Annotated in this window: 49 protein-coding genes (1 of these 49 running past the window's edge); 26 read left to right on the top strand and 23 right to left on the bottom strand. The window is 65.9% G+C overall.

Annotated features, from left to right (window positions below; translation table 11 throughout):
• Positions 1 to 77 precede the first annotated feature (77 nt).
• Together UB43_RS22655 and UB43_RS22650 are read right to left on the bottom strand one after the other, a co-directional pair.
• The gene (locus tag UB43_RS22655; RefSeq protein ID WP_045215662.1) at positions 78 to 680 is read right to left on the bottom strand and encodes a nitroreductase family protein; all 603 of its coding nucleotides are present in this window, start codon (positions 678 to 680) and stop codon (positions 78 to 80) included.
• A 145-nt stretch (positions 681 to 825) separates the two neighbouring features.
• Complete coding sequence (locus UB43_RS22650; RefSeq protein WP_045215659.1) at positions 826 to 2,325, bottom strand: NAD(P)/FAD-dependent oxidoreductase; 1,500 nt, start codon at positions 2,323 to 2,325, stop codon at positions 826 to 828.
• Positions 2,326 to 2,571: 246 nt separating this feature from the next.
• Here UB43_RS22650 and UB43_RS22645 point away from each other — a divergent pair, with 246 nt between their 5' ends.
• Entirely contained in the window at positions 2,572 to 2,982 is a 411-nt protein-coding gene (locus tag UB43_RS22645) for a hypothetical protein (RefSeq protein ID WP_045215657.1), read from the top strand.
• 40 nt (positions 2,983 to 3,022) lie between these two features.
• Here UB43_RS22645 and UB43_RS22640 read toward each other — a convergent pair whose 3' ends face one another.
• From UB43_RS22640 to hslO, 3 genes are all read right to left on the bottom strand, one after another.
• Positions 3,023 to 4,969, bottom strand: a complete 1,947-nt coding sequence (locus UB43_RS22640; RefSeq protein ID WP_045215654.1) for an ATP-dependent DNA helicase RecQ — start codon at positions 4,967 to 4,969, stop codon at positions 3,023 to 3,025.
• Positions 4,970 to 5,158: 189 nt separating this feature from the next.
• Positions 5,159 to 6,700 carry a phosphoenolpyruvate carboxykinase gene (locus UB43_RS22635; RefSeq protein ID WP_045215652.1) on the bottom strand — a complete coding sequence of 514 codons (1,542 nt, stop codon included), beginning with the start codon at positions 6,698 to 6,700 and terminating at the stop codon, positions 5,159 to 5,161.
• Positions 6,701 to 6,868: 168 nt separating this feature from the next.
• Entirely contained in the window at positions 6,869 to 7,762 is an 894-nt protein-coding gene (gene hslO, locus UB43_RS22630) for an Hsp33 family molecular chaperone HslO (protein ID WP_045215650.1), read from the bottom strand.
• Between the two features lie 118 nt (positions 7,763 to 7,880).
• Here hslO and UB43_RS22625 point away from each other — a divergent pair, with 118 nt between their 5' ends.
• Both UB43_RS22625 and UB43_RS22620 read left to right on the top strand, forming a co-directional pair.
• On the top strand, positions 7,881 to 8,681 hold the full coding sequence (locus UB43_RS22625; protein WP_045215648.1) for a phosphatase PAP2 family protein: 801 nt from the start codon (positions 7,881 to 7,883) through the stop codon (positions 8,679 to 8,681).
• 149 nt (positions 8,682 to 8,830) lie between these two features.
• Positions 8,831 to 9,478 carry an HAD-IA family hydrolase gene (locus UB43_RS22620; RefSeq protein WP_045215646.1) on the top strand — a complete coding sequence of 216 codons (648 nt, stop codon included), beginning with the start codon at positions 8,831 to 8,833 and terminating at the stop codon, positions 9,476 to 9,478.
• On the opposite strand, the gene UB43_RS22615 is transcribed toward UB43_RS22620, so the two are convergent.
• On the bottom strand, positions 9,469 to 9,861 hold the full coding sequence (locus UB43_RS22615; protein ID WP_045215645.1) for an RNA-binding S4 domain-containing protein: 393 nt from the start codon (positions 9,859 to 9,861) through the stop codon (positions 9,469 to 9,471). The two genes, UB43_RS22620 and UB43_RS22615, sit on opposite strands and share 10 nt — an antisense overlap.
• A gap of 133 nt (positions 9,862 to 9,994) precedes the next feature.
• On the opposite strand from UB43_RS22615, the gene UB43_RS22610 reads away from it, so the two are divergent.
• The 3 genes from UB43_RS22610 to UB43_RS22600 all read left to right on the top strand — a co-directional run bounded on the left by UB43_RS22610 (position 9,995) and on the right by UB43_RS22600 (position 12,599).
• On the top strand, positions 9,995 to 10,438 hold the full coding sequence (locus UB43_RS22610) for an ATP-dependent zinc protease (protein ID WP_256205346.1): 444 nt from the start codon (positions 9,995 to 9,997) through the stop codon (positions 10,436 to 10,438).
• Entirely contained in the window at positions 10,435 to 11,340 is a 906-nt protein-coding gene (gene rimK, locus UB43_RS22605; RefSeq protein WP_045215639.1) for a 30S ribosomal protein S6--L-glutamate ligase, read from the top strand. The genes UB43_RS22610 and rimK overlap by 4 nt, the downstream gene beginning before the upstream one ends.
• 329 nt (positions 11,341 to 11,669) lie before the next feature.
• Entirely contained in the window at positions 11,670 to 12,599 is a 930-nt protein-coding gene (locus UB43_RS22600; RefSeq protein WP_045215637.1) for an LD-carboxypeptidase, read from the top strand.
• On the opposite strand, the gene UB43_RS22595 is transcribed toward UB43_RS22600, so the two are convergent.
• Complete coding sequence (locus UB43_RS22595) at positions 12,596 to 13,915, bottom strand: ATP-binding protein (protein WP_045215634.1); 1,320 nt, start codon at positions 13,913 to 13,915, stop codon at positions 12,596 to 12,598. The genes UB43_RS22600 and UB43_RS22595 overlap by 4 nt on opposite strands.
• Before the next feature lie 102 nt (positions 13,916 to 14,017).
• Positions 14,018 to 14,758, bottom strand: coding sequence for a two-component system response regulator OmpR (gene ompR / locus UB43_RS22590; protein WP_045215632.1), 741 nt, complete (start codon positions 14,756 to 14,758; stop codon positions 14,018 to 14,020).
• A gap of 221 nt (positions 14,759 to 14,979) precedes the next feature.
• Here ompR and UB43_RS22585 point away from each other — a divergent pair, with 221 nt between their 5' ends.
• The 4 genes from UB43_RS22585 to UB43_RS29645 all read left to right on the top strand — a co-directional run bounded on the left by UB43_RS22585 (position 14,980) and on the right by UB43_RS29645 (position 20,032).
• On the top strand, positions 14,980 to 17,322 hold the full coding sequence (locus UB43_RS22585; RefSeq protein WP_045215629.1) for a Tex family protein: 2,343 nt from the start codon (positions 14,980 to 14,982) through the stop codon (positions 17,320 to 17,322).
• Positions 17,323 to 17,358: 36 nt separating this feature from the next.
• The gene (locus UB43_RS22580) at positions 17,359 to 17,721 is read left to right on the top strand and encodes a hotdog fold thioesterase (RefSeq protein ID WP_045216869.1); all 363 of its coding nucleotides are present in this window, start codon (positions 17,359 to 17,361) and stop codon (positions 17,719 to 17,721) included.
• 166 nt (positions 17,722 to 17,887) lie between these two features.
• Entirely contained in the window at positions 17,888 to 19,474 is a 1,587-nt protein-coding gene (gene gshA, locus UB43_RS22575; RefSeq protein ID WP_045215626.1) for a glutamate--cysteine ligase, read from the top strand.
• 141 nt (positions 19,475 to 19,615) lie between these two features.
• Entirely contained in the window at positions 19,616 to 20,032 is a 417-nt protein-coding gene (locus UB43_RS29645; protein ID WP_156160477.1) for a hypothetical protein, read from the top strand.
• 18 nt (positions 20,033 to 20,050) lie between these two features.
• Here UB43_RS29645 and argA read toward each other — a convergent pair whose 3' ends face one another.
• Together argA and argE are read right to left on the bottom strand one after the other, a co-directional pair.
• Positions 20,051 to 21,349 carry an amino-acid N-acetyltransferase gene (gene argA / locus UB43_RS22565; protein ID WP_045215621.1) on the bottom strand — a complete coding sequence of 433 codons (1,299 nt, stop codon included), beginning with the start codon at positions 21,347 to 21,349 and terminating at the stop codon, positions 20,051 to 20,053.
• 181 nt (positions 21,350 to 21,530) lie between these two features.
• Positions 21,531 to 22,670: an acetylornithine deacetylase gene (gene argE, locus UB43_RS22560; protein ID WP_045215619.1), complete on the bottom strand. Its 1,140-nt coding sequence runs from the start codon at positions 22,668 to 22,670 to the stop codon at positions 21,531 to 21,533.
• A gap of 187 nt (positions 22,671 to 22,857) precedes the next feature.
• On the opposite strand from argE, the gene UB43_RS22555 reads away from it, so the two are divergent.
• From UB43_RS22555 to UB43_RS22540, 4 genes are all read left to right on the top strand, one after another.
• Positions 22,858 to 24,222, top strand: coding sequence for an inorganic triphosphatase (locus UB43_RS22555; RefSeq protein WP_045215616.1), 1,365 nt, complete (start codon positions 22,858 to 22,860; stop codon positions 24,220 to 24,222).
• Between the two features lie 153 nt (positions 24,223 to 24,375).
• Entirely contained in the window at positions 24,376 to 26,160 is a 1,785-nt protein-coding gene (locus UB43_RS22550) for a GspE/PulE family protein (RefSeq protein WP_045215613.1), read from the top strand.
• 125 nt (positions 26,161 to 26,285) lie between these two features.
• A complete protein-coding gene (locus tag UB43_RS22545; protein ID WP_045215611.1) occupies positions 26,286 to 27,212 on the top strand; it encodes an SPFH domain-containing protein in 927 nt (308 codons plus the stop codon).
• Positions 27,212 to 27,658: an NfeD family protein gene (locus UB43_RS22540; RefSeq protein ID WP_045215609.1), complete on the top strand. Its 447-nt coding sequence runs from the start codon at positions 27,212 to 27,214 to the stop codon at positions 27,656 to 27,658. The genes UB43_RS22545 and UB43_RS22540 overlap by 1 nt, the downstream gene beginning before the upstream one ends.
• 65 nt (positions 27,659 to 27,723) lie before the next feature.
• Here UB43_RS22540 and lgt read toward each other — a convergent pair whose 3' ends face one another.
• Both lgt and UB43_RS22530 read right to left on the bottom strand, forming a co-directional pair.
• Positions 27,724 to 28,524, bottom strand: coding sequence for a prolipoprotein diacylglyceryl transferase (lgt, locus tag UB43_RS22535; RefSeq protein ID WP_045215607.1), 801 nt, complete (start codon positions 28,522 to 28,524; stop codon positions 27,724 to 27,726).
• A 20-nt stretch (positions 28,525 to 28,544) separates the two neighbouring features.
• Positions 28,545 to 29,327, bottom strand: coding sequence for a sulfite exporter TauE/SafE family protein (locus UB43_RS22530; RefSeq protein ID WP_045215606.1), 783 nt, complete (start codon positions 29,325 to 29,327; stop codon positions 28,545 to 28,547).
• A gap of 114 nt (positions 29,328 to 29,441) precedes the next feature.
• On the opposite strand from UB43_RS22530, the gene UB43_RS22525 reads away from it, so the two are divergent.
• A complete protein-coding gene (locus UB43_RS22525; protein WP_045215605.1) occupies positions 29,442 to 30,188 on the top strand; it encodes an NRDE family protein in 747 nt (248 codons plus the stop codon).
• Here the strand turns inward: UB43_RS22525 and UB43_RS22520 are convergent.
• The 3 genes from UB43_RS22520 to UB43_RS22510 form a co-directional block, all read right to left on the bottom strand.
• Positions 30,185 to 31,210 carry a sensor domain-containing diguanylate cyclase gene (locus tag UB43_RS22520; RefSeq protein WP_045215604.1) on the bottom strand — a complete coding sequence of 342 codons (1,026 nt, stop codon included), beginning with the start codon at positions 31,208 to 31,210 and terminating at the stop codon, positions 30,185 to 30,187. The genes UB43_RS22525 and UB43_RS22520 overlap by 4 nt on opposite strands.
• 97 nt (positions 31,211 to 31,307) lie before the next feature.
• On the bottom strand, positions 31,308 to 33,587 hold the full coding sequence (gene ptsP / locus UB43_RS22515; protein ID WP_045215603.1) for a phosphoenolpyruvate--protein phosphotransferase: 2,280 nt from the start codon (positions 33,585 to 33,587) through the stop codon (positions 31,308 to 31,310).
• Positions 33,588 to 33,618: 31 nt separating this feature from the next.
• Entirely contained in the window at positions 33,619 to 34,098 is a 480-nt protein-coding gene (locus UB43_RS22510) for an RNA pyrophosphohydrolase (RefSeq protein WP_045215602.1), read from the bottom strand.
• A 147-nt stretch (positions 34,099 to 34,245) separates the two neighbouring features.
• Here UB43_RS22510 and UB43_RS22505 point away from each other — a divergent pair, with 147 nt between their 5' ends.
• Positions 34,246 to 34,902, top strand: coding sequence for an HAD family phosphatase (locus UB43_RS22505; RefSeq protein WP_045215601.1), 657 nt, complete (start codon positions 34,246 to 34,248; stop codon positions 34,900 to 34,902).
• A gap of 4 nt (positions 34,903 to 34,906) precedes the next feature.
• Here UB43_RS22505 and UB43_RS22500 read toward each other — a convergent pair whose 3' ends face one another.
• The 3 genes from UB43_RS22500 to ilvA all read right to left on the bottom strand — a co-directional run bounded on the left by UB43_RS22500 (position 34,907) and on the right by ilvA (position 37,448).
• Positions 34,907 to 35,374 (bottom strand): DUF2269 domain-containing protein, encoded by a 468-nt coding sequence (locus UB43_RS22500; RefSeq protein ID WP_045215600.1) that lies wholly within the window; start codon positions 35,372 to 35,374, stop codon positions 34,907 to 34,909.
• A gap of 10 nt (positions 35,375 to 35,384) precedes the next feature.
• The gene (locus UB43_RS22495; RefSeq protein WP_045215599.1) at positions 35,385 to 35,852 is read right to left on the bottom strand and encodes a DUF2269 domain-containing protein; all 468 of its coding nucleotides are present in this window, start codon (positions 35,850 to 35,852) and stop codon (positions 35,385 to 35,387) included.
• Positions 35,853 to 35,921: 69 nt separating this feature from the next.
• A complete protein-coding gene (gene ilvA, locus UB43_RS22490) occupies positions 35,922 to 37,448 on the bottom strand; it encodes a threonine ammonia-lyase, biosynthetic (RefSeq protein ID WP_156160491.1) in 1,527 nt (508 codons plus the stop codon).
• A gap of 190 nt (positions 37,449 to 37,638) precedes the next feature.
• Here ilvA and rpiA point away from each other — a divergent pair, with 190 nt between their 5' ends.
• The 3 genes from rpiA to UB43_RS22475 all read left to right on the top strand — a co-directional run bounded on the left by rpiA (position 37,639) and on the right by UB43_RS22475 (position 40,890).
• The gene (gene rpiA, locus UB43_RS22485; protein WP_045215597.1) at positions 37,639 to 38,310 is read left to right on the top strand and encodes a ribose-5-phosphate isomerase RpiA; all 672 of its coding nucleotides are present in this window, start codon (positions 37,639 to 37,641) and stop codon (positions 38,308 to 38,310) included.
• 90 nt (positions 38,311 to 38,400) lie between these two features.
• Positions 38,401 to 38,733, top strand: a complete 333-nt coding sequence (locus UB43_RS22480) for a YegP family protein (protein ID WP_045215596.1) — start codon at positions 38,401 to 38,403, stop codon at positions 38,731 to 38,733.
• A 213-nt stretch (positions 38,734 to 38,946) separates the two neighbouring features.
• Entirely contained in the window at positions 38,947 to 40,890 is a 1,944-nt protein-coding gene (locus UB43_RS22475; protein WP_045215595.1) for an autotransporter outer membrane beta-barrel domain-containing protein, read from the top strand.
• 21 nt (positions 40,891 to 40,911) lie between these two features.
• Here UB43_RS22475 and UB43_RS22470 read toward each other — a convergent pair whose 3' ends face one another.
• A complete protein-coding gene (locus tag UB43_RS22470; protein ID WP_045215594.1) occupies positions 40,912 to 41,835 on the bottom strand; it encodes an SdiA-regulated domain-containing protein in 924 nt (307 codons plus the stop codon).
• 149 nt (positions 41,836 to 41,984) lie between these two features.
• Here UB43_RS22470 and UB43_RS22465 point away from each other — a divergent pair, with 149 nt between their 5' ends.
• The 7 genes from UB43_RS22465 to UB43_RS22435 all read left to right on the top strand — a co-directional run bounded on the left by UB43_RS22465 (position 41,985) and on the right by UB43_RS22435 (position 49,965).
• Positions 41,985 to 43,001, top strand: a complete 1,017-nt coding sequence (locus tag UB43_RS22465; RefSeq protein ID WP_052969593.1) for an AraC family transcriptional regulator — start codon at positions 41,985 to 41,987, stop codon at positions 42,999 to 43,001.
• 262 nt (positions 43,002 to 43,263) lie between these two features.
• Positions 43,264 to 44,313, top strand: coding sequence for an ABC transporter ATP-binding protein (locus tag UB43_RS22460; protein WP_045215592.1), 1,050 nt, complete (start codon positions 43,264 to 43,266; stop codon positions 44,311 to 44,313).
• The gene (locus UB43_RS22455) at positions 44,310 to 45,227 is read left to right on the top strand and encodes an ABC transporter permease (protein WP_045215590.1); all 918 of its coding nucleotides are present in this window, start codon (positions 44,310 to 44,312) and stop codon (positions 45,225 to 45,227) included. Before UB43_RS22460 ends, UB43_RS22455 begins: the two co-directional genes overlap by 4 nt.
• Positions 45,224 to 46,012, top strand: a complete 789-nt coding sequence (locus UB43_RS22450; RefSeq protein ID WP_045215587.1) for an ABC transporter permease — start codon at positions 45,224 to 45,226, stop codon at positions 46,010 to 46,012. The genes UB43_RS22455 and UB43_RS22450 overlap by 4 nt, the downstream gene beginning before the upstream one ends.
• Positions 46,013 to 46,055: 43 nt before the next feature.
• Positions 46,056 to 47,105 (top strand): extracellular solute-binding protein, encoded by a 1,050-nt coding sequence (locus UB43_RS22445; RefSeq protein WP_045215584.1) that lies wholly within the window; start codon positions 46,056 to 46,058, stop codon positions 47,103 to 47,105.
• A 387-nt stretch (positions 47,106 to 47,492) separates the two neighbouring features.
• Positions 47,493 to 48,878 carry an APC family permease gene (locus UB43_RS22440; protein WP_045215582.1) on the top strand — a complete coding sequence of 462 codons (1,386 nt, stop codon included), beginning with the start codon at positions 47,493 to 47,495 and terminating at the stop codon, positions 48,876 to 48,878.
• A 55-nt stretch (positions 48,879 to 48,933) separates the two neighbouring features.
• On the top strand, positions 48,934 to 49,965 hold the full coding sequence (locus UB43_RS22435; protein ID WP_045215578.1) for a histone deacetylase family protein: 1,032 nt from the start codon (positions 48,934 to 48,936) through the stop codon (positions 49,963 to 49,965).
• Positions 49,966 to 50,132: 167 nt separating this feature from the next.
• On the opposite strand, the gene UB43_RS22430 is transcribed toward UB43_RS22435, so the two are convergent.
• From UB43_RS22430 to UB43_RS22415, 4 genes are all read right to left on the bottom strand, one after another.
• Positions 50,133 to 50,516 carry a NirD/YgiW/YdeI family stress tolerance protein gene (locus UB43_RS22430; RefSeq protein ID WP_045215576.1) on the bottom strand — a complete coding sequence of 128 codons (384 nt, stop codon included), beginning with the start codon at positions 50,514 to 50,516 and terminating at the stop codon, positions 50,133 to 50,135.
• Positions 50,517 to 50,633: 117 nt separating this feature from the next.
• The gene (locus UB43_RS22425; RefSeq protein ID WP_045215573.1) at positions 50,634 to 51,554 is read right to left on the bottom strand and encodes an SdiA-regulated domain-containing protein; all 921 of its coding nucleotides are present in this window, start codon (positions 51,552 to 51,554) and stop codon (positions 50,634 to 50,636) included.
• Between the two features lie 84 nt (positions 51,555 to 51,638).
• Positions 51,639 to 52,304: a fumarylacetoacetate hydrolase family protein gene (locus UB43_RS22420; RefSeq protein WP_045215570.1), complete on the bottom strand. Its 666-nt coding sequence runs from the start codon at positions 52,302 to 52,304 to the stop codon at positions 51,639 to 51,641.
• A gap of 160 nt (positions 52,305 to 52,464) precedes the next feature.
• Positions 52,465 to 52,967: the 3' portion of an FAD-binding oxidoreductase gene (locus UB43_RS22415; RefSeq protein WP_024762157.1), read on the bottom strand. It continues 892 nt past the right edge of the window; the window shows 503 of its 1,395 coding nt (coding positions 893-1,395); the start codon falls outside the window, past its right edge — the gene reads right to left on this strand; the stop codon is at positions 52,465 to 52,467.

The raw sequence follows: 52,967 nt of genomic DNA, 5'->3' as shown, positions 1-52,967 counted from the left end.
ATGGCCCGCTCCTACAGGGGAATGTCGTCGTTTGCCAATGCTACGAAAAACGCGCCCGGAGGCGCGTTTCGTGGGGATCAGAAGCGATCGCGAACGATCGTTTCTTCCAGCGGCAGCCGGCCGATGCGCGGCTTGGCGTCCACCGCCTGTTTACCGACGGCGATCATCAGGCCGATGGCGTGGTTGGCCGGCAGGTTGATCAGCTTGCCCACGGCATCGAAGTCGAAACCGACCATCGGCACGCTGTCCAGGCCACGGCCACGGGCCGCGAGCATCAGGGTCTGGGCCACCAGGCCGCTGCTGCGCATGGCTTCGTCGCGCTGGGTCTGCGGCTTGTCGCGGTAGTAGCCGTCGATGGCGCCGACCATATAGTTCTTCACCTCGACCGGGGCGCCGTCCCACACGCGTTCGGCATTCTTCTCCCAGCTATCGACCTGCGCGCAGACGATCACCAGCATCGAAGCCTCGGTCATCTGTACCTGGTCCCAACCGGCTTCGCGAATCTGCGCGCGCAGCTGCGGGTCGCTGACTTCCACCAGGCGCACGTGCTGCAGGTTGAAGGAGGTGGGCGCGAGCAGCGCCTGTTGCAGCAGGTCGTCCTTCTCCTCGCGGCTCATCACGTAGGAAGTGTCGAAACCGCGGATGGAACGGCGGCTGCGGATGGCGTCTTCGATCAGCATGGAAAATCCTCTGGCTGGCATGGGCGGGAATGGCGCGCATGGTAAGCCGAGAGGCGGCCCCGTTGCAGAGCGGCGTATCGATAATGTCTATCCGATGCCTCGATAGAACGAAGCCCGCCCGGACCGGCGGGCTCCGACGCGGAAGTCAGCTCTCCAGCGCTTCCACCGGCACCGCGCTGGCCTGGCGCTGCTTGGGCGAGGTGAAGCTCAGGTAGCCATCCTCGACCTTGCCGAAGCGCAGCAGGGCCAGGTCCAGCGCGTAGTTCTGGTAGAGCTTCCACGGCGTGCGGTCGCCCTGCTTGGGCATGCGGTCGGCGGCGCGCTGGATGTAGCCGGAGTTGAGGTTGAGGAAGGGCTCTTCCTTCACCGACCCGTCGGTCTGGCGCGGCGTGCACTGGCGCATGCCGATGGCGTCCAGGTGGTTGATCAGGCGACAGAAGTACTCGCTGGACAGGTCCGCCTTGAGCGTCCAGCTGGCGTTGGTGTAGCCGACGATGGCGGCGAGGTTGGGCAGGTCGCGCAGCATGATGCCGCGATAGCCCATGCTCTGGGTGACCTCGAAAGGCTTGCCGTCGATGGCCAGTTCCGCACCGCCGAACATCACCAGGTCCAGCCCGGTGGCGGTGACGATCACGTCCGCTTCGAGCAACTGCCCGGACTTGAGCAGGATGCCTTTCTCGGTGAAGCGCTCGATGTGGTCGGTGACCACCGAGGCGCGGCCCTGGCGCAGCGCCTTGAACAGGTCGCCATCGGGTACGCAGCACACGCGCTCGTCCCACGGCTTGTAGCGCGGGCTGAAGTGGCGCATGTCGAAATCCTTGCCCAACTGCAGGTTGGCCAGCTTGAGCATGAGTTTGCGCACCGCGCCGGGGAACGCCTTGGAAGCCATGAAGAAGATCATCTGCATGGTCACGTTGCGCGCCCGCGCCTGGCGGTACACCCACTTCTCCGGCAGGAAGTTGCGCAGGAAGTTGGAGATCGGGTCCTTCGCCGGCAGGGTGATCACGTAGGACGGCGAGCGCTGCAGCATCGTGACATGGGCGGCCTTGTCGGTCAGCGAGGGGATCAGCGTGACGGCGGTGGCGCCGCTGCCGATCACCACGATGCGCTTGCCGCTGTAGTCGAAGTTCTCCGGCCACAGCTGCGGGTGGATGACCTGCCCGGCGAAGCTTTCGCGACCGGCGAAGTCCGGGGTGTAGCCGGCGTCGTAGCGGTAGTAGCCGGTGCACATGAAGAGGAACTGCGCACTCATGCGCACGGGCTCCTCCTCGTCACCGCGCTGCACGACGAGGTTCCAGCGCGCGCTGGCGCTGTCCCAGTCGGCCTTGAGCACGCGGTGGCGGTAGCGCACCTTGTCCTCGACGCGGTACTCGCGGGCGGTCTCGCGGATGTAGTTGAGGATCGACGGGCCGTCGGCGATGGCCTTGGGGTCGGTCCAGGGCTTGAAGTTGTAGCCCAGGGTGTACATGTCCGAGTCAGAGCGGATGCCCGGGTAGCGGAACAGGTCCCAGGTGCCGCCCATGGCCTCTCGGCCCTCGAGGATGGCGTAGGACTTGCCGGGACACTGCTTCTGCAGGTGACAGGCGGCGCCGATGCCGGACAGGCCGGCGCCGATGATCAGTACATCCAGATGCTCGACGGACATGCAGTACCTCCTTGGCAACCTTCGACCAACAAGCGGGTATCAATGCCCCATCCTAAACCCCGCCCCCGCGCGCCATGCCCGGCCAATGGATGGGTATCCAGCGGTTTTCGCACTGCACATCCACCGTGGATAGACCACAAATCTAGCAACCCGCGACGCAACAGCTAACTTTAGATCCGCCAGCGTTACCAGAACGCCGCTCCCCGGACAGACTGCCGGGGCATGCCACCTGCAAGGACTCCTGCCATGGCAATCGCAATTACCGCAAAAACCGATCGATTCAACCTCTCCGTGGTCGGCGCCGACTTCATCAACGATTGCTGTTTTGGCGAGGACATCGCCACCTGGCTGATCGCCGAACTCCGGGCGAAGAACTTCACGAGCAGCACCCACTGCATGGAGGATTTCGGCTGGTACCACGACCTGTCCGACGACGTGCGAAACTATGATGTGTTCATCGGCGGAAACTCCGACGAGCTGCCGGATAACCCCAACTATGGCGCCTGGCAGATCATCGTCGAGCGCAAGCGGGGCCTGTTGAGCAAGCTGCTCGGGCGGGACAGGATCGTCCAGGACGAGCGAGTGATCGCCGCGATCCTGGAAACGCTGCGCAGCAACCGGTTCAGCGAGATCGAAACCGAAGAGGTCATGAAGTAGCTGCGGCGTCCAGCCAGGGGGCCGCGACCGCTCGCACGCTTCAATCCACGTTCAGGCTGCCCGCCACCCAGGCCTTCACCTCCCCGTAGCGATAGTCCTCCAGCGTCGCGTACCCCGGCAGTGTGCGCGCGCGCAGGCGAGTAAAGGCCGGCACGCTGATGCCGCAGAGGAAGCGCGTCACGCAGTCGGCGCTGGGGGCAAGACCTCGGGCGCTGCGGTACTTCTCCAGGAAAGCGGCGCAGCGATTGTGCAGCGACTGGCCGTCCAGCGGCGGCAGCGCGGCTGGTTCCGGCAGCCGGGCGACGCGGCCGGCGCAGACCGAGCAGTGCCCGCAGCGGCTCGGTGCCTGCTGGTCGCCGAAGTACTGGGCGAGACGCCAGCTCAGGCAGTCCGAGCTGCCCAGCAGATCGAGCATGGCGCCGATGCGGGCGATCTCGCTTTCCTCATGGCGCTTGAAGTAGCTGTGCAGCTCCTCGCTCAACTTATCCACAGTGAAGGACGCGTCGCGCACCGAGTAGACCTCGGTCATCTGCTTGCTCTCCAGTTCCACCCAGCCACGCTCCTGGAAGTAGTCCAGCGCCTTCACCACTCGCGCGCGCTCGGCGCCATGGCGACTGTAGAGGGTGTCGAAATCCAGGGTCGCCCAGGTCCTGGCCCGCGCCGAGGTGGTGAGGATGGCGTCGACGAACTGGCGACGCTCACCTTCGAAATGATTGAGCAGCTCGGTGGGATCCATATTCAGCTTGTAGCGATATTCGGCGAAATAAGAGAAACGCGGAGCGATGATGCCGCGAAGCTCCAACTGCACCAAAAGCGTCTTCAGCGGCAGCTGGCGGATGTTCGACTGGTCCGACAGCGGCAGCAGCATGGTTTCCCACTGGCCCCCCCCCTGATCTCCAGCCGCCTGGCGAATCTCCTCCAGCACGAAGCGAATGCCCTCGCGCTCGGGCGTGTCACCGTAGACGAAGTTCTCCAGCACGTTGAGGCTGTCCCGGTTGGCCAGCACCAGGCACTCCGAGCGCTGGCCGTCACGCCCGGCGCGGCCGATCTCCTGGCTGTAGTTCTCCAGCGACTTGGGCAGGTCGTAGTGCACCACCTGGCGGATGTCGCTCTTGTCGATGCCCATGCCGAAGGCGATGGTGGCGACGATGCAGTTCAGCCGGCCCTCCATGAAGCGGCGCTGGATGCCCTCGCGCTCCGGGTGTTCCATCCCGGCGTGGTAGGCGCAGGCGGGAATGCCGCGTTCGGCCAGGTGCGCAGCGACTTCCTCGGCGGTCTTCTGCTGGGTGACGTAGACGATGGCCGGCTGCCCGGCACGCTCGCCCAGCCACTGGACCAACCGCGCGCGGCGGGCAGCGCTGGCCACCGGCTCCACCTGCAGATCGAGGTTGGCGCGGTAGAAGCCAGTGGTGACCACGTCGGCCTCGGCGATGGCGAACTTGCTGCGCATGTCCGCGATCACCGTCGGCGTCGCGGTGGCCGTGAGCAACAGCACCTGGGGGATGCGGAACTGCTTCTGGTAGTCCGGCAACTTCAGGTAGTCGGGGCGGAAGTTGTGGCCCCATTCGGAAATGCAGTGCGCCTCGTCCACCACCAGCAGGGAAATCGGCACCTCGCTGATGAAGTGGCGGAAGCGCTCGTTCTTCAGGCGCTCCACCGAGATCATCAGCACCTTCAGCTCGCCGCTACGCGCGCGGGCCATGGTCTGCGCAGTCTGTTCGCGGCTCTGCGCCGAATCGACGCTGGCGGCGGCGATGCCGTGGCGGGCGAGGAAGGCGAGCTGGTCCTGCATCAGCGCCAGCAACGGCGAGACCACCAGGGTCAGGTGTGGCAGCAGCAGTGCCGGCAACTGGTAGCACAGCGACTTGCCCGAGCCGGTGGGGAAGATCGCCGCCGCCGAGCGCCCGGCCAGCACCGCGCTCACCGCCGCCTGCTGACCAGGGCGGAACTGGCGAAAGCCGAAGACGCGTTCGAGGGTGTCGTGCATGCGGATAACTCCTTTCATGGGCGTCCACCCAGCCTAGAAACCGTTTTTGTAGGAGCGAGCTTGCTCGCGAACCGGAGTTGGGCTGTTCGCGAGCAAGCTCGCTCCTACGAAGAGCTCCTCGGAGCAGGACCGCTCCCAGGCGCCAATGAAAAAGCCGCCCGAAGGCGGCTCTTTCCAGAACAGGCTCGCTTACAGCTGCGGGCCGGCGTTCTTGATGGCGTCGCTCACGTCGAACTTCTGGAAGTTGTCGATGAACTTGGTGGCCAGGCCCTTGGCAGCTTCGTCGTAGGCAGCCTTGTCTTCCCAGGTGTTGCGCGGGTTGAGCAGGACGGTCTCGACGCCCGGAACGGCCTTGGGCACGTCCAGGTTGATGATGTCCAGGTGCTCGGTCTCGGCGCCGATCAGAGCACCGCTCTGGATGGCGGCGATCACGCCACGGGTGGTCGGGATGTTGAAGCGCTTGCCGACGCCGTAGCCACCACCGGTCCAGCCGGTGTTGACCAGGTAGACCTTGGAACCGAAGGCCTTGATGCGCTTGATCAGCAGTTCGGCGTAGACGCCGGCCGGACGCGGGAAGAACGGTGCGCCGAAGCAGGTGGAGAAGGTCGACTTGATGCCGCCGCCCGAACCCATTTCGGTGGAACCGACCAGTGCGGTGTAGCCGGACAGGAAGTGGTAGGCCGCCTGCTCGTTGTTCAGGATCGACACCGGCGGCAGAACGCCAGTCAGGTCGCAGGTCAGGAAGATCACGGCGTTGGGCTCGCCGCCGAGGTTCTGCTCGGAACGCTTCTCGACGTTCTCCAGCGGGTAGGCCGCGCGGGAGTTCTGGGTCAGGCTGTCATCGGCGTAGTCCGGAGTGCGGTTGTCGTCGAGGACGACGTTTTCCAGCACGGCGCCGAACTTGATGGCCTTCCAGATGACCGGCTCGTTCTTCTCGGACAGGTCGATGCACTTGGCATAGCAACCGCCTTCGATGTTGAAGACAACGCCTTCGCCCCAGCCGTGCTCGTCATCGCCGATCAGGTAGCGGCTTTCGTCGGCGGACAGGGTGGTCTTGCCGGTGCCGGACAGACCGAAGAACAGGGTCACGTCGCCGGCTTCGCCGATGTTGGCGGCGCAGTGCATCGGCAGCACGTCTTTTTCCGGCAGCAGGTAGTTCTGCACGCCGAACATGGCCTTCTTCATTTCACCGGCGTAGCGCATGCCGGCGATCAGCACCTTCTTCTGGGCGAAGTTGAGGATCACGCAGCCGTCGGAGTTGGTGCCGTCACGCTCGGGCACGCACTCGAAGTTGGCGACGTTGAGCACCTGCCACTCTTCGCGGCCGGCCGGGTTGTACTGCTCGGGCTCGATGAACAGCGCGCGGCCGAACAGGTTCTGCCAGGCGGTGGCAGTGGTCATCTTCACGGCCAGGTAGTGGTCGTGGGCCGAACCTACATGGACGTGGGAAACGAAATGGTCCTGGGCGTTATTGAAGGCCTGGACACGGTCCCACAGGGCATCGAACTTGTCGGCCGGGAACGGACGGTTGATGGCGCCCCATGCGATGGAATCCTTGCTGCCCGGCTCTTCGACGATGAAACGGTCGGCAGGCGAGCGGCCGGTGCGGTGGCCGGTTTTCACCACGAGCGAGCCGTTGTCGGCGAGTTCGCCTTCGCCGCGGCGAATGGCTTCTTCAACCAGTTGGGCAACGCTGATATCGGTGTAAACGGCTTTGTTGGCTTGCGTCATGTGGGTCCCCGTCGGCCGAAGCCGAGTCCTCCAAACATTGCGTAGTGACTTCTGATTCCCACTACCGCGGAAAAAAGTCGCGGGATTATGCCAGAAAAGAAATGGCCAAGTGCAGCCTCTGATCTGGCGAGAGCGCCATTGGTTCGGCTATCGGACAGATAGAAGCGGTCAATGGCGGGTTTCTGACGGCGTCTGGCTACCGCCGCCCGAGAACAGCTGGGCAACGTCCGAACCGTCGAACTGGTAGCGCTGGTTGCAGAACTGGCAGTCGATGACGATCTCGCCATCCTCTTCGGCCAGCAGACGCTCGGCGTCTTCCTGCCCAAGACTGACCAGCGCATTGGCCGAGCGTTCCCGCGAGCAGCTGCAGCGGAACACCAGCGGCTGCGGCTCGAACAGGCGCACGTCGTCCTCATGGTACAGGCGGTGCAGCACGGTAGCGTTGTCCAGGCCCAGCAGTTCCTCGGCAGTGAGGGTGTCGGCCAGGGTGCTGACGTGCTGCCAGCTGGCTTCCCGCGACTCGGCGTCGCGCTGACGGTCGGCCGGCAGTTGCTGCAGCAGCAGGCCGCGGGCGCGGCGGCTGTCGGCGTTGAGCCAGAAGCGGGTCGGCAACTGCTCGGAGGTGGCGAAGTAGGTAGAGAGGCACTCGGCCAGGGTGGCGCCCTCCAGCGGCACGATGCCCTGGTAGCGCTTGCCGTTCTTCGGATCGACGGTGAGCGTCAGCACGCCATGGGGCATCAGTTCCGCCAGGCCGGCGGTATCGCCGATGGCATCCGCGTCGTAGCGGGCCAGGCCGCGCACTTCGCGGTTGCTGGAGCACTCCACCATCAGCAGCGGCACGGCGCCGCTGGAGCGCGCCTGCAGCACCAGCAGGCCGTCGAACTTGAGGGTGCCGCAAAGTAGCGCGGCCGCGGCTAGCATTTCTCCCAACAGCTGGGCGACCGGCTGCGGATAGGGGTGCTTGGCCAGCACTTCGGCATAACTGCGGTCGAGCTCCACCAGCTCACCACGAACATCGGTGTTGTCGAACAGGAAACGCTGACTTTGATCGATCTGAGACATGCTGGGCACAACGCTGCGATAGGCACAAATAAATGACAAGTTGATGGCAAAGGCCTATAAAGCGCGCTTTGTCGTATCCGGCAACCCGGAACCGTTGTCAGAAGGGGGAATCGATTTTATGGACAAAACCACGCCGTTCCAAGCCACCTGGTCCTGGAAGCCCTTCATCGCCTGCCACCTCATGGCCCTCGCCCTGCTCCTGCTGTGGCTCTGGGAGCCCACTCGCAGCGCGATGGACCTGTTCGATTTCAGCCTGTTCAGCCTGCTCAACCAGCCGCTGGCAAGCAACGAAGCCTGGCGCCTGACCTGGGCCGTGGCCAGCACCCGGCCGTTCGACCTGCTGGTCGGGGTGATCCTGCTGCTGCTGATGATCCGTGGCGACTGGATCTTCAAGGCCACCCAGGTCCGCGCGGCGACCTTCGGCTTCTTGTGCGCCGCCTTCGTGCTGGTGGTCGTGCGCATCCTCTACGCCAAGATCGCCCACAAGCTGGGCTGGCAGCACGCGAGCATTTCCAGCATCGCGCCGGATGCCGTGCGCCTGGAGCACTTCTTCCCACAGTGGGAAGACACGCCCTTCGAAGTGAAGGACGAATCCGCCCGCAGCTTCCCCGGCGACCACGCCTCGGTGCTGTTGATCTGGGCGCTGTTCCTCACCCTGTTCGCCCGCAACGCCCTGCAGTGGGTGGTGATCTGGGGCCTGGCGCTGCTGTTCATGCTGCCGCGCCTGGTAGCCGGCGCGCACTGGGGCCAGGACGACTACATCGGTGGCGTGCAGATGGCGCTGGTGGCCCTGGCCTGGAGCTGCTTCACCCCGTTCGCCGCCAAGGGCAGCGCCGCGCTGGTGCGCTGGACCGACCCACTGTTCCGCCTGGCCGCGAAGATTCCGCTGGTCAACCGCCTGAGCGTCATCGCGGCCTGAGCCGCGGGCCGGCGCCCGTCCGGCGCGCCGGCCATTGCTCTCGACGAGAGCATCGGGATAAATCCCACAGCGATCTTCCGCGTTTCGTCGTGGTCAATGGAGCATCATCGCTCCCCCCGACCGGAGCCCCTCCAGGAGTTCGCCCCGCCATGCTGATCGAAACCCGCGCCATCCTGCTGGACATGGACGGCACCCTGGTGCAGTCCACCGCCGCCGTGGAAGTCATCTGGAGCCTGTGGTGCCAGCGCCACGGCCTGCCGCCGGAGGCTGCGCTGTCGATCTGCCACGGCGTGCGCTCGCAGGACGTGATCGGCCGCATCGCGCCGCACCTGGACCTGGCGGAAGAACTGGCGTTCCTGCACGAACTGGAACTCGAGCACGTGGCGCAACCGTCCATCGTCGGCGGCGCCGACCGTTTTCTCGGCGCCCTGACCGGCCAGCCCTGGGCGGTGGTCACCTCCGCCAGCCGCGCGATCGCCCTGGATCGCCTCGCCATCTGCGGCCTGCCGCTACCGGATGTGCTGATCGGTTCCGATGACGTCAGCGCCGGCAAGCCGGACCCGCAACCCTACCTGCTCGGCGCCCAGCGCCTGGGCATGGCGGCGCGGGACTGCCTGGCCTTCGAAGACGCCCCGGCCGGCGTGCGGAGCGCGCTGGACGCCGGCTGCCAGGTAATCCAGATCGGCACGGGCAGCGCTTTCGATCCACGCGTGCGCGCCGTGGTGCCGGACTGGTCACAGCTGAGCCTGAAGGCCGCGAACGGCAAACTGCTGATCGAACTGCCCCCTCACTCCTGATCGCGGAAGCTGAACAACTGGCGGCGTTGCTTCTTGGTCGGCCGCCCGTCGGTCTGCACGCCCAGCGCGCCGGCCTTGCGCATTGCCGAAGCATCCTCGCGGCGCTTCACGCTGTCGGCGGTCTCTTCATAGAGCAACTGCGCCTCGGGCGCGCCACGGCGCACCATGGAGAGCGCCTTCACCACCACGGTGCGCTCGTCGAAGCCGGTGCGGATCACGTACTCCTCGCCGACCTTCGGCTCCTTGCCCGGCTTGCAGCGCTCGCCACGGCAATGCACCTTGCCGCCATCGATGGCTTCCTTGGCCAGGGAGCGGGTCTTGTAGAAGCGCGCTGCCCACAGCCACTTGTCCAGGCGGACCTTGTCGTCGTCTTTTTCGCTCACTTCACAACCTCGTCATGCGGGTCTGAGAGTGTACCCGCGCCCCGCTGGCGGGGCACAGGCGGCCTGACTAGAATGCCGGCAAACGCCGGGGACACCAGCCTTGAAGACTTTCGACCAGCTGTCGGTAATTGGTCTGCGCGAATGGATCGCCCTGCCCGAACTGGGCATGGTCGGCCTGCGCGCGAAGATCGACACCGGCGCCAGCACCTCCAGCCTGCATGCCAGCGACATCGTGCCCTTCGAGCGCGACGGGCAGAGCTGGGTGCGTTTCGTCGCCCACCTGGGTACCCAGGTGCAGCGCCGTCATCGCTGCGAAGCGCCGGTGGTGACGATGAAGACCATCAAGAGCTCCAACGGCCAGGCCCAGACCCGCTACGTGATCCGCACCCTGCTGGCGCTGGGCGACCGCGCCTGGTCGGTGGAATTCACCCTGGCCTGCCGCAAGACCATGCGCTACCGCGTGCTGCTAGGCTCCAAGGCCCTGGTCCACGGCCAACTGGTGGTCAACCCCGGCCTCACCTACGTGCAAGACAAACCCCTCATCATGGTTCCCGCCACCCTTCCAGGTGATCAATGAAAATTGCTGTGCTGTCGCGCAATCCGCGCCTGTATTCCACCCGTCGGCTGGTGGAGGCCGGGCAGCAACGCGGCCACGAGATGGTGGTGATCGACACCCTCCGCGCCTACATGAACATCGCCAGCCACAAGCCGCAGATCCACTATCGCGGCAAGCCGCTGGAAGATTTCGACGCGGTGATCCCGCGCATCGGCGCCTCGGTGACCTTCTACGGCTGCGCCGTGCTGCGCCAGTTCGAGATGATGGGCGTCTTCCCGCTCAACGAGTCGGTGGCCATCGCCCGTTCCCGCGACAAGCTGCGCTCGCTGCAACTGCTCTCGCGCAAGGGCATCGGCCTGCCGGTAACCGGTTTCGCCCATTCCCCCGATGACGTGCCGGACCTGATCGAGATGGTCGGCGGCGCCCCGCTGGTGATCAAGCTGCTGGAAGGCACCCAGGGCATCGGCGTGGTGCTCTGCGAGACGGAGAAGGCCGCCGAATCCGTGCTGGAGGCCTTCATGGGGCTCAAGCACAACATCATGGTGCAGGAGTACATCAAGGAAGCCGGCGGCGCCGACATCCGCTGCTTCGTGGTCGGCGACAAGGTGATTGCCTCGATGAAGCGCCAGGCCGCGGCCGGCGAGTTCCGTTCCAACCTGCACCGCGGCGGCAGCGCCAGCCTGATCAAGATCACCCCGGAAGAACGCATGACCGCCATCCGCGCCGCCAAGGTGATGGGCCTGCACGTCGCCGGCGTCGACATCCTGCGCTCCAACCACGGGCCACTGGTCATGGAGGTGAATTCCTCGCCGGGCCTGGAAGGCATCGAGACCACCACCGGCAAGGACATCGCCGGGGTGATCATCGAGTACCTGGAGAAGAATGGCGGGCCGCATCTGGCGCGGACCAAGGGCAAGGGGTGAGCCGGGGCTTTCGCGACGCATACGTTGCGCCGGCGAACGCCAGGACAAGGATGGCCTGGCAGGGGCCCAGAGAAGCACGTAGTCACGACAGGGATGTCAGGACGCTCTTCAGCACAACATGGGGCTTTGCCCTCTCCCCAGCCCTCTCCCTCAGGGAGAGGGTGAGCGGCTGCATGGCGGCCAGATCAGCATGAAGCACCGAGCCCCCGAAGCTCCAGCTCCAGCTCCAGCTCCAGCTCCAGCTCCAGCTCCAAGCTTCATTGCCCCGCGGAACCCTTCGCGAGCAAGCTCGCTCCTACAGTTTCCTCTGCAATAACCGGATGACAGACATGCCCGCTTCCCGCCCCCACGCCGAACTCACCTGGTCGCCCATCGAAGGCCGCGTCGCGCTGGTCGCACCGGCCTCGGCGATTGCCGAGGAGGTGCTGGAAGCCACCTTGCGCCAGCTGGAAGTCCAGGGCATCGACTACCACCTGGGCGAACACGCCGACGCGCGCTACCGCTACCTGGCCGGCACGCCGGAGCAGCGCCTGGAGGACTTCCACGCCGCCTTCGAGCTGGAAGATGTCAGTGCCGTCTGGTGCCTGCGCGGTGGCTACGGCTGTGGGCAACTTATTCCGCAGCTGGACTGGCAGCGCCTGAAGGCCGCCTCACCGCGCCCGCTGATCGGCTTCTCGGACATTTCCATCCTGCTCAGCGCCTTCCACCGTCAGGGCCTGCCGGCGATCCACGGCATGGTCGCCACCGGGCTCGGCCTGCAGCCGCTGAGCGCGCCCAATGAACAGCGCGAACGCCTGGCATCGCTGGCATCGATCAGCCATGTGCTGGCGGGCGGCCCCGGCAAGCTGGCGGTTCAGCACCTCGCCGGGCCGAAACTCGCCGTAGAAGGCCAATTGATCGGCGGCAACCTCACCGCGCTGGCCTGCATGGCCGGCACCGCGGGCGCACTGTACGTGCCGGATGGCGCGATCCTGATCCTCGAGGACGTCGGCGAGCCCTATTACCGAATCGAACGCAGCCTCTGGCAGTTGTTGAACAGCCTGAACGGCGCGCGCCTGGGCGCGATCTGCCTCGGCACCTTCACCGATTGCCCGCGCAAGGGCGTAGCCCACAGCCTGGAAGAAATCTTCGCCGAATATGCCGCGCAGCTGAGCGTACCGCTCTACCACGAGCTGCCCAGCGGTCACGGCGCACACAACAGAGCCTGGCCCTACGGGCGCCAGGCGGTTCTGGAAGGCAAATCCCTGCGCTGGGATTAGTGCGCGTCGCGCGGCAGCAGCAGGCCCAGCGGGAGGCAGACGCGCGCTTCCACGCCACCGCCCTCGCGGTTGCGCAGCTCGATGCTGCCGCCGTGCTGTTCGGCGATGCGCTTGACGATGGCCAGCCCGAGGCCGGTGCCCTTGCCGCCGCGCGCTTTGTCGCCACGGAAGAAGGGGTTGAAGATGTTCTCCAGCTCCTGAGGATCGACGCCCGTGCCGCGGTCCAGCACGCTGAGCACCACGTAGGGCGCGCCGCCGCCACCGGCGACGTGGGCCGCCACTTCGACCTTGCCGCCACCGTGGTTGAGGCCGTTCTCGATCAGGTTGCCGAGCAGGCGCTTGATCGATACGCGGCGGAAGCGGAACAGCGGCAGCGTCTCCAGGCACAGGCGCACACGGTTGCCGGCCTGGTTGAAGGCGTCGGCCACTTCGCGGATCAGGTCGGCGAGGTCACCCTCTTCCACCGGCTCGTCGCGGCCATCGCGGATAAAGGCGAGGAACTGGTCGAGGATGGCATCCATGTCCTCGATGTCGCGGACCATGTCTTCGACCATCTCGCGATCGCTGTCGGGCATCAGTTCCAGCGACAGGCGCAGGCGCGTCAAGGGCGTGCGCAGGTCGTGGGAGACGCCGGCCAGCATCAGCTCGCGCTCACGCCCGGCCTGCTCGACATCGTCGGCCATCTGGTTGAAGGCGCGGTACACCTCGGCCATCTCGCTGGGCGTTTCCTGCCCCAGCGGCAGGCGCACGCTGCGCCCCTTGCCGAACTCGCGGGAGGCGAAGACCAGGCGCTTGAGCGGCTGGCTGAGCTGCCGCACGAAGATCCACGCCGCCGCGGTGGACAACAGGCCGATGCCGAGGAACCAGCCCAGCACGCTCCAGATCTGCTGGCCACGCAGCGGGTGCGGATAGAGCGGTACGCCGATCCAGCCATCGCCCAGGGTCGGTGCGCGCACCCAGAGCATCGACGGATGGTGGATGCGCAGGCGCGTCTCGGTGTCGATGCCCAGCTCCATGCGCATCTGCCGCTGGAAGATTTCCGTGTACGGCCAGTGCACTTCCTCCGGCTGCCCCTGCTCGTGGGGCGCCCACTTCAGCCCGGCGGACTGGGCGATGGCCTCCCGCGATTTCTCGTCGGCCGCCCAGTAGGCGCGCACGGTCAGCGCGGCGCCATGGCTGTACTGGCGGTCGACCAGCATGTCTTCGTTCATCAGCAGGTAGACCAGGGTCAGCGCCTTGGAGAACAGCACGACGATAAGCACCAGCCAGAGGGTGCGGGCGAAGAAGCTTTGCGGGAACCAGAGGGGTGTTTTCAAGAACGGACTACCAGGGAGCACGAAGTGTAGGAGCGCGCTTGTTCGCGAAGCCGCATCGGCGCGAGGCATTGTTCGCGAGCAAGCTCGCTCCTACAGGTTGAATCACTTGCGCGCGGCGCCGTCCGGCACGAATACGTAGCCCACGCCCCAGACGGTCTGGATATAGCGCGGCTTCGACGGATCGGGCTCGATCAGCCGGCGCAGGCGGGAAATCTGCACGTCGATGGAGCGCTCCAGGGCGTCCCACTCGCGGCCGCGGGCCAGGTTCATCAGCTTGTCGCGGGTCAGCGGCTCGCGGGCGTGCTGCACCAGGGCCTTGAGCACGGCGAACTCACCGGTGGTGAGCATGTGCACTTCCTCGCCCTTCTTCAGCTCGCGGGTCGCCAGGTGCAGCTCGTAGTCGCCGAAGGTGACGATCTCGTCCTCGCCCGCCGGCGCGCCGGGCACCAGCGGCGCCTGGCGGCGCAGCACGGCCTTGATCCGCGCCAGCAGCTCACGCGGGTTGAACGGCTTGGCCAGGTAGTCGTCGGCGCCCTGCTCCAGGCCCGAGATGCGGCTGGTCTCGTCGCCCTTGGCGGTGAGCATGATGATCGGGATCTGGTTGTTCGACTCGCGCAGGCGCTTGCACGCCGAGAGGCCATCCTCGCCCGGCATCATCAGGTCCAGCACCACCAGCTGGAACAGCTCGCGGGCCAGCAGGCGATCCATCTGCTCGGTGTTTTCGACGGCGCGGACACGGTAACCCTGCTCATCGAGGAAGCGTTCCAGCAGACGGCGCAGGCGCGCGTCGTCATCGACCACGAGGATCTTTTCGCCTTCGGGCAGGGTGGCAGCGTTGCTCATGGAAACTCCCAGAATCTGATTCGGCGGGCATTATCGCCCAGCAGCCGCGCATCACGGCTTGTCCATTGTTAGCAGATTTTTCCCCGACCAGTCGCGCGCCCGGTGAAATTGTCGTGGGTATAATGCGGCGCTTTTGCGGCGGGGCGTTGTCATAGACGCCTGCCAAGCGCCACGGCGCGGCAGCCTAGCCCCGTATTTTGTTGGTTTCACTAGGTGGATTCATGGACAGCATCAACACCCGTATCGCCGAAGAGCTTTCCGCACTGCCCTCCGGCCGCGTTCAACCGCAGCAAGTCGCCGCTGCCGTCGCCCTGCTCGATGAAGGCTCCACCGTCCCCTTCATCGCCCGTTACCGCAAAGAAGTCACTGGCAGCCTGGACGACACCCAGCTGCGCATGCTCGAAGAGCGCCTGCGCTACCTGCGCGAGCTGGAAGACCGCCGTGGCGCGATCCTCGCCAGCATCGAGGAACAGGGCAAGCTGACCCCGGAACTGGCCCGCGAGATCAAGCTCGCTGATACCAAGACCCGCCTCGAAGACCTCTACCTGCCTTATAAGCAGAAGCGCCGCACCAAGGGCCAGATCGCCCTGGAAGCCGGCCTGGGCGAACTGGCCGACGCGCTGTTCGCCGACCCGAGCCTGACCCCGGAAAGCGAAGCCGCGCGCTTCGTCGATGCCGAGAAGGGCTTCGCCGACACCAAGGCCGTGCTCGAGGGCGCCAAGTACATCCTCATGGAGCGTTTCGCCGAGGACGCCACGCTGCTCGATCGCCTGCGCAGCTTCCTCAAGGACAACGCCACCCTGACCGCGCGCCTGGTGCCGGGCAAGGAAACCGAAGGCGCCAAGTTCAGCGACTACTTCGAGCACGACGAGCCGCTGAAGAATGCCCCGTCGCACCGCGCCCTGGCGATCTTCCGTGGCCGCAACGAAGGCATCCTGAGCGTTGCCCTGAAGGTCGGCGAAGAGCTGCCGGGCACCTCCCACCCTTGCGAAATCATGATTGGCGAACGCTTCGGCATCGCCAGCCAGGGGCGCGCGGCGGACAAGTGGCTCTCCGAGGTGGTGCGCTGGACCTGGAAGGTCAAGCTCTACACCCACCTGGAAACCGACCTGCTGGGCGAGCTGCGCGACGGCGCCGACCTCGAAGCGATCAACGTCTTCGCCCGCAACCTGCACGACCTGCTGCTGGCCGCCCCGGCCGGCCCGCGCGCCACCCTGGGTCTCGACCCGGGCCTGCGCACCGGCGTGAAGGTCGCCGTGGTCGATGCCACCGGCAAGCTGCTGGATACCGCCACCGTCTACCCGCACGTGCCAAAGAACCAGTGGGACCAGACCATCGCCGTGCTCGCCGCGCTGTGCGCCAAGCACCAGGTGGAGCTGATCGCCATCGGCAACGGCACCGCCAGCCGCGAGACCGACAAGCTGGCCGCCGAGCTGATCAAGAAATACCCGGCGCTCAAGTGCACCAAGATCATGGTCAGCGAGGCCGGCGCCTCGGTGTACTCCGCATCGGAGCTGGCTGCGAAGGAATTCCCGGAGCTGGACGTCTCGCTGCGCGGCGCCGTGTCCATCGCCCGCCGCCTGCAGGACCCGCTGGCCGAGCTGGTGAAGATCGAGCCGAAATCCATTGGCGTCGGCCAGTACCAGCACGACGTGTCCCAGCTGCAGCTCGCGCGCAGCCTGGATGCAGTGGTGGAAGACTGCGTGAACGCCGTGGGCGTGGACGTGAACACCGCCTCCGCCGCCCTGCTGGCGCGCATCTCCGGCCTCAACAGCACCCTGGCACAGAACATCGTCTCGCACCGTGACGCCAACGGCGCGTTCCGCACCCGCGACGACCTGCGCAAGGTCAGCCGCCTGGGCGACAAGACCTTCGAACAGGCCGCCGGCTTCCTCCGCGTGATGAACGGCGACAACCCGCTGGACGCCTCCGCGGTGCACCCGGAAACCTACCCGCTGGTGCAGCGCATCGCCGCCGACACCGGCCGCGACGTGCGCTCGCTGGTGGGCGACTCGGGCTTCCTCAAGCGCCTGGACCCGAAGCAGTTCACCGACGAGCAGTTCGGCCTGCCCACCGTCACCGACATCCTCAAGGAACTCGACAAACCCGGCCGCGACCCGCGCCCGGAGTTCAAGACCGCCGAGTTCCAGGAAGGCGTCGAGAGCCTCAAGGACCTCACCCCCGGCATGGTGCTCGAAGGCGTGGTGACCAACGTCACCAACTTCGGCGCCTTCGTCGACATCGGCGTCCACCAGGACGGCCTGGTGCACATCTCCGCGCTGTCGGAGAAGTTCGTCAAGGACCCGTACGAAGTGGTCAAGGCCGGTGACATCGTCAAGGTCAAGGTCATGGAAGTGGACATCCCGCGCAACCGCGTCGGCCTGTCCATGCGCATGAGCGACACCCCCGGCGAGAAGGTCGACGGCCCGCGCGGCGGCGGCCGCCCCGGCAACGGCGCGCCGCGTGGCGAGCGCAGCACTGCCCCGCGCCAGCAGGAGAAGGCCCCGGCGAACAACGCCATGGCCTCGCTGTTCGCCAACGCCAAGCAAATCAAGAAGAAGTAAGGAAGGTCCATGAGCGAGATGCCCGCCCGCGAGCTGATGATCAGCCGCTTCAGCGACACCCTCGGCGTGCAGCCGATCCGGGTCGCCGACGGCGAAGCCGAGGTGCTGCTGCCGATGGCCGAGCACCTGCGCAACCGCGGTAACGTCATGCACGGCGGCGCGCTCTTCACGCTGATGGACATGACCATGGGCCTGGCCTGCTCCAGCGCCCATGGTTTCGACCGGCAGAGCGTCACCCTGGAATGCAAGATCAACTACATCCGCGCGGTCGCCGAGGGCGAAGTGCGCTGTGTGGCGAAAGTCCTGCACGCCGGGCGCCGCTCGCTGGTGGTCGAGGCCGACATCCACCAGGGCGACAAGCTGGTCGCCAAGGGACAAGGCACCTTCGCCCAGCTGTAATTCGCGCCGCGACAACTGACCTATGCTGTACGCCGGAGCCCCGGATTTGCGGGCGCCGGCGCAGCGCCTCGATGAAGCCAGGCGACCACGCCGGTTGTGTTCTCCCCTTGTAGACCGCCCAGTCCACCCCCATAGTGGGGCGATTGCCGTGTGAAGGACTTCCAACTTGAGCGACCAACTTTCCCGCCGCCTGGCCCTGCTGGGCGATGCCGCCAACCTGTCCCTGCTCACCCAGTGCCTGCACGGTATCGAGCGCGAATGCCTGCGCGTCGATGAACGCGGCAAGCTCGCCCTGACCCCGCATCCGCGCGCCCTGGGCTCGGCGCTGACCCATCCGCAGATCACCACCGACTACTCCGAGTCGCTGCTGGAGTTCATCACGCCAACGTCGACCAGCGTCGAGAAGACCCTGGAAGAACTGGGTGAAATCCACCGCTTCGCCAGCGGCAAGCTGGACGGCGAATACCTGTGGAGCCCGTCCATGCCCTGCGAGCTCCCGGATGAAGAGACCATCCCGATCGCCCGCTACGGCAGCTCGCACATCGGCCGCCTGAAGTACGTCTACCGCAAGGGCCTGGCCCTGCGCTACGGCAAGACCATGCAGTGCATCGCCGGCATCCACTACAACTTCTCCCTGCCCGAAGGCATCTGGGAACTGTTGCGCCAGGACGAAGGCAGCGAGAAGAGCGCGCGGGACTTCCAGTCGCACCGCTACATCGCGATGATCCGCAACTTCCGCCGCTACAGCTGGCTGCTGATGTACCTGTTCGGCGCATCGCCCGCCCTGGACGCCGGCTTCCTGCGCGGCCGCCCCCACGGCCTGGAAGTCTTCGACGAGCACACCCTCTACCTGCCCTACGCCACCAGCCTGCGCATGAGCGACCTGGGCTACCAGAACAATGCCCAGGCCGGCCTGACGCCCTGCTACAACGACCTGGACAGCTACATCGACAGCCTGCGCCGCGCGGTGAGCACGCCTTACGCGCCGTACGAAAAGGTCGGCACCAAGGTCGATGGCGAGTGGGTGCAGCTCAACACCAACATCCTGCAAATCGAAAACGAGTACTACTCGAGCATCCGCCCGAAACGCGTCACCTACACCGGCGAGCGCCCGATCCAGGCGCTGATGGCCCGTGGCGTGCAGTACGTCGAGGCGCGCTGCCTGGACATCAACCCCTTCCTGCCGCTGGGCATCGACGTCACCGAAGCGCGCTTCCTCGACGCCTTCCTGCTCTACTGCGCACTCTCCGACAGCCCGCCGCTGGGCGGTTGCGAGTGCGGCGCGGCCACCAGCAACTTCCTCAAGGTGGTCAAGGAAGGCCGGCGCCCCGGCTTGAAACTGGAACGCGGCGGCCAGCAGATCGAAATGAAGGACTGGGCCAATGCCCTGCTCGACGCCATCGCGCCGATCATCGAACTGCTCGACCGCGCCAACGGTGGCAACCTGCACAGCGACAGCCTGGCGGAGCAGCGCGGCAAGATTGCCGATGCCAACCTGACGCCTTCGGCGAAGGTCCTGGCGGAAATGCGCGAGCGAGGCGAGAGCTTCGAAGCCTTCGCCCTCCGTTACAGCCGCCAGCATGCCGTGACACTGCACAACGAGCCGTTGTCGGTGCCGGAACAGGCGCGCTTCGAGAGCATGGCCAGCCAATCCCTGGCCGAGCAGGCGGAGCTCGAAAAGCAGCCCGAAGGCGACTTCGACACCTTCGTCGCCGCCTATCAGGCAAGCATCCTGGGCCTGCTCAGTGTCTGACGCTGCAAGAATTCGCTGACACACAGCTCATAGAGTTCTGATCGGCAACCTGCGAGGGCGAGGACGAGAATTCTCGCTCCCTGCGGATCGCACCCGGCCCAGCCGGTGCGATCCGCGCCAGACAGCGCAGGAAACCTTCCCATGTCCTCCCTTTCACCTCCCTGGACACTTCATCAGCTGGAAGCCGCCTACAAACAGGGCTACATCGAAAGCCTGCTCGGACGCGTACCCCGCTGCCCGAAACACGAAGTCCTCGCCGCCAGTTGGGAGTCAGGCTGGATGGACGCCCAACAACAGCGGCGAAGCCGGGAAGTCCGTACAGATACCCCCTGCGCTCAACCGCGCTTCGCTCCATTGATGAGCGCACGCATGCGGGCCAGCAGCGCCCGCTCGCCGCTGAGCCACCCGGATTTCAGCCTGAAAGTGCCGCCGATGACCGACCAGCTTCGCGAACAGCTGCATCGTTGCGCAGCCGCCCGGCAGAAAAAATCCACGCCGGTGCAGCTCCAGCTCCACACCCTCTATACACCTGTGCAATGGCGATGGCCCGGCCGGTAACTGCGCCGCCCGTCACCGTCAGAGTGTCTTCTCGAACACCTGGGAATTGCGCTGGTAGTTGTACAAGGACGCCCGCGCCGCCGGCAGGCGATCCACACTGCTGGGCTGGAAGCCGCGTTCGCGGAACCAGTGGGCGGTGCGCGTGGTGAGCACGTAGAGGGTCTTCAAGCCGAGGTTGCGCGCGCGCTGCTCGATGCGTTCGAGTAGGTCGTCGCCGCGCCCGCCGTGGCGATACTCAGGGTTCACCGCCAGGCAGGCCAGCTCGCCGGAGTCGGAATCGGCGATGGGATAGAGCGCCGCACAGGCGATGATCAGGCCCTCGCGCTCAACGATGCTGAACTGCTCGATCTCGCGCTCCAGCACCTCACGCGAACGGCGCACCAGGATGCCCTGCTCTTCCAGCGGGCGGATCAGTTCCAGCAGGCCGCCGACATCCTCGATCCCCGCTTCGCGCAGTTGTTCGAACTGTTCCTGGGCGACCAGGGTGCCGTTGCCGGTGCGGGTGAAGAGTTCGCTGAGCAGCGAGCCGTCTTCGGTGTAGCTGACGATATGGCTGCGCCGCACGCCCGCGCGACAGGCCTGGGCCGCGGCATCCAGCAACTCGCCCTGGTAGCTCGTCCCGAGGCGTTCCAGGTGCGCCGGCACCTGCTGCGGACGCAGCTCGCGCACCAGCTTGCCGGCGTCGTCCATCAGGCCGCGCTCGGCTCCGTAGAGAATCAGCTTGTCCGCACCCAGGTCGATGGCCGCGCGCATGGCCACGTCCTCGCAGGCGAGGTTGAAGATTTCACCGGTGGGCGAATAGCCCAGCGGCGAGAGCAGCACGATGCTGCGCTCGTCGAGCTGGCGGTTGATGCCCTTGCGGTCGATCCGCCGCACTTCGCCGGTGTGGTGGTAGTCGATGCCGTCGACCACGCCGATCGGTCGTGCGGTGACGAAGTTGCCGGAGGTCACGCGCATGCGCGAGCCCTGCATGGGCGAGGCGGCCATGTCCATGGACAGGCGTGCCTCGATGGTGATACGCAGGCTGCCGACCGCATCGATCACACAGCCCAGGGTCGGCGCGTCGGTGACCCGCAGGCCACGGTGGAAGCGCGGCGCCAGCCCGTGCGAGGCGAGGCGCGCCTCGATCTGCGGGCGCGAGCCGTGCACCAGTACCAGGCGCACGCCGAGGCTGTGCAGCAGCACCAGATCGTGGACGATATTGCCGAAATTGGGGTCTTCGACGCCCTCGCCGGGGAGCATCACCACGAAAGTGCAGTCCCGGTGCGAATTGATATAGGGCGAGGCGTGGCGCAGCCAGTTGACGTAGTCGTGCATTGCTTGAAAAGCCTGTCGTTCGAGTGGGCGGAAATCTGTCGGATGCGGCCGAAAGGCGGCCAGTGGCGGCGCGGTTATCGTCGTCGCATGCACATCGACAGGTTTCTCCTCTTGGATAGGTTGGGCCCGTTATCGGGGCGCTCTACAGGCAACTCTTCATCAACAGTCTCGCGGACGACCCTTACAGGCAGTAATGCCGGATCAGTCCGCGCAGCAATTCCACGGTGGGCTCGATGCGGTCGAGCTCGAGGTGTTCGTCCGGCTGGTGGGCGCAGGCGATGTCGCCGGGGCCCAGCACCAGGGTCTGGCAGCCGAGCTGCTGAAGATACGGTGCTTCGGTGCCAAAGGCTACCGCTTCCGCCGTGTGCCCGGTCAGACTTTCGGCCAGCCGCACCAGCTCGCTCTGCGCCGGTTCCTCGAACGGCGGCACGGCGGGGAACAGCGGGGCGTAGTCGATCTTCACGGCATGGCGTTCAGCAACCGGCTTGAGCCGCTCACGGATGGCCTGGCGCAGGGTTTCGGGCTGCATGCCGGGCAGCGGGCGCAGGTCGAATTCCAGCGCACACTGGCCGCAGATGCGGTTGGGGTTGTCGCCGCCGTGGATGCAGCCGAGGTTGAGGGTCGGCTGCGGCACGCTGAACTGCGGGTTGTTGAACTCCTGCTGCCACTGGCGGCGCAGCCCCTGCAATTCGCCCATCACCGCCTGCATCGCCTCCAGCGCGCTGCGCCCCAGGCTCGGGTCGGAGGAATGGCCGCTCTGCCCGAGGATGTCGATGCGCTCCATCATCACGCCCTTGTGCAGGCGGATCGGCCTGAGGTTGGTCGGCTCGCCGATCACCGCCGCACGCCCCAGCGGCCGCCCCGCTTCGGCCAGCGCGCGGGCTCCGGCCATGGAGCTTTCCTCGTCGCAGGTGGCGAGCAGGATCAGCGGCTGCTTGAACGGTTTATCCAGCAGCGGCAGTAGCGCCTCGATAGCGAGGGCGAAAAAGCCCTTCATGTCGCAGGAGCCCAGGCCGAACCAGCGCCCATCGCGCTCGCTCAGGCTCAGCGGGTCGCTCTTCCACAGGGCTTCGTCGTAGGGCACGGTATCGGTGTGCCCGGCCAGCACCAGGCCACCAGAGCCGCTGCCCAGGGTGGCGACCAGGTTGAACTTGCCCGGCGACACCGGCTGCATCTCGCAGGCAAAACCCAGGTCGACCAGCCAGTTGCCCAGCAGTTCGACCACCGGACGGTTGGACTGGTCCAGCGCAGGCTGGGTGCAGCTGACCGAGGGGATCGCGATCAGCTCGGCGAAGCGTTGTTTCAGCGGCGGCAACGGCATGGCTTTCTCCAGAAGATGGACTCCACTATGGACCATGCGGCGGTGCGGTAAAACCTCGCGGCGCCCGGCAGGAATGCCGAAGTCCTGTAGACTGCATGACTTTGAAGTCTTTTTCGCGCCCGTCGTTCCGTCCTTCCTACAACAGGTCGGGAATTCGGGCGCGGCCGCTCTGAACCGGACCCCCGCCATGCAGAAAGAAACCGAAATCAAATTGCGCGCCAGCCGCGAGACCCTCGAAGCCCTGCGCGATCATCCGGCGCTGAAGAAGCGCAACAAATCCGGCTGGGAGCCCCGCGAGCTGTTCAACCAGTACTACGACACCCCGGCCCGCGACCTGGCCCGCGCCCGCGTGGCGCTGCGCATGCGCAAGGACGGCGAGCAGTTCATCCAGACCCTGAAGACCCGCGGCCAGAGCGTGGCCGGCCTGTCCGAACGCAACGAGTGGGACTGGTACCTGGAGAAGAACAAGCTCGATATCAAGAAACTCGACGACCAGTGCTGGCCGGCCGCGCTGGCGGACCTGGACAAGAAGACCCTGAAGCCGATCTTCAGCACCGACTTCACCCGCCAGCGCGCCGAGATCGCCTGGGGCCGCGGCAAGGCCAAGGTGGTGATCGAGGCCGCGCTGGACCTGGGCAAGGTCATCGCCGGCAAGCAGGAAGAGGAAATCTGCGAGCTGGAACTGGAACTGCGCCAGGGCGAGCCCGAGGCGCTGCTGGAACTGGCCATCGAACTGGCCGCCGATCTGGCGCTGATGCCCTGCGACATCAGCAAGGCCGAGCGCGGCTACCGCCTGTTCGACCCGGCCAGCTACAGCATCCAGCCCGACACCCAGAAGCTGCTGCATGAAACCCCGCTGGACGGCGCCTTCGCTGCGCTGTCCTGGTCGCTGCTGGGCAGCAGCCAGCGCCTGGCCGAGCAATACCGTTTCAACGGCCACTGGAGCCTGCTGGAAAGCTGGCTGCAGCAGTTGGTCGACCTGCGCGCCCTGCTCGGCAGCCTCGGCCAGGCCGTGCCGCGCGCCAGCACCCGCGAGCTGCGCGCCGCCCTCGACGCGCTGATCGCCGACTGGCAGCCGCGCATCGAACAGGGTCGCCACGACGACGCCGTGCGCCAGCAGATGCCGGCCGCCTTCCGCGAGGAACTGGCCAACGTGCGCTGGGGTCAGTTCTCCCTGAGCACCTCGCGCTGGCTGCTGGGCAAGGCCTGGACCACCGAGCGCAACGAACGCGCCAACCGCCTGGGCGGCTCCGCCGTCGGCAAGTGGCTGCAGCGCACCCTGGCCGAAGAGGCCCAGGCCATGCCGCTGCAACGCGCCCAGCAACTGCCCGAAGTGCTCGCCGACCAACTGCCGCGCCTGCAGCGCATGCTGGTCTGGCTGCGCCTGGCGCGCGGCGTGCTGGAGCTGCCGGAAACCGACCGCCTGTACGGCGAACTGGCCAAGCTGCAGGAGCTGCTCGTCACTCCCGACGCCGAGGGGCGCCTGGATGCCCTCGCGGCCCAGGCCCATACTGTGCTGACCCTCAAGCCGTGGAAGGCGCTTTTGAAATAAGCTTCAGGCAATCGGCGGCGTACTGACGCCCATTGCAGGAGCGAGCTTGCTCGCGAACCCGACCTGGCACAGTGCCGACTCTGTTCGCGAGCAAGCTCGCTCCTACAGAAAGCTTCGCTGCAGCGCCGCACTGCGAGACCAACAGGAGTTCCGATGTCCGTCTTTGCCCCATCCGCCCAGGACCGCCCGCTCGACCTGGGCGACATCCTGCGCGAGCTGGTCACCCAGGGCCGCGTCGCCCAGGATGATGCCGAGCAGTGCCTGGCAATCCGCCGCAGCGCCGTGAAGAACCAGCAGCACCCGCTGGAATTCCTCGCTGCGCAGCAGGTCGCGGACCGCCAGCGGCCGGGGCATAAGCTGGACCTGGACACCCTGGTGCGGTGGCTGGCGGACTTTTCCGGGCAGCCCTACCTGCGCATCGACCCGCTGAAGATCGACGTCGCCGCGATCACCCCGCTGATGTCCTACGCCTTCGCCCAGCGCCACCAGATCCTCGCGGTCGCGGTGGCGCCGGATGAAGTCACCATCGCCAGCGCGCAACCCTTCGTACACGCCTGGGAGAGCAACCTCACCCACGTGCTCAAGCGCCCGATCAGGCGCGTGGTCGCCAACCCGGTGGATATCCAGCGCTTCACCGTGGAGTTCTACCGCCTCGCCAAGTCGGTGACCGGCGCCAGTTCACAGGACCAGAAGATCAGCGGCGTCGGCAACTTCGAACAGTTGCTCAACCTGGGGGCCGCCGACCAGGAGCCCGATGCCAACGACGCGCACATCGTCACCATCGTCGACTGGCTGTTCCAGTACGCCTTCCAGCAGCGCGCCAGCGATATCCATATCGAGCCGCGCCGCGAGCAGGGCACCGTGCGTTTCCGCATCGACGGCGTGCTGCACAACGTCTACCAGTTTCCGCCACAGGTCAGCATGGCGGTGGTCAGCCGCCTGAAGTCCCTCGGCCGGATGAACGTTGCCGAGAAGCGCAAGCCGCAGGATGGCCGGGTGAAGACCAAGACCCCCGAAGGCGCCGAGGTGGAGCTGCGCCTGTCGACCCTGCCCACCGCGTTCGGCGAGAAGATGGTGATGCGGATCTTCGACCCCGAGGTGCTGCTCAAGAGCTTCGACCAGCTCGGTTTCTCCCCCGACGACCTGCGCCGCTGGGAGAGCATGACCAGCCAGCCCAACGGCATCATCCTGGTCACCGGGCCCACCGGTTCGGGCAAGACCACCACGCTCTACACCACGCTCAAGCAGCTGGCGACCGACGAGGTGAACCTCTGCACCATCGAGGACCCGATCGAGATGATCGAACCCTCGTTCAACCAGATGCAGGTGCAGCACAACATCGACCTGACGTTCGCCAGCGGCGTGCGCGCCCTGCTGCGCCAGGACCCGGATATCATCATGGTCGGCGAGATCCGCGACCTGGAGACCGCCGAGATGGCGATCCAGGCGGCGCTCACCGGCCACCTGGTGCTCTCTACCCTGCACACCAACGACTCGCCCACCGCCATTACCCGCCTGCTGGAACTGGGCGTGCCCTACTACCTGATCCGCGCCACCGTGCTCGGCGTCATGGCCCAGCGCCTGGTGCGTACCCTGTGCCCGCACTGCAAGGCGCCGATGGAACTGCACGAGGAGGACTGGCAGGAAGTCACCCGTCCCTGGAACGCACCGCTGCCCACCGGTGCGCAGCAGGCCGTCGGCTGCCTGGAATGCCGCGACACCGGTTACCGCGGACGCGCCGGCGTGTACGAGATCATGCTGCTGACCGAGTCGCTGAAGGAACTGATCACCGCCGACACCGACCTCATCCCGCTGCGCCGCCAGGCCTTCAAGGAAGGCATGCGCAGCCTGCGCCTGTCCGGCGCGCAGAAGGTCGCCGCCGGCCTGACGACCATCGAGGAAGTCATGCGGGTCACCCCGCAAAGCGAGCAGAAGTAGGCCGCTGGTCAGGCGCCTTAGGAAAACTCCCCGGGCGCCTGCTGGACTTTCCTGCATGCCTGCCTGGCGCGCCGGTTACACTCGAACCACACACCCATTACCCAAGCAGACAAGGAGTCCCTCGCATGGAAATCGGCAGTGTTGCCCTGCTGTTCGTCATCCTCGCCATCGTCATCGTCCTCATGGGGTTCAAGGTCGTGCCCCAGGGCTTCGAATGGACCATCGAGCGCTTCGGCCGCTACACCGTCACCTTGAAGCCGGGCCTGAGCATCATCATTCCGGTGGTGGACCGCGTCGGCCAGAAGATCAACATGATGGAGCGCGTCCTGGACATCCCCCCGCAGGAGGCGATCAGCGCCGATAACGCCATCGTCGAGATCGACGCCGTGTGCTTCTACCAGGTGGTGGATGCCGCGCGCGCCGCTTACGAAGTCAGTGGCCTGGAAAACGCCGTGCGCAACCTGGTGATGACCAACATCCGCACGGTGCTGGGCTCCATGGAGCTGGACCACATGCTCAGCCAGCGCGACTCGATCAACGAGCGCCTGCTGCGCACCGTCGATGAAGCCACCGCCCCCTGGGGCCTGAAAGTCACCCGTATCGAGATCAAGGACATCAGCCCGCCGGCGGACCTGGTCGAAGCCATGAGCGGCCAGATGCGCGCCGAACGCCTCAAGCGTGCGCAGATTCTCGAAGCCGAAGGCCGCCGCGCCGCGGACATCCTCACCGCCGAAGGCAAGAAGCAGGCACAGATTCTCGAGGCCGAAGGCCTGCGCGCCTCGGCGTTCCTGGAAGCCGAAGCTCGCGAGCGCCAGGCAGAGGCCGAAGCGAAGGCGACCCAGGTGGTCTCCGAGGCCATCGCCCACGGCAACGTGCAGGCGGTGAACTACTTCGTGGCGCAGAAGTACGTCGACGCGCTGGGCAAGCTGGCCAGCTCGAACAACAGCAAGATCGTGCTGATGCCGCTGGAAGCCAGCCAGGTGATCGGCTCGGTCGCCGGCATCGGCGAGATCGTCAAGGCCACCTTCGGCGACACCAAGGGCCGGAGCTGATGGCTGCCTTTCTCCAGAACCTCGGTTTCTGGGACTGGCTGGGCCTGGGCATCGTCCTGCTGATCCTGGAAATCTTCGGTGCCGGCGGCTACCTGCTGTGGATCGGCATCGCTGCGGCGCTGACCGGCGTGCTGTCGTTCCTGCTGCCGGGGCTGGACTGGGTCTGGCAGTGCCTGGCCTTCGGCGTGCTGGCGATCCTCACCGCGCTGTACTGGTGGAACCACCAGCGCCTCAACAAGCGCCAGGCCGTCCCCTCCAGTCTCAACCGTCGCGGCAGCGAGCTGGTCGGCCGGCAGTTCGCCCTGCATGACGCCATCGTCGGCAGGCGCGGCAAGATCCGCGTGGGCGACAGTGTCTGGCTGGTCAGCGGGCCGGACCTGCCCGTTGGCGCTCAGGTGCGCGTGATCGGGCAGGATGGCGTCCTGCTTCTCATAGAACCTGCCTGAACCGCTCCTACCAAGAGCCCATGAAAAAGCCCGCCAATCGGCGGGCTTTTTCATTCAGGCGATACTCAGCTCGCGGCCGGCTGCGCCGGTGCACGGCGGTACGCCCAGACCATCAGCGCGATGCCGCCCAGCACCATCGGCACGCACAGCACCTGCCCCATGGTCAGCCAGCCCCACGCCAGGTAGCCCAGTTGGGCATCCGGCACGCGGACGAACTCGACGATGAAGCGGAAGATGCCGTAGCACAGCACGAACAGGCCGGACACCGAAGCGGTCGGGCGCGGCTTGCGGGTGAACAGCCAGAGCACGACGAACAGCGCCACACCTTCCAGCGCGAACTGGTACAGCTGTGACGGGTGGCGCGGCTCCGGGCCGCCAGTGGGGAAGATCATCGCCCAGGGCACGTCGGTCACCTTGCCCCACAGCTCGCCGTTGATGAAGTTGCCGATGCGCCCGGCGCCCAGGCCGATCGGCACCAGCGGCGCGATCAGGTCCATCAGCTGGAAGAAGCTCTTGTTGTTGCGCTTGCCGAACCACCAGGTGGCCAGCATCACGCCGATCAGCCCGCCGTGGAACGACATGCCGCCCTTCCACACCTCGAAGATCAGCGTCGGGTTGGCGATGTACTCGTCCAGGTTGTAGAACAGCACGTAGCCCAGGCGACCGCCCAGGACCACGCCACACGCCACCCAGAAGACCAGGTCGGAGAGTTTCTCCTTGGTCCAGGTCGGGTCGAAATCCTTCAGCTTGCGCGACGCCAGCAGCCAGGCGCCGCCGATGCCGATCAGGTACATCAGGCCGTACCAGTGGATTTTCAGCGGCCCGAGCGCTACGGCAACCGGGTCGATCTGTGGATAAGGCAGCATCCGCTTCTCCTAGCAGGAACTCAGATCAGAAAACTCAAGCCCACGCTGAACAGCAGCAGGGCAAACAAACGCTTCAGGACCTTGGCCGGCAGCCGATGCGCCAGGCGCGCCCCGATGCGGGCGAAAAACATACTGGTAACGGCGATGCCCAGCAGCGCCGGCAGGTAGACGAAGCCCAGGCTCATCTCCGGCAGCTTGTCGTTGTGCCAGCCGACGATGATGAAGGATATCGCGCCGGCGATGGCGATCGGCAGGCCGCACGCCGAGGAAGTCGCAACCGCCTGTTGCATGGAGACGCCACGCCAGGACAGGAACGGCACAGTCAGCGAACCGCCGCCGATGCCGAATATCGCCGATGCCCAGCCCACCACACTTCCGGCCACGCCCAGGCCGAAGCGTCCGGGCAACCCGCGTGCGCCCTTGGGCTGCAGGCCCAGCGCCATCTGGATCGACACCAGGATGGCGAAGGTGCCGATGATCTTCTGCAATACCGGGCCCTGGATCTTCGAAGCAGTGACCGCGCCCAGCGCGCTGCCGACCAGGATGCCGACGGTCATCCAGGCGAACACCGGCCAGAGCACGGCGCCACGGCGATGGTGTTCGAGGATCGAATTGATCGAGGTGAAGATGATGGTTGCCAGCGATGTGCCGACCGCCATCTGGGTCAGCACGTCGGGCGAGAAGCCATGGGCGGTGAAACTGAACACCAGGGCCGGGACGATGATCAACCCGCCGCCGACGCCGAACAGGCCGGCGAGCACGCCAGCGCAGGCGCCAAGCACCAGGTAGAGCACGAACTCCATGGGCAACCTCGGGCAACAAAGCGGGCATGGTAGCCGAAGGCACCCGGGCGCTCCAGCCACTCCGGGACATCGGCGGATGTTGATAGACTGCCGGAACACCACGGAGTTCGACCCATGTGCCTGATCGTCTTCGCCTGGCGCCCCGGCCACGCCACGCCCCTGATCGTCGCGGCCAACCGCGACGAGTTCTATGCCCGCCCGACCCTGCCGTTGGCAGCCTGGGAGGACTACCCCGGCCTCTACGCCGGCCGCGACCTCGAAGCCGGCGGTACCTGGCTGGGCGTGGCGCCGGAGGGCCGCTTCGCCGCCCTGACCAACGTGCGCGACCCCGGCCAGCCGGTCGGTCCGCGCTCCCGCGGCGAGCTGGTGGCGGCCTTCCTGCAGGGCCGGCAAACGCCCCTGGAGTATCTGCAGCAGGTCGCACGCCGTGCGACGGACTACAGCGGCTTCAACCTGCTGGTGGGCGACGGCGCGCAGCTCTGCTACTTCAATCCTCGCGTCGGCCCGCCAGTGGCTGTCGCGCCGGGTGTGCACGGGCTATCCAACGCCGCGCTGAACACCCCCTGGCCCAAGCTGCTGAGTGCCCGCAGCGGGCTGGAAGCTGCGCTGCAGAAGCCGGACACCGGCTCACTGATGGCGCTGCTGGCCGACAACCGCCAGCCCGGCGAAGCCGAGCTGCCGGACACCGGCGTCGGCCTGGCCACGGAGCGCCTGCTCTCCAGCGTGTTCATCGCCAGCCCGACCTACGGTACCCGCGCCAGCACCGCCCTGATCGTCCACGCGGACGGCCGCCGCGAGCTGCTGGAGCACAGTTTCGGCCCCAGCGGGGCGCGCCTGGGCGAAGTGGCCCTGTCCCTCTAGCAGGTGACGATGCAGTCGCGCTGGCGCTTGGCGCGGTAGAGCCCTTCGTCCAGGCGACGCAGCATCACCGACAGGTCCTCGCCGGGCTGCATCGCCGTCACCGAGAAACTGGCGGTGAGTTGGGTCGGCAACGAGACGTCGGCCCGACGCAGGCTCAGGCGCAGCCGCTCGGCCAGCTCGCGCGCCGCTTCGCAGGTGGTTTCCGGCAGCAGCACAATGAACTCCTCGCCGCCCCAGCGGGCGAAGCAGTCCTCCTCGCGCAGACGCCGCCGCACCACTTCGGCCACTGCCACCAGCACGCGGTCGCCCGCCGGGTGGCCGAGGCTGTCGTTGATGCGCTTGAAGTGGTCGAGGTCGAACATCATCAGCGAGCAGCCGTGACCATGGCGCTGCAGACGCTGCCATTCGGCATGCAGCTGCTGCTCGAAACGCCGGCGATTGGCGATCTGCGTCAGTGGATCAATTTCGGAGAGGCGCAGGGCGACGGCGGCCTGTTCGGCCAGCGCCTGGTTGGCCTGGCGCAAGGCTTCGGTGCGCTGTAGCACCAGATACTCCAGGCTCAGATTGAGCTGGTGCAGCTCGTGGTTCCTCTCCTGCAGCTCCAGCTCCGCGAGCTTGCGCTCGTGGATATTGCGGTGCGCGCCGATCATCCGCGTCGGCTTGCCCTGCTCGTCGAACTCGAAGAAGCGCCCGTGATCGCTGACCCACAGGTAGTTGCCGTCCAGGCAGCGGCAGCGGTACTCCTCGCGGTAGACGCCACTGCGCCCATGTACATAGGCATCGAAGGCGAACATCACGCGGGAGAAATCCTCGGGATGGATGATCTCGTGCCAGGTGGCGACATTTTCCGGGAGGCTGTCGGGGTCATAGCCGAGCATGGCGTACCAGGCCGGGCTGCGAGTGACGTGGTTGCTGCGGATGTCCCAGTCCCAGATGCCATCGCTGACGATGCTCAAGGCATAGCGCAGGGTGCGGGCGCTGGCGCCGGTGTCCGTGCATGGCGGCTGGTCGAGCTCTTCCATAAGCTGCGTCCTGGCCGGTGAGCCGGCCCTGTTACTTCATCTGCCCTGCGGTCATGCACGGATCCGCAGGTGGTTTTCACAAAGAGCTATTGCCGCGTCAGGCCTGGATAGTCGCAGCCGGGTTGATCACACGGCCCAGCCCAAGATTGCGCAGGGCCAGGTGCAGCGAGCTGTGGATAACCTGCGGGTTGTCGAAGGTCATCAGCTGGCTGAGCAGTTCGCGAGCCCTGGACAGGGTCATCTGGCGCAGCAGCCATTTAACCTTGGGCAAGTTCGTGGCGTTCATCGACAGGGAATCGAAGCCCATGGCCATCAGCAGCACGGCGGCCGCCGGATCGCCAGCCATCTCGCCGCAGATACTCACCGGCTTGCCTTCGGCGTGAGAATCATCGACCACCTTCTTCAGCGCCTGCAGCACAGCCGGGTGCAGGTAGTCGTAGAGGTCGGCAACACGCGGGTTGTTGCGATCCACGGCCAGCAGGTACTGGGTCAGGTCGTTGGAGCCGACCGAGAGGAAATCCACCTGGCGCGCCAGTTCGCGGGTCTGGTATACGGCGGCGGGGATCTCCACCATCATGCCGATCGGCGGCATGGGGATGTCGACGCCTTCGTCGCGAACCTCGCCCCAGGCGCGGTGGATCAGGTGCAGCGCCTCTTCCAGCTCGTGGGTACCGGAGATCATCGGCAGCAGGATGCGCAGGTTGTCCAGGCCTTCACTGGCCTTGAGCATGGCGCGCGTCTGCACCAGGAAGATTTCCGGGTGGTCGAGGGTGACGCGGATGCCACGCCAGCCGAGGAAGGGGTTGTCTTCCTTGATCGGGAAGTAGGACAGCGCCTTGTCGCCGCCGATGTCCAGGGTGCGCATGGTCACCGGCAGCGGATGGAAGGCGGAGAGCTGCTCGCGGTAGATGGCGAGCTGCTCCTTCTCGCTGGGGAAGCGGTCGTTGATCATGAACGGCACTTCGGTGCGGTACAGGCCGACGCCCTCGGCGCCACGCTCCTGGGCGCGCGCCACATCCGCCAGCAGGCCGGTGTTGACCCACAGCGGCATGCGATGGCCGTCCAGCGTCTCGCAGGGCAGCTCGCGCAGCGCGGCCAGGCCCTTGCTCAGTTCCTTCTCTTCGGCGACCACTTCGCCGTACTGCTTGACCAGCTGCGGCGACGGGTTGGTGTAGATCTCGCCGTGGTAGCCGTCGACGATCAGATCGATGCCGTCGACCTTGGAATACGGCAGGTCGACCGCGCCCATGACGGTCGGGATGCCCATGGCGCGGGCGAGGATGGCGACGTGGGAGTTGCCCGAGCCGAGTACCGAGATCAGGCCCACCAGCTTGCCCTCGGGCACTTCGCCGAGCATGGCCGGCGACAGTTCCTCGCTGACGATGATGGTCTGGTCCGGGTAGGTCAGCGTCTGCTTACGCTCTTCCTGCAGGTAGGCGAGGATGCGCCGGCCGATGTCCTTGACGTCGGAGGCGCGCTCGCGCAGGTAGGCGTCGTCCATCAGCTCGAAGCGCTGCACGTGCTCCATGACCACCTGGCGCAGGGCGCCCTGCGCCCACTGGCCGGTGCGGATGATGCGTTTGACTTCGAGGCCGATGGAGGCGTCGTCGAGCATCATCAGGTAGACGTCGAACAGCGCGCGCTCTTCCTTGCGCAGCTGGGTGGCCAGCTTGCTGGAGAGGTTGCGCATGTCTTCGCGGACCGACTCCAGCGCCTGCTTGAAGCGCTCGATTTCGGCCTCGACGTCGTCGATGGGTTTGTCCGGGACGACTTCCAGGTCGGCCGGCGGCAGCACCACCACGGCCTTGCCCACGGCCACGCCGGGGGCGCCGGGAACGCCGACGAACTTGGCTTCGCTGATGCCCTTGCCCATCTTGCCCAGGCCGCGGATCGAACCGGTGGCCTCGGCGTGGGCGATGACGCCGGCGAGCTGCGCACTCATGGTGACGAGGAAGGCTTCCTCGCCTTCGTCGAACTGGCGCTTTTCCTTCTGCTGCACGACCAGAACGCCCATCACCCGGCGGTGGTGGATGATCGGCGCGCCGAGGAAGGAGGCGTAGCGTTCCTCGCCGGTCTCGGCGAAGTAGCGGTAACGGGGGTGTTCGGAGGCGTTCTCGAGGTTCAGCGGCTCTTCGCGGGTGCCGACCAGGCCGACCAGGCCTTCGTTGGGCGCCATGCTGACCTTGCCGATGGAGCGCTTGTTCAGGCCCTCGGTGGCCATCAGCACGAAGCGGTTGCTCTCGGGGTCGAGCAGGTAGACCGAGCACACCTGGCTGCCCATGGCCTCCTTGACCCGCAGCACGATGATGCCCAGCGCCGCCTTGAGGTCCTTGGCGGAGTTCACTTCCTGGACGATCTTACGCAGCGTGTTGAGCATGGCGTGGGGGTCTAACTCCTTGAACTTCGTGCTAGTCGCGCGCCAGCAGGCGCGGTGCCAATTCCTTCAGGGCCCGGCGGTAGACCTCGCGCTTGAAGGTCACGACCTGGCCCAGCGGGTACCAGTAGCTCACCCATTTCCAGCCGTCGAATTCGGGCTTGCCGGTGACATCCATGCGCACCCGGCTTTCCTCGCCGGTCAGGCGCAGAAGGAACCACTTCTGTTTCTGCCCGATGCACAACGGCTGGCTGTTGGTACGCACCAGGCGTTGCGGCAGGCGGTAACGCAGCCAGCCCCGGGTACAGGCGAGGATCCTGACATCCTGCTCTTCCAGGCCGACTTCTTCGTTCAGTTCGCGGTACAGCGCTTCCTCAGGGGTTTCTCGGGCGTTGATACCGCCCTGGGGAAATTGCCAGGCTTCCTGGTTGATGCGCCGTGCCCACAGTACCTGTCCGACATCATTGCAAAGGATGATGCCGACATTGGGGCGAAAACCATCGGGATCGATCACGGCGGTACATCCTCGAAATCGCGTGTGCCCGCATTGTTCCACAAAGCTTGTGACAGCGGCAACGCGGGCTTCGGCGTCCTGTGCTGGGTGGGCAAAAGCCGTTACTCTAGGCGACTTTTCCGTATTGGCAACTGGCGGTAATTCATCGTGCGACTGGCTCTCTTCGATCTCGACAATACCCTCCTGGCCGGCGACAGCGACCACAGCTGGGGCGAATGGCTGTGCCAGAAGGGGCTGGTTGATGCCGGCGAGTATCAGGCACGCAACGATGCCTTCTACGCCGATTACGTCGCCGGCACACTCGACGTGTTCGCCTACCAGGCCTTCACCCAGGCCATCCTGGGCCGCACCGACCTGGCGCAACTGGCCGCCTGGCACCGCCAGTTCATGGAAGAGGTGATCGAACCCATCGTCCTGGCCAAGGGTGAAGCGCTGCTGGCCGAGCACCGCGCTGCCGGTGACAAGCTGGTGATCATCACCGCCACCAACCGTTTCATCACCGCGCCCATCGCCGAGCGCCTGGGTGTGGAGACCCTGATCGCCACCGAATGCGAGATGCAGGACGGCCTCTATACCGGCCAGACCTGTGGCATACCCTGCTTCCAGGGCGGCAAGGTGACCCGCCTGGCCCGCTGGCTGGAAGAAACCGGCCTGACGCTGGACGACGCCTACTTCTACAGCGACTCGCGCAACGACCTGCCGCTGCTCGAGCAAGTCGCCAACCCGGTGGCCGTCGACCCGGACGACACCCTGCGCGCCACCGCCATCGAGCGCGGCTGGCCGGTGATCAGCCTGCGCGGCTGAGCGCTCAGAAGGCCTTGTTGACCATCAGGTAGAAGATCGCCAGGAAGGCCAGGAACGCCGGCCAGCCCAGGGCGAACCACCAGCGCATATAGAGGAAGGCCTGCGGCGGCAGCGCCGTGCCTTCCCGGTGCGCGACTTCGGCCATGTCGCGTACGCGGATCTGCAGCCAGACCACCGGCAGCCAGCAGGCGCCAGCAAACACGTACAACCCCAGGCTCCACAGCAGCCAGCCCGAATCCAGCGGCCAGCCGGCCATGTGCGCCATGGCGATGCCGCTCAGCGGCTGGAACACCGCCGTGGTGGCGATGAACAGCCAATCCGCCGTGACCAGATGGCGGAAGGTGATGCGGATCGCTTCCAGATTGCCGCTGCGCCACGCGCGCCAGCTGTAGTAGGCCGAGCCCAGCCCGGTGCCGAACAGCAGTGTGGAGGACAGGATGTGCAGGGTCTTGAGCAGCAGGTAGAGATTCACGCGGCGGGCATCACACCGGCTTGCTGATCATCAGCACCAGGATGGCGACTACGCACAGCAGCGCCAGCACGAAGAAAGCCAGGCCGAACTTCCACTGCCGCGCCGCGCCCGCGGCAATCGGCTCGCCGCTGCTCTGCGCCGCCAGCGCCAGGTCGCGGATGCGCCACAGGCGGGTAGTGAACAGCAGCCAGAAGATAGTCGCGACGATCAGCAGACAGGCGCTGCCCAGCAACCAGGTCTGCCCCAGAGGCCAGCCGACGGTCTGCACCATGCGGTAGCCGGTGACCGGCAGGCTGGCGACGCTGCCGGCCACCAGTACCCAGCCGATCAGGCCGATGCGCTGCAGCGCATCGGCGATCACCCCGGCGTCGCCGCCACGCCAGCTGCGCCAGCCGTACCAGGCCAGGCCGATGATGGCCAGGAATGGCAGCACCGCGGCAATGCCGTGGAGGATGCGGAAGGTCTGCAGGCTTTCCATTTCAATTCCCTGTGAAGAAGGCGGCGTTCCGACAAGCCTAGCAGCTGTCGCGCCGCCTCTGCCCGATCCTCAGCCGAGGAACAGGCGGTAGGCCGGGTTGTCCGTTTCGTCCCAGTAGGGGTAGCCGATCTCTTCCAGCGCGGCCGCCACCAGGTGGCGTTCGTCTTCCGGCACCTGCAGGCCCGCGACTACGCGACCATCGGCGGCGCCGTGGTTGCGGTAGTGGAACAGGGTGATGTTCCAGCGGCCGCCGAGGCGGTTGAGGAAGTTGAACAGCGCGCCGGGACGCTCGGGGAACTCGAAGCGGAACACCTGCTCGCCCGAGACCCGCGGCGAATGGCCACCGACCATGTGGCGGATGTGCAGCTTGGCCAACTCGTTGTCGGTCAGGTCCAGCACCGGGAAGCCCTGCTCCTGCAGTTGCTGCACCAGCGCCGCGCGCGGGTCGTTCTCCGGGTGCGTCTGCACGCCGACGAAGATGTGCGCTTCGCTGTCGGTGTTGTAGCGGTAGTTGAACTCGGTGATCTGGCGCTTGCCGATGGCCTCGCAGAAGGCCTTGAAGCTGCCCGGACGCTCGGGGATGGTCACCGCGATGATCGCTTCGCGCTTCTCGCCCAGTTCGGCGCGCTCGGCCACGTGGCGCAGGCGGTCGAAGTTGATGTTGGCGCCCGAATCGATGGCGACCAGCGTCTCGCCCTTCACGCCTTCGCGCTCGACGTAGCGCTTGATCCCGGCCACCGCCAACGCGCCGGCGGGCTCGGTGATCGAACGGGTGTCGTCGTAGATGTCCTTGATCGCCGCGCAGATCTCGTCGGTGCTGACGGTGATCACCTCATCGACGTAGTCCTTGCACAGCTCGAAGTTGTGCTTGCCGATCTGCGCCACGGCCACGCCGTCGGCGAACAGCCCGACCTGCCCGAGCACCACGCGCTCGCCGGCGGCCATGGCGGCCTGCAGGCAGTTGGAGTCATCCGGCTCGACGCCGATGACCTTGATCTCCGGGCGCAGGTACTTCACGTAGGCGGCAATGCCGGCGATCAGGCCGCCGCCACCGACGGGCACGAAGATCGCGTCGATGCGGCCGGGGTTCTGGCGAAGGATTTCCATGGCCACGGTTCCCTGGCCGGCAATCACGTCCGGATCGTCGTAGGGGTGGATGTAGACATAACCCTTCTCTTCCACCAGTTTCAGCGAGTGCGCCAGCGCATCGGGGAAGGCATCACCGTGCAGCACGGCCTTGCCGCCACGGGCGCGCACGCCCTGGACCTTCAGCTCCGGCGTGGTGCGCGGCATCACGATGGTGGCCTTGATGCCCAGCTCGCGGGCGGCCAGCGCCACGCCCTGGGCGTGGTTGCCGGCGGACGCGGTGACGACGCCGCGGGCGAGCTCTTCCGGGCTCAGCTGCGCCAGCTTGTTGTAGGCGCCGCGAATCTTGAAGGAGAACACCGGCTGCAGGTCTTCGCGTTTCAGCAGAATCTGGTTGCCCAGGCGCTCGGAGAGCTGGCGGGCGGGCTGCAGGGGCGTTTCCACGGCAACGTCGTAGACACGCGAGGTGAGGATCTTCTTGACGTAGTGTTCGAGCATCGGAAGGGCTATATCGGCGGCTTTTCGAGGAACCGCGAGTCTACTCCAGCGGGCGCGGCGCGGGCCACCGAACAATCCGTGCGCAATCGACCATAACAGTTGCCCGGCGGCGCAACACCGGCGCGTCGTCGACCGCTATAATCCGCCCTTTCGACCATTCCCCCGGCGCCGTTGCGCCCATCCAGGTAAGAAGACCCTCGCCATGAACCAGGATCAGCTCAAGCAGGCTGTGGCCCAGGCCGCCGTCGACCACATCCTTCCGCACCTCGACAGCAAGAGCATCGTCGGCGTGGGCACCGGCTCCACGGCCAACTTCTTCATCGACCTGCTGGCCCAGCACAAGGCCGAGTTCGACGGCGCCGTGGCCAGCTCCGAAGCCACCGCCCAGCGCCTGAAAGGCCACGGTATCCCGGTCTACGACCTGAACACGGTCAGCGAACTGGAGTTCTACGTCGACGGCGCCGACGAGACCAACGAGCGCCTGGAACTGATCAAGGGCGGCGGCGCGGCACTGACCCGCGAGAAGATCGTCGCGGCCGTGGCCAAGGAATTCATCTGCATCGCCGACGCCAGCAAGCTGGTGCCGATCCTCGGCGAGTTCCCGCTGCCGGTGGAAGTCATTCCCATGGCGCGCAGCCACGTCGCCCGCCAACTGGTGAAGCTGGGCGGCGACCCGGTGTACCGCGAGGGTGTGCTGACCGATAACGGCAACATCATCCTCGACGTGCACAACCTGCGCATCGACAGCCCGACCCAGCTGGAAGAAGCGATCAACAACATCGTCGGCGTGGTCACCAACGGCTTGTTCGCCGCGCGCCCGGCCGACCTGCTGCTGCTGGGCACCGCCGAAGGCGTGAAGACCCTCAAGGCTTGACCCCTCAGGCGCCATCCGCCGGATGGCGCCTTCCAGAGACTCTGCTGCCGTCTACGCTGGGATGACCTCAAGCCCCAACGGAGACGCAGCATGGCCGCCAAATACCATCTGAAGAAGGCCAGCGATGGCCAGTTCCACTTCAACCTGCACGCCAGCAACGGTGAAATCGTCCTGACCAGCGAGCTGTACAAGGCCAAGACCTCGGCCGTGGACGGCATCGAGTCGGTGCGCAAGAACTCCCAGCGCGAAGGCGCCTTCGAGGTCAAGGTCGCCGCCAACGGCAAGCACTACTTCGTGCTCAAGGCCACCAATGGCCAGGTCGTCGGGCAAAGCCAGATGTACGCCAGCAAGGCCACCGCCGACGCCGGCGTGGCGGCGGTCAAGCGTTACGCAGCGGATGCGCCGATCAGCGACGACACCTGACAGCGCACCGTTTCGGTGAGCACTCCCGCACGCTCGCCCAACACGGCCGGCCATGCTGCCGGCCGTGTATCAGAAATGTTACAGTGGCGCGACACCCTCGGTCACTGACGCGTCAAATTCCGCCCATCTCCGGCGAACCGGCCTGCATCCTGCTTTCCTCCGGCGCACGCATCGAAGACCGATGCGATTCCAATCGACACAGAGGAAAGTGCCGTGTTCAAACCCTTAGCCGTTGCGGTCAGCCTGGGATGCGCCGCGTTTTCGATCGACGCCAGCGCCTACGAATACGGGGATTACGCCGAGGACACCCTCGACACCCTGATCAACGATTACCCCGGCCGTTACCGTGGCACCGCCAGCTTCGCCGGCGCCACCGCGCTCATGCAGTCGCGCCTGGGCTTCGGCTACCAGACGCAGATCCAGGACTTCACCTGGGCCGGCAACCGCAGTTCGCAGAACGTCATCGCCAGCGCCCCGGGCAGCAGCGGCCAGTACGTGGTCCTCGGCGCCCACTACGACACCTACTACGGCCGCCCCACCCTGCAGGGGCTGGACGACAACGGCTCCGGCGCTGCCGTACTGACGGAGATCGCCCGCAACCTGGGCGGCATCGAACTGGAGAACGGCCTGGAGGTGGTCGGCTTCGGCGCCGAGGAAGAAGGCCTGCGCGGCTCGCGCGCCTACGTCGCCTCGCTCACTGACGAACAACGCAGCAACCTGCTGGGCATGATCAACCTCGACAGCCTGATCACCGGCGACAAGATGTACGCCCACGCCGGCTTCAACAGCGTCGACAACCCCGCGCTGGGCGCCTACCGCGATCAGTTGCTGCGTATCGCCCAGGAGCTGAAGATCCCGCTGTTCACCAACCCCGGCCTGAACGAGGAATATCCCGCGGGTACCGGTTGCTGCAGCGACGGGGAAAGCTTCGAGGGCCTGAACGTCCCGGTGCTGTTCATCGAAGCCACCAACTGGGAACTGGGCGACCTGGACGGCTACGAACAGACCGACAACCCCGCCATCCCCGGCGGCGCCACCTGGCACAACCCAACGCTGGACAATGAGCAGGTCCTCACCGGCGCCTTCGGCCAGGAGCGCATCGACCAGCGCCTGCGCCACTTCTCGCGCCTGCTCACGCGCCTGGTGCTGGAGCTGACCAACGCCGACCTGCTCGCCTCCACCGCCTCCGGCGGTGCCATGGCGCGGCAGATGGAAGACCAGCTGCAACGCCAGCACCTGGCCCTGACCCGCCTGCACGACCGCCGCTGGCTGAGGCTGCTGGGCAGCTCACGCCCGGTCGGCAGCTTCGACGGCGCCGTTGGCGTGGAAGGTGAGACCACCCCCGAGAGCGGTTTCGACATGCCCGGCGACCCGCGCTCGCACCGCGCCGGCGTCAACCTGCTGGGTGATTATCGCGCCAGCGAGGCACTGACCGTTGGCGGCAGCCTGAGCTTCCAGCGCAGCCGCGACAACCTGGACCACAGTGCGCGACTGGAAGCGGAAACCTGGCAGCTCGGCCTCTATGGCCTGTTCAACGACGGCGGCCCGGCCTGGCTGGGCGGCGAGCTGAGCGCCGGCTACGCCGACTTCGACAGCAAGCGCTCGGTGTACCTGAAGGCGAACAACGGCCCGGTGCTGCTCGACCAGCGCATCGACGGCGACACCAACGCCTGGTTCTGGGGCGCGCGGGTCGACGGCGGCTACGACTTCGACATCGCCGGCATCAAGACCGGGCCGCAGGGTGGGCTCGACTTCGTGCACTACAAGATCGACGACTTCAACGAAGACGACGACCTGCGCACCGCGCTGGGCTACGAGAAGCAGGACTACGACTCGGTCGAAGCCAGCCTTGGCTGGGGCCTGCGCGGCGAGCTGCCACTGGGCAACCGCATGGCCGTGCAGCCCTATGCCAGCGTGCGCTGGGTGAAGGAGCTGGCCGACGGGCGCCTGGACGACATCGCGCTGACCGCCCTGGGCGATGGCCGCACCCGCGTCGCCGACCTGGGCGACGTGGACAAGGACTTCGGCCGCGCCCAGGTCGGCGCCCTGCTGGCCGTCACCGAGCAATTGGGCGTGTTCGCCGAGGCCAACTCGCGCTTCGCCCACAGCGAAGGTAGCCAGGCGTCCTACTCACTTGGCGTGCAGTGGCAATTCTGATCGAAGGAAAGCGAGGCGCCCTCAGGGTGCCTCGCGCTTCTTGAACACATAGAAGAGATTGGGCTCGCTGACCAGGTACAGCGTGCCCTGGTCGTCCATGGCGATGCCCTCGGCCTGCGGCACGCTGCGCCGCAAGCCCTGCATGCCGCGCAGCAGCGACAGCGAGCTGATCGGCTCGCCGTTCGCGCTCAGCTCCAGCACCAGCCGGGATTCGTCCGACAGCGCCAGCAGGTGTCCGCTGCGCTCGTCGTACTGCAGGCTGGAAAGATCGCGGACGAACAGGTTGCGGTTGTGCTTGAGGTCTTCCACCACATGCACCGCGGTGGGTTGCTCCGACTGCTCATAGGGGAAGCCGCGCACCTCGTAGATATGCACCGGGCTGCGCTCCTTGGCGACGAACAAGCGCTTTCCCTGCGAGTCGTAGGCCAGCCCCTCGAAGCCGCTGTTACCGCCGCGGCCCAGGGCCAGGGCGAGTTGCTGGGCGTCTTCGGCATGCAGTTCCTGCGTGTCATCGCGCAGTTCCACACGTAGCAGGCGCTGGTGGGTCTCGTCGGTGATCACATAGACGTTGCGGCTGATGTACTCGATGGCCTCGGTATCGCCGAAGCCGTGCAGGGCAATCCTGCGCAGCACCTTGCCTTCCAGCGACAGCTCGACCAGTTCGTTCTGCTTGTTGGTGACGGTGAAGAGGGTCTGCCGGTCCGGGTCATAGGTCAGCGCCGAGACGTTGTCCTCCAGCCCCTCGATCGGCTGCGCCTCCAGTACCACGCGGTAGTCGGGCAGCCAGAGGGACTGTTCCTGCCACTGCGCAGCATGGCGCCACTCGTTGAACTTGAACCAGGCGCGCTCGTAGACCCGGAAGCTCTGACCCAGAGCGAGCAGCGCGGCCAGGGCGAGCAGCGCCAGCAGCAGGAACAGGCGACGGGGTTTGAGCAGACGGCGCATGGAGGACTCTGGGTGGGGATGGCGTGGCAGAGTGACAGCAGCGCTTGAAGCCAAACTTAAAGGCCATCATCCGCTGCGGGCAGGCTAGAGTCAGGTTAGCGCAAGACTGTCCCATGTTGCTTTTGCAAGCGACTGCAAGAGGCGTATCGATGGCCCAGCACCTGCTTCCCGAACAACGCCAGCAGGCGACCCTGCATACCGTGGTACTGGCGACCGAAGTGCTGCACCACGCCGGCGTGCCGCGCCCGAAGCTGCTGGAGGGCAGTGGTATCGGCGAGGCGGACCTGCTGACGCCGGAAAAACTGATCACCCACGCGCAGGAACTGCGGGTGTTCGCCAACGCCCTGAACTGCCACCACGATCCGGCGCTGGGCCTCTACCTCGGCCTGCGCATGCATGTCTCGGCTTACGGCATCCTCGGCTACAGCATGCTGGCCAGCCGCACCCTGCGCGATGCGCTGCACCTGGCGCTGTCGTTCCCCGAGTTGCTCGGCACCTACTTCCGCCTGGCGCTGACGCCGCAGGGCGACGAAGTCCACCTGACCGCCGACGGCTACCGCTACGCGCCGGAGCTGACGGTGTTCAATACCGAGCTGTGCCTGACCTCGCTGCTGACGGTGATCCGCGACCTGCTCGGCGAGTCGGTACGCCCCCGCCGGCTACTGCTGGCCTATCGGCCGCCGCTGCACGCGGAGACCTACACCGAGCGCCTGGGTTGCCCGGTGGATTTCGGCGCGCCCACCAGCGCGCTGTGCTTCAGCCCGGCACTGCTGGACCGGCCCCTGCCGCTGGCCGATCCGGTCAGCTGCCACAACGGCGTGCAGCAGTGCCTGCGCATGAGCGGGATGCTCAGCGCCCGTGGCGATGTGCTCGACCAGTTGCGCCAGCACCTGGCCAGCCATCTGCAGGACACCGCCAGCCTGGACACCGTGGCGCGCCACCTGCACCGATCCACCCGCACCCTGCGCCGCCACCTGCAGCAGCAGAACACCAGTTATCAACAGGTGCTCGACGAGGTGCGCTTCGACCGCGCGCGGCAACTCCTCAAGGACACCGACCTGCCGATCTACCTGATCGCCGAACAGCTCGGCTACAGCGAGACGGCCAGCTTCCGCCATGCGTTCCAGCGCTGGAGCGGGGCGAGTCCGAGCCTTTATCGAGGCTGAGGAGAGGGGCGGAGCCAAACTCAAGCGCCCGAGCCGCCCAGTTCGCGAGCAAGCTCGCTCCTACAAAATCGACATCCCACTGACGCCCGAAATCCAGCATTGCAGGGCGCATTTTCAACTTGGCCTGATTTATCCCTTATTGGCCTGATCTATCGTTCTGCGCGTCCCGGCGCTTGGTCATTATCAATCCGCAGCTAGGTGAAACGGCCCTAGAAACCGTAAAACCTCAACAATAACAACTGCTTAACTGCATGGTACCAGCATGACCAGCGCGATCACCATCGAGCGGATATGCATGGAGTTCGGTACACCCGGACAAGGCCTCAAGGCCCTGGACGACGTGTCACTGGAAATCCGCGCCAACGAGTTCTTCACCCTCCTCGGCCCGTCGGGCTGCGGCAAGACCACCTTGCTGCGACTGATCGCCGGCTTCGAACAACCCTCCTCCGGCAGCATTCGCCTGTATGGCGACGCGATGGAAGGCCTTCCGCCCTTCAAGCGCCCGGTCAATACCGTCTTCCAGAGCTACGCCCTGTTCCCGCACATGACCGTGGCGGAGAACATCGCCTTCGGCCTGGAAATGCAGGGCAAGCAGCGCAGCGACATCGACGCCACCGTGCAGAAGATGCTCGACCTGGTGCGCCTGCCCGACGTCGGCAAGCGCCGCGCCGACCAGCTCTCCGGTGGCCAGCAACAGCGCATCGCCCTGGCCCGCGCCCTGGCCAGCCGGCCCAAGGTACTGCTGCTCGACGAATCGCTTTCCGCGCTGGACCTCAAGCTGCGCAAGGAAATGCAGATCGAGCTCAAGCGCCTGCAGCACGAGACCGGTATCACCTTCATCTTCGTCACCCATGACCAGGAAGAAGCCCTGACCATGTCCGACCGCATCGCAGTGATGAGTCGCGGCAAGGTCATGCAGATCGGCACGCCCACCGAGATCTACGAGGCGCCGGTCAACCGCCTGGTGGCCGACTTCATCGGCGAGACCAACTTCCTCGAAGGCGAATCCAGCGGTGACAGCGTGCGCCTGGCCGACGGCCAGCTGCTGCCGGCCGCCACCACCCTGCCTGGCAAGGTGACCCTGGCGATCCGCCCGGAGCGCACCGAGCTGGCGCAGGACGGCCAACTCGAAGGCGTCGTCGAGAACATCGTCTACGTCGGCACCGACACCGTGTACCACCTCAACGTCGCCGGTCAGGGCGGCTTCCGGGTCCGTCAGCAGAACCGCGACGGCGCCCTTTCCACCCACGCGCCCGGCGCGCGGGTGCGGGTCCGCGTTCCCGCCACCGCCATCCGGGTGCTGGCCGAATGAGTACAACACTACGCGCACAAGCGGAACGCAAATCGCTGTTCAATCGCCTGGCCCTGACCAGCCCGGCAATGATCATGCTGGTGGTGTTCCTCGTCCTGCCCCTGGGCATCATGTTCGCCGTGTCGATCCAGGCACCGGGGGACTACGGCGGCGTGAAGTGGGGCCAGCACACCGTCGAGGCCTACATCAACTTCCTCTGGGAACGCGACCTGGACGACAGCCTGGCGTTCAACGCCGACTACCTGGGCATCTTCCAGCGCTCGTTCTGGCTGTCGATCCTGACCACCCTGGGCTGCGTGCTGATCGGGTTCCCCACCGCGCTGTACCTGGCGCTGCAGGACGAACGCCGGCGCAACCTGCTGCTGTTCCTGGTCACGGTGCCGTTCTGGACCAACCTGCTGGTGCGGGTCTATGCCTGGATGCTGCTGCTGCGCAACGGCGGGCTGATCGACGAGGGCCTGCACGGGCTGGGCTTCTCCAACGCCTCCCTGGGCATTCTCTACACCGACAACGCGGTGATCATCGGCCTGCTCTACACCTACCTGCCGTTCATGGTCCTGCCCATCTACACCAGCCTGGAAAAGATGGACTGGCGCCTGGTGGAGGCAGCCTTCGACCTGGGCGCCAACCGCTGGAAGGCGCTCAAGCGGATCATCATCCCGCTGGCCATGCCCGGCATCGTCGCCGGCTGCATCCTGGTGTTCATCCCCTCGCTGGGCAGCTACATCATTCCCGAGCTGCTGGGGGGCGGTAAGTCGCTGATGATCGGCAACCTGATCCAGCTGCAGTTCGGCACGGCGCACAACTGGCCGTTCGGCGCAGCGCTGTCCTTCGCCCTGCTGGCCTTCGTGCTGCTGGCGATGATGATCTACAGCATGCGGTTCAAACAGGGCGCGTCGGGAGGTCATCCATGAAGTCGGCCAACCCGCTCTGGCGCTTCACCGGGGTCCGTCCCGCCGCCTGGTTGTTCTTCGCCTTCCTCTACATCCCGATCTTCGTGCTGGTGGTGCTCAGCTTCAACAGCGGCCAGTCGGCCACGCTGTGGGAAAGCTTCAGCCTGAAGTGGTATTCGGTGGTGGCGGACGACCCGGAGATCCTGCGCGCCGCGAAGAACTCGCTGATCGTCGCCACCCTGGCCACCGTCGTCGCCACCACCCTGGCTACGCTCGCGGCACTGGGCATGCGCGGTCGCTCGTTCCGCGGGCAGACGCTGATGAGTGGCGTGCTGGGCCTGCCGCTGCTGGTGCCGGAGATCGTCACCGCCGTGGCGACCCTGATGTTCTTCGCCTTCATCGGCCTGAAGCTGTCGCTGTTCACCATCCTGCTGGCGCACATCGTGTTCTGCATTCCCTTCGCCTACCTGCCGATCCGCGCCCGCCTCGAAGGCATGGACCCACGGCTGGCGGAAGCGGCGGCGGACCTCTATGCCTCGCCGTGGAAGACCTTCTGGAAGGTGACCTTCCCGCTGCTGACGCCGGGGATCGTGTCCGGGGCGATGCTGGCGTTCATCATCTCGATGGACGACTTCGTCATCACCTACTTCGTCGCCGGCGCCGGGGCCACTACCTTGCCGGTGTACATCTTCAGTTCCATCCGTATGGGGATTTCCCCGAAGATCAACGCCATTTCTTCAATAATACTGTTGATTTCCATCGCGTTCGTTGCGTTGTCGTACTACGTCGGCCAGCGTCGCCGCTGACCTCCTGCCGCCAAACAAAACAACATTGCAAGGAGCTTCACCGATGAAATTCCGCCGTACCCCCATCGCCCGCACGCTCGTCGCCGCCAGTCTGCTGCTGGCCGGCAGCGCCCATGCCGACGGCACCCTGCACTTCGCCAACTGGTCCGACTACTTCCCGCCGGAACTGCTGAAGAAGTTCGAGAAGGACACCGGCATCCACGCCACCCTGGACTCCTACGACAGCAACGAAACCCTGCTGGCCAAGCTCAAGGCCGGCGGCGGCGCCTATGACGTGGTCGTGCCGTCGGACAGCTTCATCGAGATCTTCGTCAAGGAAGGTCTGCTGCAGAAGCTCGACAAGGCGCAGCTGCCGAACCTGGCGAACCTGAAGGACAAGTTCAAGACCCTGACCTACGACCCGGGCCACGACTACTCCGTGCCCTACCTGTGGGGCACCACCGGCTACAGCTACGACAGCGCCAAGGTGCCGGGCGGCAAGCTGGATGAAAGCTGGAAGCCGTTCTTCGAGCCGCCGGCCGAGCTGAAGGGCAAGGTCGTGGCGCTCAACTCCATCGAGGAGCTGTATGCCCCGGCGTCCTACTACCTGGGCGTCGACGAGTGCACCGAAGACCCGAAAGAGGCGGCGAAGATCCAGGACCTGCTGCTCAAGCAGAAACCCATGCTGGCCATGTACAACAGCGACGGCACCATCGAGCGCATGGCCGCCGGCGAAGTCTCCATGCACCAGCAATGGAACGGCGCCTTCCACCGCGCCCATGCCCAGCGCGCCAGCCTGGTCTACGTCTATCCGAAGGAAGGCGTGCGCCTGTTCATCGACAACCTGACCATTCCCAAGGACGCCACCAACATCAAGGAGGCCCACGCCTTCCTGAACTGGATGATGCAGCCCGAGAACATTGCCCTGGCCTCGAACTTCGCCAAGTACAACAACGCGATCGAGGGCTCGGACAAGTTCATGGACAAGGAACTGTTCGACGACCCGGCGATCAACACCCCGGCGGACAAGCTGGATCGCCTGAAGCCCTTCAAGCTCTGCTCGCCGAAAGCGCTGCAACTGCGCTCCAAGGTCTGGACCAAGCTGAAGAAATGACCGGGAGGTCACCCGGCGCGGCGGTGCGCGCCGGGCGACCCTGACAGCCATTTTGGCCATTTCGATCCCTTTTTGACCCTTTGCAGGGTTCTGCCCGGTGACCTCGGTTGCTAGAGTCGGGCGGCTCGCGCAGGGAGCGGCTGGAAAGGCGGCCAGCCCCGGTGCCATCGACGATGGCGCAGGGATTTCCCGAGGGAACGCGAGCGCGTTATCCACAAGAACAAATGCCCCGAGAACGCCCATGACCAGCTTTTGCGTCACCCTGCAGCAAACACCCTCATTCCTCGCGCGTCGTCATCGCTGCGGCTGAGCCGCAAGCCGATGACTTCAGGACGGCCACCGAACGCCGCCCGCCCGCAAGACAACAACAATCGCGAGGATTCCCCCATGGCCAGCCAACACAGCGCCAGCACAGCTCACACCCAACAGGGCACCCCGGCCAACGCCGACGCCCGCCTGAAACGCGTCCTGGGCCTGCCCGCCCTGGTCTTCTTCGGCCTGGTCTACATGGTCCCGCTGACCATGTTCACCACCTACGGCGTGGTCACCGAAATGACTGGCGGCCGCACCGCCACCGCCTACCTGATCACCCTGCTGGCGATGCTGTTCACCGCCGCGTCCTACAGCTTCATGGTGCGCAAGTATCCGATCTCCGGTTCTGCGTACTCCTACACCAGCCTGAGCTTCGGCCCGGTAGTCGGCTTCCTGTCCGGCTGGTCGCTGCTGCTCGACTACCTGTTCCTGCCGATGATCAACTACCTGCTCATCGGCCTGTTCATGAACATCGCCTTCCCGGAAATCCCGGCCTGGATGTTCGTGGTCGCCTCCATTGCCCTGGTGACCGTGCTCAACGTGGTCGGCATCAGCCAGGTCGCCGGCATGAGCAACGTCATCGTCGGCGCGCAGCTGGTGTTCATCGTGGTGTTCGTGATCATGTCGATCAAGACCCTGGCCGGCGGCGCGGCGATCGACTTCAGCCTGCCCTTCGTCGGTGACGGCACCCAGCCAGGGTTCGCCCCGCTGATGGCCGGCGCCGCGGTGCTGTGCCTGTCGTTCCTGGGCTTCGACGCCGTATCCACCATGGCCGAGGAAACCCGCGACGCCCGCCGCGACATCCCCCGCGCGATCATCATCACCACCGTCATCGCCGGCCTGATGTTCACCCTGCTGGCGATCATCAGCCAGCTGGTGTTCCCCGGCAGCGTGTTCCAGAACGCCGACTCGGCAGCCAACGAAGTGATGCTCAAGGCCGGCGGCCAGTTCCTCGGCAACTTCTTCACCTCCGCCTACATCGCCGGCTGCATCGGCTCGGCGCTGGCGTCCCAGGCCTCGGTATCGCGCATCATCTTCACCATGGGCCGTGACGGCATCCTGCCGCGCAGCCTGTTCGGCACCCTGCACGCACGCTTCCAGACCCCGGTGGTGGCGATCCTGGTGGTCTCGGCAGTGTCCCTGCTGGCGGTCGTGCTGGACCTGACCACCCTCGCCTCGATGATCAGCTTCGGCGCGCTGGTGGCCTTCTCCGTGGTCAACCTGGCGGTGATCCGCACCTACCTGGGCGTGGAGCGCCGTCGCGGCGCGAAGAACGTCCTGCTGTACGGCGCCATCCCGTTCATCGGCCTGTGCCTGACCCTGTGGCTGTGGACCAGCCTCTCGCAGCTGACGCTGGTCGTCGGCCTGAGCTGGTTCGCGGTCGGCTTCGCTTACCTGGCGGTGCATACCGGCGGCTTCCGTCGCAAGGCACCGAGTGTGAACTTCGAGGAAAACGCCTGACGGCAGAGCTATCCAGAACCCAACGGGCGCCCGGAGGCGCCCTCAGGAGCGCGTGATGTTGACGATCTATACCGACGACCATCGCTTGCACCACGGTCAGCACGAGCTGATCGGCGGCCAGTTCACCCCCTGCTTCGAAAAGCCCAGCCGCGCCGACATGGTGCTGGACCGGGCCAAGGCGGTGAAGCTGGGCGACATCCAGGCCCCGCGCGACTTCGGCCTGGACCCCATCCTGAGGGTGCACAGCGAAGGCTTCGTGCGGTTTCTACAACACGCCTGGCGTGACTGGCTGGCCACCGGCCGCACCCACGACATGCTGCCGATCTGCTGGCCGACCCGCCGCCTGCGGCAGAAGGAACCGGACAGCATCGACGGGCGCCTGGGCTACTACAGCCTGGACGCCGGCGCGCCGATCACCGCCGGCACCTGGCAGGCGGTGCTCAGCTCGGTGAACGTGGCGATGACCGGCCAGGCCGAACTGGCCAAGGGCGCGCGCTCGGTGTTCTCGCTGTGCCGTCCGCCGGGTCACCACGCCTCGGCGGACTTCATGGGCGGCTACTGCTTCTTCAACAACGCCGCCATCGCCGCCCAGTCGATCCTCGACCAGGGCGCCAACCGCGTGGCCATCCTCGACGTCGACTACCACCACGGCAACGGCACCCAGGACATCTTCTACGACCGCGCCGACGTGCTGTTCACCTCGATCCACGGCGACCCGCGCTTCGAGTATCCCTACTTCCTCGGCTACGCCGACGAGAAGGGCCAGGGCGTGGGCGAAGGCTTCAACTTCAACTACCCGCTGGCCTCGGGCAGCGACTGGTCGGTGTGGAGCCTGGCGCTGCAGGCGGCGATCCGGCAGATCTCGGCGTACAAGCCGGACGTGCTGATCGTGTCGCTGGGCGTGGACACCTACAAGGAAGACCCGATCTCCCAGTTCAAGCTGGACAGCCCGGACTACCTGCGCATGGGCGAAGCCATCGGCAAGCTGGGCCTGCCGACCCTGTTCGTGATGGAGGGGGGGTATGCGGTGGAAGAGATCGGCATCAACGCGATCAACGTGCTGCAGGGCTTCGAAAGCATCGGTTAAGGGCAGTTTGTAGGAGCGAGCTTGCTCGCGAACGGTGGCAACCCGCTGGATAACCCGGCGTTTGCCAGGAGATGTTCGCGAGCAAGCTCGCTCCTACAGAAAAGCCAAAAAGCAAAAAAGCCGCGCCGGGGATGGGGTTCCCGGCGCGGCTTTTTTTCGAGCGTGGATTACTGGAGGATTTCCACGCGGTCCACGTCGATGTCGGTGGGCTTCTGCTTGTGGTGATCGACTTCACCGGTCAGGCGCACCTTGGTGTTCTCGGAGACCGAAGTACCCGCCGGCCAGTCCTCGTTGTCGATCTCGACCTGGATGCTGCCGGTGGCGTCCTTGAACTCGTAGTGCTCGCTGCTGATGCGCTTGGTGATGGTGCCTTCGAGTACGACCTTGGTGTCGTCGGCAGCGGCCTGGGCCTGCTTCACCGTGGTGATCTGGCCAGCGCTGGCAGCGGCGGGCTGGGCATCGCTGCCCGGGCCGGTATAGCCGCCAGCGGCGAAAGTGACGGTGGAGAACAGGCCAACGGCGGCGATCAGCGGGAGGTGAGTCAGTTTCATGGAAGTGCCTCCTGGGGCGTTTTCGATGGGTTCAGCTTAGGACCAATGACTGAAATCAGCCTGAATCCGGACTTAACCCAACCTTAAAGCCGCCGAAGCCCCTTTCCCCGACCCAGGTCAATCCACCTTGTCCGCCTGCGCCTCGCGCTTGAACACGTAGAACAGGTCCGGCTCGCTGACCATGTAGATGGTGCCCTGCTCGTCGATGGCCACGCCCTCGGCGCGCGGAATGCGGTCGTCCAGGCCGTTGAGCCCGCCGAGCAGGCTGATGAAGCTGATCGGTTCGCCCTTCTCGTCCAGCTCCAGCAGCAGGTGTGACTCCGCCGACAACACCAGGGTATGGCCGGTGCGCGGGTCGATGCTCAGCGCCGAGACGTTGGTCATCAACAGGTCGCTGGGCATCGGCTGCAGCGCACCGCTCAGGCTGGCCCCGCCATCGCTGGCGAGGCTGAACAGCGCCAGCGGGTCACGTTCCTGTCCCAGCACCAGGCGATGCTGGCGGGGATCCCAGGCGATGCCCTCGATGCCCTTGTTCTTCTTGCCGCGCGGACCGAGATCGAAGCTGGACAGCTTCGCGGTGCTCAGCTCGCGGGTCTGCGGGTCGACGTGGAAGATGGTCAACGAATTCTGGCGCTCGTCGGTCACGGCGATATTGCCGTTCTCCAGCACCGCCACGCCCTCGGGGTTCGACATGCCCAGCAGCGGGATCACCCGCAGTACGTCACCGGTGAGCGACAGCTCGGCCAGCAGCGGCTTCTTGCCGGTCACGGTGAACAAGGTGCGAGTCACCGGGTTGTAGGCCAGGTCGGAGGTCTCCTGCCCCTCGATACCCCCCTTGAGCGGCTTGGCCTGGATCACCGCCCGGTAACCGGGCAACCAGATGCTTTCCGAGCGCGCCTGGGCGCTGGTGTCCTGTTCGCGCAGCCAGAGGCGCGCGCGGTCATCCCAGTGGAAGCGGGACGTCAGGTAGCCGAGCACCACCAGGATGAACAGCAGGGCCAGCAGCAGCCAGCGAGGACGAAGGATGGACATGGTCATGACGACTCTTGTTGGTCAGCACGGCAAGGTGCCCCGCAACAAGCGAAGGCCGCACAAACGGCGGCCTTCGGCGGGACAACGAAGTTAAAGCACGCGGCTTTCGAATCGACTGGCGCCGGGAAGTTCCAGCACCACGTCGCTGCCGCTCTTGAGCGGGCCGACGCCGACCGGGGTGCCGGTGGAGACCACGTCGCCCGGCTGCAGCGAGAAGTGCCCGCAGATGTGCTGGATCAGCGGCACGATGGGGTTGAGCATGTCGCGGCTGTTGCCGTCCTGGCGGACTTCGCCGTCGATCACCAGGCGGATGCCGATGTCGGTCGGGTCCGGGAAGTGGTCCGCGCTGACGAAGGGCGCCAGCACGAAGGCGCCGTCGAAGGACTTGGCCAGCTCCCACGGCAGGCCCTTTTCCTTCAGCTTGGCCTGCACGTCACGCAGGGTCAGGTCCAGCGCCGGGGCGTAGCCGGAAATGGCGTCCAGCACTTCCTCGGCGCTCGGCTTGCGCGACAGCGGCTTGCCGATCAGCACGGCGATTTCCGCCTCGTAGTGCACCGAGCCACGGTCTTCCGGGATGGCGAAGCCACCGGCCTGCGACACGGTGCAGGAACCGGGCTTGATGAACAGCAGCGGCTCGGTCGGCACCGGGTTGTTCAGCTCCTTGGCGTGCTCCGCGTAGTTGCGGCCGACGCAGACCACCTTGCCCAGGGTGAAATGGATCGGGGTGCCATCGACGTACTGATGCTGGTAACTCATGACCGACTCCTGAACGCATGGAAGAGATGATCCGCACGGGGCTCGTGATCCCGCGCAGTTGCCCGCATCCTGCCGGCGCACGCGCCACTTCCCGTGGCGCTGACGTGCGAAGGGCCGGCCCCTCTATCCGAAGAGCCGGCCCTTCCAGATATGCTGCGACTTACTCGGCGAAGATCTTGCCGGGGTTCATGATCCCGTTCGGGTCGAACACCGCCTTGACCGCCTTCATGTAGCCGATTTCAGCCTCGGAGCGAGAGTAACCCAGGTAATCGCGCTTGGTCATGCCCACGCCGTGCTCGGCGGAGATCGAGCCGTTGTACTTCTGCACGGTCTCGAACACCCACTTGTTGACGGTCGCGCACTTGGCGAAGAACTCGTCCTTGCTCAGGTTCTCGGGCTTGAGGATATTCAGGTGCAGGTTGCCGTCGCCGATGTGGCCGAACCACACGACTTCAAAGTCGGGGTAGTTGGCTTCGACGATGGTGTCGATGTCCTTGAGGAAGGCCGGGACCTTGCTGACGGTGACCGAGATGTCGTTCTTGTACGGCGTCCAGTGGGAGATGGTCTCGGAGATGTACTCGCGCAGCTTCCACAGGTTCTGCAGCTGCTGCTCGCTCTGGCTCATCACGCCGTCCAGCACCCAGCCCTGCTCTACACAATGTT

Source organism: Pseudomonas sp. 21, assembly GCF_000955805.1.
Lineage (GTDB): Bacteria > Pseudomonadota > Gammaproteobacteria > Pseudomonadales > Pseudomonadaceae > Pseudomonas.
This window is presented reverse-complemented; position numbering and strand designations above follow the sequence as displayed.

What these genes read in the sequence shown, in the direction of transcription:
- UB43_RS22655 (WP_045215662.1), bottom strand. Translation starts at nt 680, where the DNA reads ATGCTGATCGAAGACGCCATCCGCAGCCGCCGTTCCATCCGCGGTTTC.
- UB43_RS22650 (WP_045215659.1), bottom strand. Translation starts at nt 2,325, where the DNA reads ATGTCCGTCGAGCATCTGGATGTACTGATCATCGGCGCCGGCCTGTCC.
- UB43_RS22645 (WP_045215657.1), top strand. Translation starts at nt 2,572, where the DNA reads ATGGCAATCGCAATTACCGCAAAAACCGATCGATTCAACCTCTCCGTG.
- UB43_RS22640 (WP_045215654.1), bottom strand. Translation starts at nt 4,969, where the DNA reads ATGCACGACACCCTCGAACGCGTCTTCGGCTTTCGCCAGTTCCGCCCT.
- UB43_RS22635 (WP_045215652.1), bottom strand. Translation starts at nt 6,700, where the DNA reads ATGACGCAAGCCAACAAAGCCGTTTACACCGATATCAGCGTTGCCCAA.
- hslO (WP_045215650.1), bottom strand. Translation starts at nt 7,762, where the DNA reads ATGTCTCAGATCGATCAAAGTCAGCGTTTCCTGTTCGACAACACCGAT.
- UB43_RS22625 (WP_045215648.1), top strand. Translation starts at nt 7,881, where the DNA reads ATGGACAAAACCACGCCGTTCCAAGCCACCTGGTCCTGGAAGCCCTTC.
- UB43_RS22620 (WP_045215646.1), top strand. Translation starts at nt 8,831, where the DNA reads ATGCTGATCGAAACCCGCGCCATCCTGCTGGACATGGACGGCACCCTG.
- rimK (WP_045215639.1), top strand. Translation starts at nt 10,435, where the DNA reads ATGAAAATTGCTGTGCTGTCGCGCAATCCGCGCCTGTATTCCACCCGT.
- UB43_RS22600 (WP_045215637.1), top strand. Translation starts at nt 11,670, where the DNA reads ATGCCCGCTTCCCGCCCCCACGCCGAACTCACCTGGTCGCCCATCGAA.
- ompR (WP_045215632.1), bottom strand. Translation starts at nt 14,758, where the DNA reads ATGAGCAACGCTGCCACCCTGCCCGAAGGCGAAAAGATCCTCGTGGTC.
- UB43_RS22585 (WP_045215629.1), top strand. Translation starts at nt 14,980, where the DNA reads ATGGACAGCATCAACACCCGTATCGCCGAAGAGCTTTCCGCACTGCCC.
- UB43_RS22580 (WP_045216869.1), top strand. Translation starts at nt 17,359, where the DNA reads ATGATCAGCCGCTTCAGCGACACCCTCGGCGTGCAGCCGATCCGGGTC.
- UB43_RS29645 (WP_156160477.1), top strand. Translation starts at nt 19,616, where the DNA reads ATGTCCTCCCTTTCACCTCCCTGGACACTTCATCAGCTGGAAGCCGCC.
- argA (WP_045215621.1), bottom strand. Translation starts at nt 21,349, where the DNA reads ATGCACGACTACGTCAACTGGCTGCGCCACGCCTCGCCCTATATCAAT.
- argE (WP_045215619.1), bottom strand. Translation starts at nt 22,670, where the DNA reads ATGCCGTTGCCGCCGCTGAAACAACGCTTCGCCGAGCTGATCGCGATC.
- UB43_RS22555 (WP_045215616.1), top strand. Translation starts at nt 22,858, where the DNA reads ATGCAGAAAGAAACCGAAATCAAATTGCGCGCCAGCCGCGAGACCCTC.
- UB43_RS22550 (WP_045215613.1), top strand. Translation starts at nt 24,376, where the DNA reads ATGTCCGTCTTTGCCCCATCCGCCCAGGACCGCCCGCTCGACCTGGGC.
- UB43_RS22545 (WP_045215611.1), top strand. Translation starts at nt 26,286, where the DNA reads ATGGAAATCGGCAGTGTTGCCCTGCTGTTCGTCATCCTCGCCATCGTC.
- UB43_RS22540 (WP_045215609.1), top strand. Translation starts at nt 27,212, where the DNA reads ATGGCTGCCTTTCTCCAGAACCTCGGTTTCTGGGACTGGCTGGGCCTG.
- lgt (WP_045215607.1), bottom strand. Translation starts at nt 28,524, where the DNA reads ATGCTGCCTTATCCACAGATCGACCCGGTTGCCGTAGCGCTCGGGCCG.
- UB43_RS22530 (WP_045215606.1), bottom strand. Translation starts at nt 29,327, where the DNA reads ATGGAGTTCGTGCTCTACCTGGTGCTTGGCGCCTGCGCTGGCGTGCTC.
- UB43_RS22525 (WP_045215605.1), top strand. Translation starts at nt 29,442, where the DNA reads ATGTGCCTGATCGTCTTCGCCTGGCGCCCCGGCCACGCCACGCCCCTG.
- UB43_RS22520 (WP_045215604.1), bottom strand. Translation starts at nt 31,210, where the DNA reads ATGGAAGAGCTCGACCAGCCGCCATGCACGGACACCGGCGCCAGCGCC.
- ptsP (WP_045215603.1), bottom strand. Translation starts at nt 33,587, where the DNA reads ATGCTCAACACGCTGCGTAAGATCGTCCAGGAAGTGAACTCCGCCAAG.
- UB43_RS22495 (WP_045215599.1), bottom strand. Translation starts at nt 35,852, where the DNA reads ATGGAAAGCCTGCAGACCTTCCGCATCCTCCACGGCATTGCCGCGGTG.
- rpiA (WP_045215597.1), top strand. Translation starts at nt 37,639, where the DNA reads ATGAACCAGGATCAGCTCAAGCAGGCTGTGGCCCAGGCCGCCGTCGAC.
- UB43_RS22480 (WP_045215596.1), top strand. Translation starts at nt 38,401, where the DNA reads ATGGCCGCCAAATACCATCTGAAGAAGGCCAGCGATGGCCAGTTCCAC.
- UB43_RS22470 (WP_045215594.1), bottom strand. Translation starts at nt 41,835, where the DNA reads ATGCGCCGTCTGCTCAAACCCCGTCGCCTGTTCCTGCTGCTGGCGCTG.
- UB43_RS22465 (WP_052969593.1), top strand. Translation starts at nt 41,985, where the DNA reads ATGGCCCAGCACCTGCTTCCCGAACAACGCCAGCAGGCGACCCTGCAT.
- UB43_RS22460 (WP_045215592.1), top strand. Translation starts at nt 43,264, where the DNA reads ATGACCAGCGCGATCACCATCGAGCGGATATGCATGGAGTTCGGTACA.
- UB43_RS22455 (WP_045215590.1), top strand. Translation starts at nt 44,310, where the DNA reads ATGAGTACAACACTACGCGCACAAGCGGAACGCAAATCGCTGTTCAAT.
- UB43_RS22450 (WP_045215587.1), top strand. Translation starts at nt 45,224, where the DNA reads ATGAAGTCGGCCAACCCGCTCTGGCGCTTCACCGGGGTCCGTCCCGCC.
- UB43_RS22445 (WP_045215584.1), top strand. Translation starts at nt 46,056, where the DNA reads ATGAAATTCCGCCGTACCCCCATCGCCCGCACGCTCGTCGCCGCCAGT.
- UB43_RS22440 (WP_045215582.1), top strand. Translation starts at nt 47,493, where the DNA reads ATGGCCAGCCAACACAGCGCCAGCACAGCTCACACCCAACAGGGCACC.
- UB43_RS22435 (WP_045215578.1), top strand. Translation starts at nt 48,934, where the DNA reads ATGTTGACGATCTATACCGACGACCATCGCTTGCACCACGGTCAGCAC.
- UB43_RS22430 (WP_045215576.1), bottom strand. Translation starts at nt 50,516, where the DNA reads ATGAAACTGACTCACCTCCCGCTGATCGCCGCCGTTGGCCTGTTCTCC.
- UB43_RS22425 (WP_045215573.1), bottom strand. Translation starts at nt 51,554, where the DNA reads ATGACCATGTCCATCCTTCGTCCTCGCTGGCTGCTGCTGGCCCTGCTG.
- UB43_RS22420 (WP_045215570.1), bottom strand. Translation starts at nt 52,304, where the DNA reads ATGAGTTACCAGCATCAGTACGTCGATGGCACCCCGATCCATTTCACC.